This window comes from Metabacillus sp. GQ13 (assembly GCF_059758525.1).
Map to the genome: position 1 here is coordinate 1 of NZ_JCAXET010000011.1, position 57,671 is coordinate 57,671.

The following is a 57,671-nucleotide window of genomic DNA, read 5'->3' on the forward strand; positions in this document are numbered from 1 at the left end:
TCTTCAGCGCCGATGGTAGTTGGGGGTCTCCCCCTGTGAGAGTAGGACGTTGCCAGGTAAATAAAAAAAAGATCAGTAGAGATACTGGTCTTTTTTGTTGTTTTTAAAGGTAAGTGATTAGAGAGAAAGACGGATTAAGAATTCTAGCCTGAGGAGGGAGAAGCAAGAAGGTCGAGGAAGCGCAGCGAGTGAAGACCGGAATGTGCGCACCTTGCACATGAGGATCTGAACGAACAAGATGACGAAGAGATTCGCTGCTTATCGCAAGCCGAACCTTGAACGGAAGTTAAGCTCTGGCGCCGAGGGTGTAGTTGGGGTCTCACTCTGTGAGAGTAGGACGACGTTACCGGATAAATAGAAATGAGTCAGTAGAGATACTGGTCTTTTTGATATGAAAAAGTATGAGGAATAAAAGTAACCACACAAGCCCGAGGGGTTGGTGAAGCAGGAAGTTGAGGAAGCAACATAGCAAGTGAAGACAAGTAAGTGCGCACCTGTACATGAGGTCATGAGCGAATAAGATGGTGAAGAGATTCGAGGCGCTTATCGCAAGGAAAGCCCTAACCTCGAGCACGGAAGTAAAGCTCTAGCGCCGGTTGAGAAACACATCGAGTGAAGACTGACAAGTGTGCGCACCCTGCACATGAGGATTTGACAAACAAGCTGAAGAAGAGTTTGGTTGATTATGCAAGCCGATGTGATGTAATCAACCAAACAAATATTCGTAAACTCCATTGCTAAGCATTGGAGGGTGTTTTTTAAATTGCTAAGATAAGGAGTGGATGTTCGGATAGCCGTTCATGTCCTGAATATCCAGGAAGTTGTAGGTAATCCTATTAATATAATGCTGTTTTCATAAAGATTGTTGTTTTTCGTAATAAGTAATTCTTTACGAAATTTGCCTATCTTCGTGCTCTTTTCGTTTAAATTACTCTGAAATCTCTCTGGAGATCGCTTCAATTTAGAACATAAAAATCTAAAAGCATTTTTATTAGTGCTAGAGCAACAAACTTTTAGAAAAGAGCCTAATATAAAGAACTTTTATAGAATAATACTGAACCATTGTAACAGGATTAGATCTTTAGTAAAATAAAGCCTAATTTACTTTGTTAATTGAAGGAGGAGTTGTATTGCTTCAAAATAGTCTTATAATGGTAGCAATCATTTTAATTATAAATATTGTGTATGTCACGTGTTTTACCATCAGGATGATCTTAACGTTAAAGGGACAGCGTTATTTGGCCGCGTTTATTAGTATGTTTGAGGTAGTTATTTATGTATTAGGGCTTGGGTTGGTTTTGGAGAATTTAGACCAAATTCAAAATTTAATTGCATATGCTATTGGCTATGGAATTGGTGTTATTGTAGGTATGAAGATTGAGGAAAAGTTAGCATTAGGTTATATCACTGTTAATGTGATCACAACAGAAATACAACAGGATTTACCGAAGCTACTGCGTGAAAAAGGATATGGTGTAACAAACTGGATGGCTAATGGCTTAGAAGGGGATCGGTTAGCTTTGCAAATACTGACACCAAGGAAATATGAACTAAGATTGTACGATACCATTAAAGAGCTAGATCCTAAGGCGTTTATGATTGTATATGAACCGAAAACGATTCATGGTGGCTTTTGGGTAAAAGCTGTGAAGAAAAGGAGAATTAAGGCATGACAACGAAGCCTAAAAAGCAAAAGTTTACTGTCGGAGAGCATGAATCGATTGATGATTGTTTAAATAGAATGCGACAGGATGGCTATTTTCCGGTTAAACGAATGGAAGAGCCAATTTTTAAAGAAGAAATCCGTGATAAAGAGGTGGAAGCTGTTCCTTGTGGAAGAAAGATTGTTTTTGAAGGGAAACTACTGTAAAAGCCGAACATTAACTTTTCTTACATATAAATTGTTCGATATTACGTTGACATAGGCAGTCGACATTGTTAATATATAACTTGTAAATAGTAATAAACGATAACCTCATATAAAGTTGGGAATATGGCCCAGAAGTTTCTACCCGATAACCGTAAATTATTGGACTATGAGGGAAAGTGTACGTATAAATGATTCGGATTGTTGTAGTTTATTAAAATCCGGCTCGATATACTGTACTTTCTCTATAAAAGGAGAAGTACATGTATCGAGCCTTTTTATTTTTATTATAAAAAAGGTTTAGAACTCCTGTGTCTTGTGTTGTTAATCAGGTGTTTGAACTTTCTTAGTGACTTTTAAAGGTGGGAAAAAGATGGAGCCGCTTATAGGTATAATTATGGGAAGTACATCAGATTGGGGAACGATGAAACACGCATGTGATATTTTGGATGAGCTACACATTCCATATGAAAAAAAGGTAGTATCTGCACATCGTACTCCTGATTTTATGTTCGAATATGCTGAGAATGCAAGAATTAGAGGTTTGAAGGTTATTGTTGCTGGAGCCGGTGGAGCAGCTCATTTACCAGGTATGGTTGCTGCAAAAACTACGTTACCAGTTATCGGTATTCCAGTTCAATCAAAAGCTTTAAATGGATTGGATTCCTTATTATCAATTGTTCAAATGCCTGGTGGAGTTCCAGTTGCTACAGTTGCTATTGGTAAGGCTGGTGCTACAAACGCAGGATTACTAGCTGCTGAGATCCTTTCAATTGCTGATCAAGAGGTAGCAAACAAACTTGATAATAGAAGAGAAGAGCTTCGATTGAAGGTTTTGGAGAGCAGTGATGAGCTTGAATAGGAATAAAATTCTTCCAGGTGCAACAATCGGAATAATTGGTGGTGGTCAATTAGGACGGATGATGGCGATTGCTGCTAGACAGCTTGGTTATCGGATTGCAGTATTAGATCCAACTGAAGATTGTCCATGTGGCCAGCTTGCTGATGTTGAGATCACCGCAAACTATGATGATTTGGACGCAATCAAGCAGCTGGCGGCCGTTAGTGATGTCATTACCTATGAGTTTGAAAATATTGATTATCAAGCTTTACACTGGTTAGAAAAAAATGCTAATTTGCCGCAAAAAAGCTCACTATTGTTACTTACACAAGATCGTGAAACAGAAAAGGCCGCAATTGAACAAGCGGGGTGTGAGGTAGCTCCATACAAAATTGTCCAGAGTGAAGAAGAGCTCTCCCAAGCTATCGAACTTCTTGGTTATCCAAGCGTGGTAAAAACGTGTAGAGGTGGATATGATGGAAAGGGTCAGGTAGTGATCCGGACAGACCAGGATATAGAGGATGCTGCTAAACTATTGCTATTGGGTACATGTATCGTGGAGAAATGGGTTCCTTTCGAAAAAGAAATATCAGTTATAGTCACAAGGTCAAAAACTGGAGAAACCAAAACGTTTCCAGTTGCTGAAAATATTCATAAAGATAATATTCTATATCAAAGCATAGTACCTGCACGCGTGACAGAGGATGTCTTGATAAAGGCAGAGAACTTAGCAGTTAAGCTTTCAAATAGCTTTGAACTTGTGGGGACACTTGCTGTTGAAATGTTTTTAACGGAGGATGGGGAGATTTACATAAACGAATTAGCCCCTCGTCCACATAATTCCGGGCACTACACAATTGATTTATGTGAAACAGATCAATTCGAACAACATATTCGTTCAATTTGTCAATTACCTTTAGGGCATACAACCTTACGTCAAAGTGGTCTAATGGTTAATATCCTAGGTGAGGACCTGCCTATTGTAGAAGAGAATATTTCGTTACTTGAAATAGCCAAACTACATCTATATGGTAAGAAAGATGCAGCTCCTAAAAGGAAAATGGGACATATCACGATTATGACTGACACAATTGAAAAAGAAATAGAGAGAACGAACCTAATGTGGGGCCAAAAATAGATCGGAGGAAGAAAAATGATTGAACGCTATACAAGACCTGAAATGGGTGCAATTTGGACGGAAGAAAACAAATTTAAAGCATGGTTAGAGGTTGAAATTCTTGCGTGTGAGGCATGGGCAGAGTTAGGAGCGATTCCGAAAGAGGATGCAGCTCTACTTCGCGAAAATGCATCCTTTGATGTGAACCGTATTAATGAAATTGAACTAGAAACTCGTCATGATGTTGTTGCTTTTACAAGAGCGGTTTCTGAAACTCTAGGTGATGAACGGAAATGGGTGCATTACGGATTAACATCAACAGATGTAGTTGATACAGCATTATCGTACCTTTTAAAACAAGCGAATGATATTCTTTTGAAGGATATTGAGAACTTCATTCAAATTTTGAAAGACAAGGCTTTAGAGCATAAGTATACAGTCATGATGGGTCGTACTCATGGTGTTCACGCTGAACCGACAACATTTGGTTTGAAAATGGGCTTATGGTATGAAGAAATGAAGCGTAACCTAGATCGCTTTAAGCGTGCTGCATCCGGAGTTGAATTTGGTAAAATCTCTGGAGCAGTTGGAACATATGCAAATATTGATCCGTTTGTTGAAAAATATGTCTGTGAAAAATTAGGTACGCAACCTGCACCGATTTCAACTCAAACATTACAACGTGATCGCCATGCAGAGTATATGGCAGCACTAGCATTAGTTGCAACCTCAATCGAGAAATTTGCTATTGAGATCCGTGGATTGCAAAAGAGTGAAACACGTGAAGTTGAAGAGGCGTTTGCAAAGGGACAAAAGGGATCTTCTGCCATGCCACATAAACGTAACCCAATTGGTTCTGAAAACATGACAGGTCTTGCACGTGTCATTCGTGGCTATATGTTAACAGCTTATGAAAATGTTCCATTATGGCATGAACGAGACATTTCTCATTCATCTGCTGAACGTATTATTCTACCAGATGCAACAATTGCTCTTAACTATATGTTAAATCGCTTTGGAAACATTGTGAAGAATTTAACCGTATTCCCGGAAAACATGAAGCGTAATATGGATCGCACACAAGGCTTAATTTATTCTCAACGTGTATTGCTTGCCTTGATTGATACAGGGATCTCAAGAGAAGAAGCGTATGACCTTGTTCAACCAAGAGCGATGGAAGCCTGGGAAAAACAAGTACCATTCCGTGGACTAGTTGAAGCAGAAGAGAAAATCACTTCACGTCTTTCTGCTGAAACAATTGAAGATTGTTTCGATTACAATTATCACTTAAAAGGTGTGGACGCGATTTTTGACCGCCTAGGTCTTTAATTAAGCTAAACCGTGTAGTAAAGCAGTGTATAGCAAGGGAATTCAAGCCCTTGCTATCACTTATGAAATAAAAACATGGTTAGATTATATAACAATGAAAACCGTACTAATTTAAAGGTTCCCAATATTCTGTTTAGGAGGGCTACAATGAACACTGAAAGGCTCGAATTACTATATGAAGGTAAAGCAAAACGCATTTATAAAACGAACGAACCTACAATTTTACTAGTATCTTATAAAGATTCTGCAACAGCCTTTAACGGTGTAAAGAAAGAAGAAATAACTGGAAAAGGTCGTCTTAACAATGAGATTTCCACTATAATTTTTGAAAAGCTATCAGCCAATAATATAGAAAATCATTTTGTTAAAAGGCTATCTGAAACAGAGCAGCTAGTAAAAAAAGTGACGATCATTCCGTTAGAGGTTGTCGTTCGAAATGTTGTCGCAGGAAGTCTTTCTAAACGGATTGGTATTGAAGAGGGAATTGAGATCAATAAGCCGCTTGTCGAGTTTTATTATAAGGATGATGAGTTAGGAGATCCGCTTCTTACAGAGGATCATATTGAGTTACTGGAAATTGCTACAAAAGAGCAAGTTGAAATATTAAAGATGCTTGCTAGAAAGGTAAATGAGGTTTTAAAAACACATTTTCTTTCTTGTGATATTAGATTAATAGATTTTAAATTAGAATTCGGAGTTACAGATGAAGGGAACATCATTTTAGCTGATGAAGTATCACCTGACACTTGTCGTCTATGGGATATAAATACAAATGAAAAGTTTGATAAAGACGTGTTCCGCAGAGGTATTGGAAGTTTAACAGATGCTTATGAAGAGATTTTAACTAGATTAGGGGGACAATCATCATGTACAAAGTAAAAGTTTATGTCACGTTAAGAGAAAGTGTTTTAGATCCACAAGGTACTGCAGTTAAGAGTGCGTTACACAGTATGTCTTATAACGAAGTTCAAGATGTTCGAATCGGTAAATATATGGAACTAACAATAGAAAAGTCAGATCGTGATCTTGATGTAGTAGTACGTGAAATGTGTGAAAAATTATTAGCTAATACAGTAATTGAAGATTTCAGCTACGAAGTACAGGAGGTTGTCACAAAGTGAAATTCGCTGTGATCGTATTCCCAGGATCTAATTGTGATGTTGATATGTTCCATGCTATTAAGGATGAGCTTGGCGCGGAAGTAGAGTATGTCTGGCATGATGAATCAGATTTAAGTCGCTTTGACGGTATTTTATTGCCTGGTGGTTTTTCATACGGTGATTACTTACGCTCTGGAGCTATCGCAGGTTTCTCAAATGTAATGAAAGAAGTCGTGAAAGCTGCTGAAGCAGGGAAACCTGTTCTTGGCGTATGTAATGGATTCCAGATTTTATTAGAGGTTGGACTACTTCCAGGTGCAATGAAGAGAAATGAGAATTTAAAATTCATGTGTAGACCAGTGAATTTAACGGTTGCTAATAATGAAACAGCCTTTACGTCTGCTTATAATAAAAATGAAGTGATTTCTGTTCCGATTGCCCATGGGGAAGGGAACTATTATTGTGATGAGCAAACATTACAAACGCTTAAAGAGAATAATCAAATTGTGTTTACGTATGAAACAAATCCAAATGGCAGCCTAGAGGACATTGCAGGTATCACAAATGAACGCGGTAATGTGTTAGGGATGATGCCACATCCTGAACGTGCAGTTGATGAGTTACTAGGAAGTGCAGATGGATTAAAATTATTTAAATCGATTGTGAATAACTGGAGGGAATCCCATGTCACTACTGCTTGAACCAACGAATCAGATGATAAAGGACGAAAAAATCTATAGACAAATGGGTGTAAGTGATGATGAATTTGCGCTTATTGAGAAAATCATGGGCCGTCTCCCAAACTACACTGAAATCGGCATTTTTTCTGTTATGTGGTCAGAGCATTGCAGCTATAAAAACTCGAAACCAATCTTGAAGAAGTTCCCTATCACAGGGGAAAAAGTATTGCAAGGTCCTGGTGAGGGTGCTGGAATTGTTGACATCGGTGATAACCAAGCAGTTGTGTTTAAAATCGAAAGTCATAACCATCCTTCAGCAATTGAACCATATCAAGGTGCAGCAACAGGTGTAGGTGGTATCATTCGTGATGTCTTTTCAATGGGAGCAAGACCAATAGCAATCTTAAACTCATTACGATTTGGAGAACTGAAATCTCCACGCGTTAAGTATTTGTTTGAAGAGGTTGTTGCTGGTATTGCTGGTTATGGTAACTGTATTGGTATCCCAACAGTTGGTGGGGAAATCCAATTTGATGACTCATATGAAGGAAATCCATTAGTAAATGCAATGTGTGTGGGTTTGATTAATCATGAAGATATTAAGAAGGGTCTGGCAACAGGCGTAGGCAACACAGTTATGTACGTTGGAGCGAAAACAGGTCGTGATGGAATCCATGGTGCAACTTTCGCTTCTGAGGAATTAACAGATTCATCTGATGAGAATCGTCCAGCAGTTCAGGTTGGAGATCCATTTATGGAGAAGCTATTACTAGAAGCATGTCTTGAGGTTGTTAAGTGTGATGCCTTAGTCGGTATTCAAGATATGGGTGCAGCGGGGTTAACTAGTTCAGCAGCTGAGATGGCTAGTAAAGCTGGTTCTGGTATCGAAATGAATTTGGACTTAGTCCCTCAACGTGAAGCAGGAATGACACCGTATGAAATGATGCTTTCTGAATCTCAAGAAAGAATGTTGCTTGTCATTGAAAAAGGACGGGAACAAGAGATTGTTGACCTATTCGAAAAATATGATTTAGAGGCTGTGACAGTCGGTACAGTGACTGATGATAAAATGCTTCGTCTTTTCCATAAAGGAGAATTGGTTTCAGAACTTCCTGTTGATGCATTAGCAGAAGAAGCACCTGTTTACCATAAACCTTCAAAAGTACCTGCGTACTATGAAGAGTTCCAACAAATGGCTGTTGCACCATTGTCAGTAGATAACTATAAAGAAACTTTAATAAATTTATTGAAACAACCAACTATTGCAAGTAAAGAATGGGTTTATGATCAATATGACTATATGGTTCGAACAAACACAGTTGTAGCACCAGGCTCTGATGCCGCGGTTATTCGTATCCGTGATACAAGAAAAGCTTTGGCTATGACGACGGATTGTAATTCTCGTTATCTTTACTTAGATCCTGAAGTAGGTGGAAGAATTGCAGTAGCGGAAGCAGCACGGAATATTGTTTGTTCTGGTGGAACTCCGTTAGCAATTACTGATAACCTGAACTTTGGTAATCCAGAAAAGCCTGAAATTTTCTGGCAAATTGAAAAAGCGGCTGATGGAATTAGTGATGCATGTCGAGTTTTAAATACACCTGTAATTGGCGGAAATGTCTCATTATATAATGAAACAAACGGGACTGCGATTTACCCTACACCAGTTATTGGTATGGTTGGATTAATTGAAGATACTGATTATATTACGACTCAAGATTTCAAAGAAGTTGGAGATTTAATTTACCTAATAGGTGAAACAAAACCAGAATTTGGTGGAAGTGAGCTACAAAAACTTACACACGGAAAAATATTTGGAAAATCACCTGAACTAGATTTAGAGATAGAAAGTAAGATATTAGGCCAAGTTTCAAAAGCAATTCGTGCAAACACTGTCGCTTCAGCTCATGACGTTTCTGAAGGCGGAGTTGCTGTTGCCTTAGCAGAACCTTTATTTGGAGGAAGTGGTTTAGGTGCATCTGTCACACTTACAGGTGATGCAACTGCTTCATTATTCAGTGAATCACAAACTAGATTCGTTGTTTCTGTTAAAAAAGAAAACCAACCAGCGTTTGAAAAATTAGTGGATGCGGTTTGTATCGGAGAAGTAACAAACTCTGAGAAACTACTAATTAAAAATGAAAAGAATGAATTACTAGTTGATGCTTCTGTTGAGGAATTAAAAAATGCTTGGAAAGGGGCTATCCCATGCTTGCTGAAATCAAAGGATTAAATGAAGAATGTGGCGTTTTTGGTATTTGGGGTCATAAAGATGCTGCCCAAATTACGTACTATGGTCTTCACAGCTTACAGCACAGAGGGCAAGAAGGTGCTGGGATAGTTACAACTGATGGTGAGAAGCTAACTGGAATGAAGGGCCTTGGTCTTATTTCAGAGGTATTCGGAAACGGGAAATTAAACGATTTATCTGGAAAAGCAGCTATTGGTCACGTGCGATATGCAACAGCAGGTGGGGGTGGATATGAAAATGTCCAGCCTTTACTTTTTAAGTCTCATAGTGGAAGTTTGGCTCTAGCGCATAACGGAAATTTAGTTAATGCCACACAGCTCAAGCATCAGCTTGAAAGCCAGGGGAGTATTTTTCAAACAACGTCTGATACAGAAGTGCTTGCACATTTAGTTCGACGCAGTGGATATAGAGATATGAAGGAAGCCGTTAAAAGTGCATTAACTGTCGTAAAAGGTGCTTATGCATTTTTGATCATGACTGAAACAGAAATGATCGTTGCACTTGATCCTAATGGTTTACGTCCATTATCAATCGGTGTCATGGGTGATGCTTATGTTGTGGCATCAGAAACATGTGCTTTTGATGTAGTGGGAGCAAAATATGAAAGAGATGTCCAGCCTGGAGAGTTATTGATTATTAATGACGAAGGAATTCGCTCTGAGCGGTTCTCGATGAATATTAATCGTTCAATCTGCAGCATGGAATACATTTACTTTTCCCGCCCAGATAGTAATATTGACGGGATAAATGTTCACACAGCCCGGAAAAATCTTGGTAAACGATTGGCTGTGGAATCTGAAATAGATGCAGATGTTGTCACAGGTGTTCCAGATTCAAGTATTTCCGCAGCGATTGGATTCGCTGAATTGACAGGAATTCCATATGAACTAGGATTAATAAAAAATCGATATGTTGGTCGAACGTTTATCCAGCCATCACAAGAGCTACGTGAACAAGGTGTGAAAATGAAACTATCTGCTGTACGTGGAGTAGTTGAGGGGAAACGGGTTGTCATGGTTGACGATTCAATTGTTCGTGGAACAACGAGTAAACGAATTGTGACCTTGCTTAGGGAAGCGGGTGCAACTGAGGTTCATGTTCGAATTAGTTCACCGCCGATTACAAACCCTTGCTTCTATGGAATAGACACATCTACCTCTGAAGAGTTGATTGCTTCAAATAATTCTGTTGAAGAAATTCGTCAACTCATTGGTGCTGACAGCCTTGCCTTTTTAAGTGTTGAAGGCTTAGTTGATGGAATTGGCCGACCATATGAAGGTGAGCTCAAAGGCCAGTGCTTAGCTTGCTTCACAGGAAGATACCCAACAGAGATTTACGCAGACACTGTCCTTCCACATGAAAAGGCATAATAAAAGCCTGTAACCTTGATTTGGTATAAGCAATGCAATAAAAATAAAAAATTGATAGGAATCGAGTATTCGATTCCTGTCTTACATTTAATAGATACATCAATTAATAGTTGGCAGGGGGAATCAGACATGTCCGATGTTTATAAACAAGCCGGTGTTGATATCGAAGCGGGTTATGAAGCTGTATCAAGAATGAAAAAGCATGTTGAAAGAACGATACGCACAGGCGTAATGGGTGGACTTGGTGGATTTGGTGGAATGTTTGATTTAAGTGAACTAGATTATAAAAAACCTGTGCTTATCTCGGGTACTGACGGAGTAGGAACGAAGTTAAAGCTTGCATTTATGGCGGACAAACATGATTCAATTGGAATTGACGCTGTTGCAATGTGCGTGAATGACATATTAGCACAAGGTGCAGAACCATTATTTTTCCTAGATTATTTAGCTTTAGGAAAAGCAAAACCGGAGAAAATCGAGCAAATTGTTAAAGGGATTGCTGATGGATGTGAGGATTCAGGCTGTGCATTAGTTGGTGGAGAAACAGCTGAAATGCCTGGTTTGTATGAAGAGGACGAGTATGATGTTGCTGGTTTTTCAGTTGGTGTCGTTGAAAAGGAAGAAATTGTTACCGGAGAGAACATTAAACCAGGACATGTTTTAATTGGTCTTTCTTCTAGTGGTCTTCATAGTAATGGATTTTCATTAGTTCGCAAAATTCTTCTTGAAGATCAAAAGCTTGATTTGAACACGATATACAAGCCATTTACTAAAACGCTAGCTGAGGTATTATTAACTCCTACTAGAATTTATGTAAAGCCAGTTTTAGATGTTATTAAAAAATTCAAAGTTGATGGTATGGCACATATCACCGGTGGTGGATTTATTGAAAATATTCCACGGATGCTTCCAGAAAATATGGGTGTAGAGATTGATAATGGTTCATGGCCATTACCAGAAATTTTTGATTTCCTAAAAGAACAAGGCGATCTGAGCGCTGAAGATATGTATAATGTCTTTAACATGGGTATTGGTTTTGTTTTAGCTGTCGAAGAAGAGCTTGTACAAGATGTAATGGGTAAGCTTAAGGCAAATGGTGAAAAATCTTATGTCATTGGTCGTGTGAAACAAGGTTCGGGTGTATCGTTCGGAGGAGGAGTTCTTCGATGAAGAAAATAGCTGTTTTTGCTTCAGGAAATGGCAGCAATTTTCAAGCGATACTCGATTCAATAAAACGTGGTGACTTACATGTAGAGCTAGGTCTTGTTGTTTGTGACAAGCCTCAAGCAGGCGTAGTAGAACGGGCAAAGGTAGCTGGTATTCCTGTTTTTTCCTTTTCTCCTAAGGAATATAAATCAAAGGTGCAATTTGAACATGAAATAATAGCTGCATTGCAAAGTCATCAAATAGATTTGATTTTTTTAGCAGGGTATATGCGTTTAATTGGTTCAACATTGCTTGATGCATATACGAATAAAATTGTAAATATTCATCCATCGCTTTTGCCAGCATTCCCCGGAAAGGATGCAATAGGACAAGCTTTTAGAGCTGGAGTTAAGATAACTGGTATTACCATCCATTATGTTGACTCTGGAATGGATACTGGTCCGATCATTGCTCAGAAGGCGATTGAAGTTGGCGATGGAGATAACGAAACTATGATAGCTGATAAAATTCATACTGCAGAACATGAACTATATCCCAAGGTTATTCAAGACCTGATTTCAAAATAATCTCTAGAGGTGAATAGAATGGCAATCAAACGTGCATTAGTTAGTGTATCAAATAAAGAAAATCTCGTACCATTTGTAACTGAATTAATTAAATTAGGTGTTGAAGTTATTTCAACGGGTGGCACAAAGGCATTACTTGAAGAGAATGGTCTTAATGTAATTGGTATTTCTGAAGTGACTGGATTTCCTGAAATTATGGACGGACGTGTAAAAACTCTTCACCCAAACATTCATGGAGGATTATTAGCTGTTCGTAATAACCCTAGTCATATGAAGCAGTTAAAGGAAAATAATATCGAAACAATTGATCTAGTTGTGGTAAATTTATATCCTTTCAAAGAAACGATCTCTAAACCAGACGTTGCCTTCCAAGATGCAATTGAGAACATTGATATTGGTGGACCTTCAATGTTGCGTTCAGCTGCAAAAAACCATGAAGATGTTACGGTTCTTGTCGATCCACAAGATTACAGTGTTGTATTAGAGGAATTAAAGGGAGCTGGAGAAGTTTCATTAACGCAAAAACAACGCTTAGCTGCAAAGGTGTTTAGACATACCGCAGCATATGACGCATTAATAGCCGAATTCTTAACGAACACAATTGGTGAAGAGGATCCAGAAACGGTTACATATACATTTGAAAAAAAACAATCGCTTCGCTATGGAGAAAACCCTCATCAAAAAGCAACATTTTATCAAAAACCATTCGTACCAGTTGCATCTATTGCTAATGCAAAACAGCTTCACGGTAAAGAACTTTCATTTAATAACATTAAAGATGCGGATGCTGCTTTGCAAATCGTTCGTGAATTTACAGAACCGGCTGCTGTAGCAGTTAAACATATGAACCCATGTGGTGTCGGTGTTGGAACTTCAACATTTGAAGCATTTACAAGATGTTATGAAGCTGACTCAACGTCCATTTTTGGAGGAATTGTTGCTCTTAATCACGAAGTTGATGTAGAAACAGCTAAAAAACTTCATGAGATTTTCCTAGAGATCGTTATTGCACCGTCATTTAGTCAGGAAGCATTGGATGTGTTAACGAGTAAGAAAAATCTTCGCTTATTAACAATTGAAGTTTCAGCGCAATCTAAGCCTGAAAAACAACTTCAATCAGTGCATGGCGGGTTACTTGTACAAGATGAAGATACACTTTCTCTTAAAGACGTAGAGGTAACGATTCCTACGAAACGTGAACCATCTGAGGAAGAATGGAAAGACTTAAAATTAGCATGGACTGTTGTAAAGCATGTTAAATCAAATGCAATCGTGCTTGCAAGGGATGAGATGACTGTTGGCGTTGGTGCTGGTCAAATGAACCGCGTTGGATCAGCAAAAATTGCGATTGATCATGCAGGTGAAAAGGCAAAAGGAAGTGCTCTAGGATCCGATGCATTTTTCCCTATGTCTGATACAGTAGAATCTGCTGCAAAGGCAGGAATTACAGCAATTATTCAACCGGGTGGTTCCATTCGTGATGAAGAATCGATCCGTATGGCAGATGAGTATGGTATTGCTATGGTATTTACAGGGGTACGTCATTTTAAACACTAATAAAGAGGTGTAAACACATGAAGGTATTAATAATCGGTCAAGGTGGACGTGAGCACGCACTTGTATGGAAAGTTGCTCAAAGTGAACTTGTAGAGGAAGTATTTGTTGCACCAGGAAATGATGGAATGGACAAATTAGCAAAAAGAGTTCCAATTGCTGAATCAGATACAACGGGTTTGTTAAACTTTGCAAAAGAAAACATGATCGATTTGACAATAGTTGGTCCTGAAGTTCCTTTATTAAATGGTGTTGTAAATGTTTTTGAAGCTGAAGGTTTAAAGATCTTTGGACCAACGAAAGAAGCAGCTCTTGTTGAAGGAAGTAAAAACTTTGCGAAAGAACTAATGATCAAATACAACATTCCAACAGCTGATTACCAAACATTTACCGAAACAGAAGCTGCTAAAGCTTATGTTTTGGAAAAAGGTGCTCCTATTGTCATTAAAGCTGATGGACTTGCAGCTGGTAAAGGGGTAACTGTTGCAGAAACTCTTGACGTAGCACTCGAGAGCTTAACTGATATGCTAGAGGGCGCAAAGTTTGGTGATGCTTCACAATCTGTTGTTGTTGAGGAATTTCTTGCAGGTGAGGAATTTTCATTAATGGCCTTTGTAAAAGGAGAAAAAGTGTACCCGATGGTGATTGCTCAAGATCACAAACGTGCATACGATCATGATGAAGGACCTAATACTGGGGGAATGGGTGCTTATTCTCCTGTACCGCAGATACCTAATGAAGTAGTTGAAACAGCTGTTGAGACGATATTAATTCCTGCAGCAAAAGCGCTAGTAAGTGAAGGGTGCTCTTTTACAGGAATATTATATGCAGGACTGATTCTAACTCCTGAAGGACCAAAAGTAATCGAATTTAACGCACGCTTCGGTGATCCAGAAACACAGGTTGTTCTGCCTAGACTTGAGTCCGATTTAGTAGCGTCGCTCTTAGCAATTCTTGATGATAAGCCAGTTGAGCTTGTTTGGTCAAAACAGGCAGTACTAGGTGTAGTACTCGCATCAATTGGTTATCCTGAAGAATATGAAAAAGGATTACCAATCGGGGCTCTTTCTGAAACCCATGAAGATGCAGTCATTTTTCATGCGGGATCGAAAAAGTCTGGGGAAGAATTCGTTAATAATGGAGGTCGTGTAATCGTTGTTTCTGGGTATGGTGATACCATTTCTGAAGCTCAAGAACAAGCATATGGACTTGTTGAAAAGGTTGCTTCACCTAATTTATTTTATAGAAGCGACATTGGCAACAAAGCTATCAAGCACGGCGTTTCTTAATATAAACAAATAATAAAGCAATAATTCCACCGATTAATGCAATCAATATAAATGACATATCTGTTAAATATTCAAAAAACATAGCTTTACCTCCATTTTAATAATAGGTTGACTAAGGGTCTGACTCCTCCACTACACAATATATCGAGCGCCGTTTTATTCATTTAAAAACATTTCGATATAATGAGGTTGTGAGGTCTGACCCTTATGTTTCGTCAACCACTTATGTTTAGTAAGATTCTCATTACTCAAGCGATCTTAGCTCTTAAGATTGTCAAAGATTATCTTTTCTGCGTCCTCTTCAAAATCATTTTCATCGAAGTCATCTTCGTCATCAAAAAAGTCCATGTTAGAGTTTTCAAATAAATAAGTGATTGGACAGTATCTCAAGATACCCTCACCAACTTTCATCGCTGCTAGTACAATAACAACAAAATAAGAATCGCGCCATGGTTTTTTACAATATCTAGATGTTGCCCATGCAAGGACAGACAGACCGCATGTTATTCTTATTAACGCGTTGATAATACCAATATTTGGTCTCATATTATTTCCACCTTCCTAAATTTGTCATCAAATTGCAATAAAACGTTAATGCAGTAAAAATATTCATATGGTAATATAGAATCAGAAATTAGAAATGGAGGGTTCCCAATGCCCGATAGAAAATTTCAATGGAAATTAAGTCAAATACGAAAACAAATAGATGTTATTTCAAACAAACTAGCTCCAACAATTGTGTTAAAGAATGCTACTTACCTTAACTCCTATCTCCGTCAGTGGATTAAAGCAAATATTTGGATTGTCGAAGATCGGATTGTTTATGTTGGTGAACATTTACCTGAGCAAACAACAGATACGGATATCGTTGATTGTACGAATAAAGTGGTTGTTCCTGGGTATATTGAACCACACGCTCATCCGTTTCAATTATATAATCCCCTAACCTTGGCAAAGTATGTATCACAAACTGGTACAACAACATTCATAGGAGATAATTTATTTTTTCTTTTACAATACGAGAAAAAGAAAGCGCTTTCGTTTTTAGATTGGATCGATAAAATGCCTTTTCACTTTTTTTGGTGGGCCAGATTTGATTTACAAACAGAAGTGAATGGTGAAGAGAAGATATTTTCTCATGACTTCCTTAAAGAATGGTTAGAGCATAAATCAGTGATCCAAGGTGGCGAACTAACTTGCTGGCCTAAGTTGTTAGATGGGGATGACTGGATTTTATATTGGCTTAGGGAAACGAAGCGAAAAGGGAAACGTATAGAAGGGCATTTTCCTGGTGCTTCAGAGAATACATTAACAAAAATGAAATTATTCGGAGTTGATAGCGATCATGAGTCGATGACAGGTAAAGATGTAATGAAACGGTTAAAATTGGGTTATACTGCAGCTTTAAGACATTCATCCATTCGACCAGATCTCTTTAAGCTTTTAAAAGAAATACAAAATGAAGGATTGTCAACGTACGATCATTTGTATTATACAACAGATGGTGCCACTCCAACCTTCTATGAGAACGGAATGATTAATCGTTGCATAGATATAGCATTAGATTGTAACGTTCCTGCTATCGATGCTTACAATATGGCATCATTTAATATAGCAAGATATTATCAATTAGAGGACCAAATTGGTGTTATTGCACCTGGAAGAATGGCTACATTGAATATTTTAGATAGCATGGATCAGCCAGATCCTACTTCGGTAATGGCGAAAGGAACATGGCTATACAGAGAAGGGATCCCTAGTGAAGGAGTAATCGATACTGTAGATTGGGACTCACATGGGTTGCACCCATTGAATTTAGATTGGGATCTCACCGCTGATGATCTGCAATTTTCTATGCCACTTGGGATGAAAATGAGAGATTCAGTTATTATGGAACCTTATTCAGTTACAATTGACAGCTCAATGAGTGAGCTTTCAGAAAGTCATGATGAAAGTTTTCTCGCTCTTATTGATCGTGATGGTAAATGGAGAATCAATACTGTTATCAAAGGTTTTGCAAAACAAATTCAGGGATTTGCAAGCTCCTATTCGACAACAGGAGACTTCATTATTATTGGAAAGAATAAAACGGAGATGTTGGCGGCTTTTCAACGAATGAAGCAACTTGGTGGTGGTATAGTATTAACAGAGAATGGAAAAATACAATTTGAGATGTCATTACCATTAAATGGTGGGGCATCAGACGAAGACCTCAATGAAGTAATAACTAAACAAAATCAACTTAACTCACTATTACGGGACAGAGGGTATCGTTTTTCTGATCCACTTTATTCGCTGTTATTTTTATCAGCAACCCATTTACCTTATATAAGAATAACACCGAGAGGGATTTTTGACGTTATGAAAAAAACGGTACTCTTTCCGTCGATAATGCGTTAAACTATAATAGTAAAAAAGTAAGATAGGTTGTGTGGGTTTGATGAAGAGAAGTTTCTTATTTATGTTCATGTCTATTTTAATAATTTTAAGCGCTTGCAGTAACGATAATCAGAAATCCAATCATACAGATTCCGACGATAATCTCCAAGAGGAAGAGTCTGTTGATGTAATAGCAGAAGAAGAAAAAGTTGTTTATCCTCTAACTGGATTAGAAATAGAGGAAGGCGATGGAGACCAACGCCCAGTAGCCGTAATGATTAATAATCATCCTAAAGCAAGGCCGCAATCCGGTTTATATAAGGCTGACCTTGTGTATGAGGTACTATCAGAAGGTACTATTACTCGGTTTTTAGCGATCTTTCAAAGTGATTTACCGGATACGATTGGACCTGTACGAAGTGCAAGAGATTATTATGTGGATTTAAGTAAAGGCTTTGAAGCGCTTTACATCAGTCATGGCTGGAGCCCGACAGCTAAACAAAAGCTAGAAGCAGGAGAAGCAGATTACTTAAATGGGTTATTTTATGATGGGACTCTATTCTGGAGAGCCGACCATCGTAAGGCACCACACAATTCCTATATTTCGAATGAAAATATAGTAGACGGAGCAGTAGCGAATAATATTGACATAACTGCAGAAGTTGAGCCTTTTACGTTTCTTTCGAAGGAAGAAGTGGTAAGTTTACAAGGAGAACCAGCAAAGAAGTTTGTTATTAAATATGACAAGTCTGAGACATGGCATGCATCATATGAGTATAATCAAACTAATCATAGCTATAGTCGTTATAGTGATAAAGAACAAACGGTTGATTTAGAAACGGGTGAACCGATATCATTGAGCAACATTTTTGTTGTCGAAATGGACCATAAGAGATTAGATGATTATGGTAGAAGGGGCATCGACTTAACTTCTGGAGGTAAAGCAATTCTCCTGCAAAATGGCATAAAACAAGAGGTAGAATGGGAAAACCGCGAAGGTAGAATCATTCCTATCAAAAATGGAGAGATTGTAAGCTTTGTTCCAGGTAGAACGTGGGTTAATATTGTCCCTAGCATAGAGGATACATTTCTAAATCAATCGTAATAGTAAAATGCTGTTTTCGCATAAATTGCTGCTGTTCGTAAACCGCATTACTTTACGGATTTAGTCTACATATCGTGCTATATTGAAATTTGCACAATTAATAGCTGGAAAGTAGCAAACTTGTAGAAAATAGCCTAGCAAAAGGAGAATGGTTATGCAAATAGAGAAGCTACGTGGTAAAGAACTTGATCAACTATTTCAATCAGTTTTATCATTAAATAATTTAGAGGAATGTTATCGTTTTTTCGATGATCTATGTACAGTTAATGAGATTCAATCATTAGCCCAAAGACTTGAAGTGGCAAGAATGCTACGAGAGGGATTTACGTACCATAAGATCGAAACGGAAACTGGAGCAAGCACAGCAACCATTTCACGTGTGAAACGCTGTTTGAATTATGGAAATGATGCCTATCAAATGGCACTAGAGCGTGTTCACGAAGATAAGGAAAAAGCTGAAATAGAATAAAATAAGATTTATCACATCACGGATTTAAGGGAATTGCGTTCATTAGTTTCACAAGAGGTGTTTTCGCAAAGATTTTTGCTTTTCGTAATAGCACATTTTTACGTATTTATCTGTCTTTGTGCTCTATCGTTAAATGTGACTCAATCACTTTCTTTTAAAATAGCTTTTAATTATTCAAAAGGACACTTGGGGGAAGTCTTCAGGTGTCTTTTCGTTGTTTATTTATGGCTCTTTTCTAAAAGTTTGTTGCTCTAGTACTAATAAAAATCGGGTTTTGGATTTTTATTGTGTAAATTGAATCGATCCCCAAAGGGATATCAGAGTCATTTAACGAAAAGAGCACGAAGATAGGCTGAATTCGTAAAGGTTTACTTATTACGAAAAACAACAATCCTTGCGAAAACAGCCTTATTTATCTAAAACCTATTTCCCACGAAACTAGTGAAATATTCTTAAGTGGATAATCGTCTAGTAAAATAATAATAGAATTATGGTGAAATTAATATTATTGTTATCTTTCCAAGAAAAGGAATTGTGTTGTTAATCAAAAATACTTATGCTGTAATTGGTAGTTTTATAATGAGTGTAAAACGATATATACTTTTAATATATAATAAACAGTAAGAACACTTAAACAAAAAAATGTAATAGTAAGTAAGCTAGTTAGTTGAAAAAAAATAGCGTCAGAGTTTGAAGGGGTAGTCTTCAAGCTCTTTTTATGTGAAGGTATTGTACGTTTGCTCGTTTTATTCGTTGACTATTGTTCAGGTGCTTTGATCATATTTAGTCAATTAATTTGAAAATAGCTAGCAACAAACTTTAAGAGAAGAGTCTAGTTTTTTGAACCCTTGTAATTTGCTATAATAATGAAATGGATGTTTTTTGAATGGAGGATTCTAAAGCATGTATGATATTAAAGAGTGGAAACATGCGTTTAAGCTCGATCCCGATAAAGAGATAAGTGATGGGGACTTAGAGAAAATTTGTGAGTCTGGAACAGATTGTATTATCGTTGGAGGTAGCGATAATATTACTGAAGATAATGTACTAAATTTAATGTCACGAGTTCGACGTTATCTTATCCCTTGTGTTTTAGAGGTTTCAACAGTAGAATCAATCATTCCGGGTTTTGATTTATATTTTATTCCAACTGTTTTAAATAGTAGGAGTACAAAGTGGATAATTGAATTACATCATGAGGCAGTAAAGGAATATGGAGAGATTATCAATTGGGAAGAATTAATTGTCGAAGGCTATTGTATCTTGAATCCTGATTGTAAGGCAGCTGGTTTAACAGATGCAAATACTGACCTCTCGATTGAAGATGTAACGGCATATGCACGAGTTGCCGATAAAATGCTCCATCTACCGATTTTCTATTTAGAATACAGTGGGAAACTAGGCGACCTTTCAGTTGTTAAAGAAACAAAAAAGGCATTAACAGATACGAAGCTTTTCTATGGTGGTGGCATTACATCAGCTGAAGAAGCTAGAGAATTTTCTCAATTTGCTGATGTAATTGTTGTTGGAAATGTCATCTACTCGGATTTAAAAGCAGCACTTAAAACAGTTGAAGCTGTAAAGTAGAAGGTGTTTTTAAACCTTGTCATCAAGCATTAACTAAAGGTTATATCAACAAAATGAATGCGATAATAGGCAACTAGTTAATAATCCATATTTAAAAGAGGTTATAAAAAATAGTAGTCATTAGATGCATTCTTTTGATAAAATAGAACATATGTTCGTTAAGGCGGTGAAGCAATTGCAATTCCTATCAAATCAATTACTTGAAGGTTTAAATAATATGCAACAAGAAGCAGTTAAAGCAACCGATGGTCCGTTATTAATTATGGCAGGAGCAGGAAGTGGTAAAACTCGGGTGTTAACTCATCGAATTGCCTATTTAATGACAGAAAAGCAGGTTGCTCCATGGAATATTTTAGCGATTACATTTACAAATAAATCTGCACGAGAAATGAAAGATAGAATTCAACGTATTTTAGGCCCAGGTGCGGATGACATATGGATTTCAACCTTCCACTCAATGTGTGTCCGTATTCTACGTAGAGATAGTGACAGAATGGGAATTAATCGTAACTTTTCAATCCTAGATACGACAGATCAATTGTCAGTGATTAAAAAGGTACTAAAAGAAAAGAATCTAGATCCAAAAAAGTACGACCCACGAAGTATGTTAGGGTCAATTAGTAGTGCTAAAAACGAACTGCTTACTCCTGAAGAGTTTGATAAAGCAGCTAGTAGTCATTATGAACAAATAGTGAGTGATATTTATAAGGAATATCAAAGAAAGCTTCGCAAAAATCAGTCTCTTGATTTTGATGACTTAATCATGACGACAATTCAATTGTTCCAACGGGTACCGGAAGTTCTTGAATCCTATCAACGGAAATTTCAATATATTCATGTTGATGAGTATCAGGATACAAACAGAGCACAGTATATGTTAGTAAAGTTTTTAGCAGCCCGGTTTAAGAATCTTTGTGTTGTTGGGGATTCAGACCAATCCATTTATCGCTGGAGGGGCGCTGACATTGCAAATATCCTCTCATTTGAAAAAGATTATCCTGAAGCAAATGTTATTTTACTGGAACAAAACTATCGTTCCACTAGTTTAATTTTAGAAGCTGCGAATGAGGTTATCAAAAATAATTCAAATCGTAAACCGAAAAAGCTATGGACTGAAAATCAACAAGGTGCAAAAATCACCTATTATCGTGCAGATAGTGAATCTTCTGAAGGACAATTTGTTGCAGGAAAAATCAAACAACTTGTAGACTCAGGACAAAGAAAACTTTCAGAAATTGCTGTATTATACCGAACAAATGCCCAATCTAGGATTATTGAGGAAGTTTTACTTAAATCGAATTTAAACTATCAAATTGTTGGTGGGATCAAGTTCTATGATCGTAAGGAGATAAAGGACTTACTTGCATATTTAAAATTAATTGCAAATCCAGATGATGATATTAGTTTATCACGTGTAATCAATGTACCGAAAAGAGGTGTTGGTTCAACATCTGTAGACAAGATTGCAAATTATGCTTTAGATAAAGATTTGTCACTATTTCAAGCTCTATTCGAAATTGAACACATAGGAGTTAGTGGAAGAGTTGTCAATGCATTAGTTGAATTCCGCGACTTGATTAGAAATCTTGGTAATACGCAGGAGTATTTATCGGTAACTGAGCTAGCAGAAGAGATTCTAGAGAAATCTGGCTATCGCGATTCACTTAAGCAAGATAAAACCATTGAAGCGCAAAGTCGTTTAGAGAATATTGATGAGTTTTTATCTGTAACACAAACGTTTGAAAAACAAAATGAAGATAAAAGTTTAGTCGCATTCTTGACAGATCTAGCGTTAATCTCTGATATTGATAAACTCGAGGAAGATGATCAGGAAAATAGCGATGCATTAGTGTTAATGACTCTTCACTCTGCAAAAGGATTAGAGTTTCCGGTCGTATTCTTAATCGGATTAGAAGAAGGAGTTTTCCCACATAGTCGTTCTTTAATGGAAGAAGACGAGATGGAGGAAGAGCGTCGATTGGCATACGTAGGAATTACAAGAGCAGAAAAAGAACTATTCTTAACAAACGCTCAAATGCGTACGTTATATGGACGAACCAATATGAATCCTGAATCTCGGTTTATTTCTGAAATCCCAACAGAACTAATAGAAAATTTAAATGAAACCATGTCCAAAAAAGCAAAATCATCAGCATCATCTAAACAAGGTCGTCGTCTAGAAAGTCGCCCACCAGTATCAAGACCTATGGTTGCAACAACCGGTGGAGACGAAATACCTTGGGCTGTCGGAGATAAAGCCGGACATAAAAAGTGGGGAACTGGTACTGTAGTAAGTGTAAAAGGCACAGGAGAAGGAAAGGAATTAGACATCGCCTTCCCAAGCCCTATCGGCATAAAGCGCCTGCTAGCAAAATTTGCACCGATCAACCGCGTGTAACCATGAAAAGCGTAAGCGCCTTGAACAGCCCCGACAATCATAAGAAGCTCTAACATAGAGCTTCTTAACCTGTACATATAGAAGCCTTTTGCTAAGGAAGAAAAGAAAGACCGGTAGAAAGGATTGGACATTTAAATGGATAAACAATCGGCAATCAAACGAATTCAAGAGCTACATGAATTACTAAACACTTATAACTATGAGTACAATGTTTTAGATCAGCCAAGTGTGCCTGATTCTGAATATGATCGATTGATGCAGGAATTGATTAAAGTGGAATCAGAATATCCAGAATTGAAATCTGCTGATTCTCCGACTCAAAGGGTTGGAGGAACGGTGTTAGGAGCTTTTCAAAAGGTTGTTCATCGAACACCGATGCTTAGCCTTGGGAATGCCTTTAATGAGGATGATCTCCGGGATTTTGACCGTCGTGTGAGGCAAGCTGTCGGAGATGATGTTCAATATGTAGTAGAGATGAAAATTGATGGATTGGCTGTTTCTTTGCGTTATGAGAATGGTCAATTTGTACAAGGTGCTACTCGTGGAGATGGAACAACAGGTGAGGATATTACAGAAAATCTCAAAACGATTCGTTCGATTCCTCTAAGGTTAAAGAGTGAATTGTCCTTTGAGGTACGTGGTGAGGCGTTTATGCCTAAGAAGTCGTTTGAGAACCTTAATGAACGACGACTCCAACTTGAGGAAGAGCCGTTTGCTAACCCTCGTAATGCTGCAGCTGGTTCAATCAGACAGCTTGATCCTAAAATTGCGGCAAAACGGAATTTGGATATTTTTGTTTATAGCATTGCAGATTTAGGTGGGACTGGTGTTCAAAGGCATAGTGAAGCTTTAGATCTACTAGAAGAAGTAGGGTTTAAAACGAATAAGGAACGAAGGAAATGTCACAATATTGACGAAGTTTTAGCGGTTATTGAGGGGATTTCTGGAAAAAGGCAGACTTTATCATATGATATTGATGGTATAGTTGTTAAGGTAGACTCTCTTGCTCAGCAAGAAGAACTTGGATTTACTTCCAAGAGTCCTCGGTGGGCGATAGCGTACAAATTTCCAGCTGAGGAAGTTTTAACAAAGCTATTAAGCATTGAATTAAGTGTCGGTCGTACCGGAGTGATTACACCAACTGCCATTCTAGAAGCAGTCAGAGTTGCAGGTACAACAGTTCAGCGTGCCTCTCTTCATAATGAGGATTTAATCAGGGAGAAGGATATTAAGATTGGTGATACGGTTGTAGTGAAAAAGGCAGGAGATATTATTCCTGAGGTTGTCAATGTCCTCGTAGACCGTCGTACGGGTGAAGAACAAACCTTTACCATGCCTACTCATTGTCCTGCATGTGAAAGTGAGTTAGTTCGAATTGAAGGAGAGGTTGCTCTTCGTTGCATTAATCCACAATGTCCTGCACAAATAAAAGAAGGACTCATTCATTTCGTATCAAGAAATGCAATGAACATCGATGGACTTGGTGAAAGAGTCGTAGTCCAATTATTTCAAGAGGGATTAATTAATGATGTAGCGGATATCTATCGATTAACGAGAGAACAGCTTCTCCAGCTAGAGAGAATGGGCGAAAAGTCAACTGATAACTTATTGAGTGCTATTGCTCAATCGAAGGAAAATTCGCTTGAAAGATTATTATTTGGGCTAGGCATTCGACATGTTGGGGCAAAAGCGGCGAAAACATTAGCTCAACAATTTGAAACACTAGAACAACTTAAACAAGCTTCAAAAGATGATCTTATTGCCATTGATGAGATCGGTGAAAAGATGGCTGATGCAGTCGTTACCTATTTTGAAAATCCGGAAGTTCAGCATTTAATAAATGAACTTATCTTGTTAGGTGCTAACACCACTTACAACGGACCAAAGCTAATAAAAATAGAGGATAGTGATTCATATTTAGCAGGTAAAACAGTTGTGTTAACAGGGAAACTAGAACAACTAACACGAACTGAAGCAAAAGAGGGAATCGAAGCTTATGGTGGTAAAGTTACTGGTAGTGTAAGTAAAAGTACCGATCTAGTAGTAGCAGGTGAAGCGGCAGGTAGCAAGCTGAAAAAAGCTGAGGAATTAAATATAGAAGTATGGGATGAGGCAAGGCTCATAACTGAACTCTTGTCAAAACAAAATTCACTTTTGAATTCGTAAACATACATCTGTATTAAAAAATAGAATACCACTCGATAAATAATCATGGTATTAAACTAATTAAGAGGTGTGAGCTCACTTGAAAAAGAGATTATGTATGGTGTTAGCAGGCTTTTTCCTATTAACGGCTTGTGCACCTAATTTTGGAGAGCAAGAGGAAATCGTGCAGGAAACAAAGGACGACTCAAAGGAAAAAGCTATCATCCCTAAATACAATATTTCAGATTCGTATTATAGGGCGATATTGACTGAAACTCCGGGTCAATCTAGTTTTAAGCCAGGGGAAGCGAGAGGTCTAGTTTCGCAACAATTGAATACTCGTTTAGATATTGATGAATTTGAGACAGGGTTAATGAGAGTAGCACAGAATTCATTTGCTCCAGATAAGTACTTATATCAAGAAGGACAATACCTAAAGGGAGATGTCATTAAAAGTTGGTTACGTAGAAAGCTTACTGGTAAGGAATTAACAGATGCCCAAGCAACAGCTAAAAAGGCAGATAAAGGCTATACAGAGTTAGGTCTGAATCCAGGCTTACCGGCTGAAGGAGATCTGGAAACTATTCATAAAAAATATCCAATCTACCTATCACATATCTTGGAACATAATTACTTAATTCGTAAAGATGACAATACCGTGGAATTGGGTGGAGTGGTTATTGGTTTAGCAATGAATTCCGTTTACTATTTTAGACAAGAAGATGGTTTTGCACGTGAAAAGGAGATAAGCACTAGTGAACTTCTCTCCAAAGGGAAGGAAATTTCACAAGACGTTATTAATCGAGTAAGAAGCACAAAAGGGTTAGAAAAAGTGCCAATTGTCATTGCGATTTATGAGCAAGAGAAGAAATCATCGATCGTGCCTGGGAACTTTGTTGCCAAATCAGTTATCAAAGAAGGTAGTAATAGTCTTGGGAAATGGGATGAGATTAAGGAAGACTATTATTTCTTTCCTTCAGAAAAAGCAAAAGCAGACCATCGTGATGATCTCCAGATGTTCAATTCGTTTAAAACAGACATTGAAACTTTTTTCCCGAACTACACAGGTGTAATCGGGAAGGCATTTTATCAAAATGATGAACTAAGTCACTTAGATATCGAGATTCCTATGCAATTTTATGGAAAGGCTGAGGTTATAGCTTTCACACAGTTTGTCACAGGGAAAGTGATGGATTCCTTTCCAGACTATATGACGCTCGAAGTAAATGTTATGTCAAACTCTGGGCAAGAAGCGCTCATTCTCAAAGAGACCAATCAAGAAGAACCTACAGTCCATATATATAAGTAAGTTAATAATAAGGACTTAAAAACAAATAGCCAATTAAGCAACCGACAAGCTAAGGACTAAATCTTAGCTTGTTTTTTTTTTGCCAATCTTATTCAACATTGGCTATTCTTGTGTTTTCTTCGTTTAGGAAAAACATTTTTTCTTGAATTCATTAAGGTAGTTCGTTAAAAATTCAATAGCAGATTATTTAAACGGAGAAATGCAACAAACTTTTAGAAAAGAGCTAAAATAAAAGAATCATTTCTACCTATCTGAATGCATACCAATGAAGCATGAGCCATCATTTTTAGATTCTTCTAAATCTAATAGTTGGTTATCACTCAATTTTTAGTATTCCTATCTGAACAAAAGGAGTATATAGGAAAGTATATTAGAAGGAGGCGGTAGAATTGGTAGTACCTTATAAGCATGAACCTTTCACAGACTTTTCCGTTGATAAAAATAAACAAGATTTTGCAAAGGGTCTTGAGGTTGTTGAAGCTTATTTAAATCAAGATTATGATTTGGTTATCGGTGGAGAGCGGTTCTCAACGGAGGATAAGATCATATCAATTAATCCCGCTAACAAAGAAGAGGTTGTTGGGATCGTTTCAAAGGCGACGAAGGACCATGCTGAGAGAGCAATGAAAATTGCTGATGAAACATTTCAAACTTGGCGGAAAACGAAGACGGAAGTGAGGGCTGATATTTTGTTCAGGGCTGCAGCTATTGTTCGACGACGCAAGAACGAGTTCTCAGCGCTCCTTGTTAAAGAGGCTGGTAAGCCATGGAATGAAGCAGATGCTGATACAGCAGAGGCAATCGACTTTATGGAATACTATGGGAGACAGATGCTGAAATTAAGAGAGGGTATCCCTGTTGAAAGTCGAAAAATTGAGTACAATCGTTACAATTATATACCGCTTGGAGTGGGAATTATCATTTCGCCCTGGAATTTTGCCTTTGCCATCATGGCAGGAATGACTTCGGCAGCACTTGTGTCGGGAAATACTGTCATTGTGAAACCAGCAAGTACAACACCAGTTGTTGCTGCTAAATTTATTGAAGTGTTAGAAGAAGCGGGTTTGCCACCTGGTGTAGTTAACTATGTACCCGGAAGCGGTTCGGAGGTGGGTGATTATTTTGTCGATCATCCAAGAACTCGTTTTATTAGCTTTACCGGGTCTAGAGATGTTGGAGTGCGTATCTATGAAAGGGCAGCAAAAGTTCATGAGGGACAGAAATGGCTAAAACGGGTGATCGCAGAGATGGGTGGTAAGGATACGATCGTGGTTGATTCAACGGCTGACCTTGAATTAGCTGCACAATCAATCGTAGCTTCTGCATTTGGCTTTTCAGGACAAAAATGCTCAGCATGCTCTCGTGCAGTTATTCTAGAGGACGTATACGATCAAGTGCTGCATCGAGCAGTAGAATTAACGAAACAGCTTACCGTTGGGGAGGCCAATGAACCGACTGTTTATATGGGACCAGTGATCGATCAGGGGGCATATCAAAAAATCATGAGTTATATTGAAATAGGAAAACAAGAGGGAAACTTGGTTGCAGGTGGGAACGGTGACGATTCAAAAGGTTACTTTATTGAACCGACAATATTTGCGGATGTTGATGAAGATGCGCGAATTATGAAAGAAGAAATATTTGGTCCGGTGGTAGCTTTTTGTAAAGCGAGTCATTTTGATCATGCCTTAATGATTGCAAATAATACTGACTATGGTCTTACAGGAGCGGTTTTAACAAACAATCGTGAACATATTGAAAAGGCCCGAGAAGATTTCCATGTCGGAAACCTTTATTTTAATCGCGGTTGTACAGGGGCAATTGTGGGTTATCAACCATTTGGTGGTTTTAATATGTCTGGAACAGATTCTAAAGCTGGAGGACCTGATTATCTATTGCTGCATTTGCAGGCGAAAACAACCTCTGAAATGCTATAAGAATAGCGCAAGCGTCTTGGTCAGCCCTGACAAGCATAAGACGTCATTGAAATGAAGGTGTTCTTTCCTTCAATTCATAAGTGGCTTATGAACTAGGAAAAAGTGAATTTTCTTTTTCCCTCGAGGGGCTAAGCGCTGGAACTGGACACAAAACCTATGTAAAAAGCATAAATAACACTGATACTTTAAACCAAACAGGGACTAACTAGAAATCATCCTAGTTAGTCCCTGTTTTATTGTTTCTATATAATATTACCCTTGCCAATAATAGGGTTCATCGTCTTGTTTATGATTATGTATGCCTGGATTATTAGTAGTATTGTCTGTTGGAACAGGAGAATAATTGTCATCATTTTTCTTGAATGTGGCTTCGGTGTTTACCTGTGTGTGGCTAATTGTTTTCTCAGATAGAACGTTAATCAACTGAGCAGTAAGCTCACTTCTTTTCTGATATTCACTAAGAAACAATGTGAATGATAGAATGATCCCACCACCAATTAGCGAAGAAAAATATGGACCTAGAGAACTCATGAATTGAAGCATCATAAATTGAATAGAACCACCATAGTTTTCCATTTCACTTTGTGCAGACTGATAGGCCATTGATAGATGATTGATCATTCCAACAGCACCTAAAAGTATAAGAAATCCTCCAAAGCCCATTAAAAATTTTTTCACCAAGTTCATCTCCTGAATATGATTCTTTTTCTTACAATTTTACCATGCTCATTATGAATCTTCTAGAAAACAAATAATTTTGATGAAAAACAGTATAATATTTCAAAAATAAACCATAATATTTTCATAGCATTATTACAAAAAAAATTCACAAAAAAGACAAACTTCCGCAAAAAAAGTATTGATTTTTTGAAAAAGTCTAAATTTAATTTTATAAGTTTTCATGAATAGATATGATAAAAAATAGGCTATATTGCCTAAAAAATACGTTTTGATGAATATATATACATTTTATCAATTTTAAAAATTATCGTAATTTGTTAGGTGTGTCATATTGTGTTACGATTGTATACGTCCTGTGGGCATCGTTAACCTACTAATCTATATTGAACAATCATCATGAAATTGCATAAGTTTGCATAAGGATTTGTTGATGGCACATTTAGGAGGTGAGGAACTCTATGGAACACGCATTAACAGGAGCTACGTGGTTTTGGTTATTTGTACCAATGTTAGCTTTAGTCGTGATATCAATTATAACTAATTTTACAGAAAGGAGTGAATAGTCTATGGATACTGGTGTTTTAATTACATTTATTATTTATTTAGTTGGTATGCTAGCAATTGGTGTAGTTGCATTTCGAATGACCAACGATTTATCGGATTATGTTTTAGGTGGAAGACGCTTAGGACCTGGTGTAGCAGCACTTAGTGCGGGAGCATCGGATATGAGTAGTTGGTTATTAATGGGGCTACCTGGAGCAGTATACGCAGCTGGTGGTATGAATCAAATATGGTTAGCCGTAGGTCTAGCAGTTGGTGCATACTTAAACTGGCAATTCGTAGCTAAGCGTTTAAGAACCTATACAGAGGTTGCTAATGACTCTATAACAATTCCTGACTTCTTAGAAAATCGATTTAGAGATGGTTCTAGATTATTACGAATCATATCTGCATTAGTAATATTATTGTTTTTCACGTTCTATACATCTTCAGGTATGGTAGGTGGAGCAAAATTATTTGAGGCTTCATTTGGACTAAGCTATACCTCAGCCTTATGGATCGGTGCAATTGTTATTATTTCTTATACATTCCTCGGAGGATTTTTAGCGGTTAGTTGGACTGACTTTGTTCAAGGATTATTAATGTTCCTTGCATTAATTATTGTTCCAATCGTTGCAATCTCAAAACTTGGTGGCTGGAATGAAACAGTTAATAAAGTTGGGGAACTCGATGAAATGTATTTAGATGCTTTTTCGGGAATGTCTACATTAGCGATTATATCCTTATTAGCATGGGGTTTAGGCTATTTTGGACAACCGCATATTCTCACTCGGTTCATGGCATTAAGATCTGTAAAGGATGTTCCGAAGGCTAGAATGATCGGTACAATCTGGATGATTTTTGCTCTATTCGGTGCTATTTTCACGGGATTTGCAGGAATTGCCTATTTTGCAGATTCACCACTTCCTGATGGAGAGCAAGTATTTATTTTATTCTCTCAAGTGTTATTTCATCCATTGGTAGCAGGTGTTTTATTAGCTGCAATTTTGGCAGCAATTATGAGTACAATCGATTCACAGTTGCTAGTTTCTTCAAGTGCTGTAGCAGAAGACTTTTATAAAGGTATTTTAAGAAAAGATGCATCAGAAAAAGAATTAGTATGGGTAGGTCGGATTTCTGTTGCTGTTATTGCATTAATAGCGATATTATTAGCTTCAAATCCAGATAGCTCAGTACTAGATTTAGTAAGTTATGCTTGGGCAGGATTTGGCGCTGCATTTGGTCCTGTAATCATTCTATCCCTTTTCTGGAAACGTACAAATCGTTGGGGAGCACTGGCAGGAATGATCGTAGGAGCAGTTACAGTTGTATTATGGAAGATATTATCTACACCTAAGTTAGACGCTGCAGGTGAGGTTATTCAGGAAGCTGTCATTCCGTTTAGCCTATACGAAATCGTACCAGGTTTTATCTTTGCATTAGTGGCCGTAATAGTTGTGAGCTTAGTAACTGAGCCTCCATCTAAAGAAATTGAAGAAGAATTCGAACAAGCTAAATTATCATAATAAGAAAGTAGGAACAGGGGGTTAAAACCCCTGTTTTTTTCTTTGTCATTTTTTTATAGGCAAAATCCACTATCGAACATAGGATAGTATTATTATGTTTGGAGGGATTTGCTGTGACTGACCCAATGAAGATGATGAATGAGTTTTTTCGGAATCGTACAAAACGAACACTTTTAGACTCGATAGACAGTGCTTTCGCAAAAACCACTCCGGTTAGTTTTTATACTGAGGTCATAGAAAATGAAAGGCATTTCAAAATTATTGCTGAACTCCCGGGTGTACCAAAAGGAGACATTCAGGTAGAGATTCGTGGAGATGAGGTTTTAATTGTAGTAAAGACGCAGGAGCAACTTCCAAGAAAAATAGGGGGAGTGAGTAGAGTACCGTTAGCGAATGATGTCATCAAAGACACAATGAAGGCCGTCTATAGACATGGTATGCTTACCATTACACTAGATAAAAGGAAACCAACGAGAATTGAAATTGAATAGTTTGTACCGCTGGTGATGATAAGCTAGCGGTTTTTTTTGCTTAATAATATGGATTTCTAACGGAAAACAATGAAGAATGGATAAAAAGTTCTTAAGTCACCTAAAGCTCCAACTGCATTTAGTATGAATTGTTGATTAAATAGTCCTTAGTTTGGTATCATCAGAGTATTGTAAGTGGACGATATGGTGGAGGTGAAGGATATGTCAAGAATTTCAAATGACCAAGTGAAATATGTAGCAAATTTAGCACGCTTAGCTGTAACAGATGAGGAAGCAGAGGTATTAACAAACCAATTAGATGCAATCATTACATTTGCTGAGTTACTTAATGAAGTGGATACAGAGAATATAAAACCAACAACTCATGTTTTAGATTTAAAAAATATCATGAGAGAAGATATTGCTAAAAAAGGATTAGACAATACAGAAGTAATAAAAAATGCACCAGATCATGCAGATGGGTATATACGCGTACCATCAATTCTAGAATAAAAGGGGGGGACAAGCATGCCATTATTTGATCGCAAAATATCAGAATTGAAAGAACTTTTACATAAGAAAGAAATAAAAGTCTCTGATCTAGTTGATGAGTCATATGCACGAATTAAAGAGGTAGATGACAAAGTAGGAGCATTTTTAACGTTAAATGAAGAACATGCACGTACATATGCGAAAGAACTTGACGAAGCGTTAGGTAATCGTGATGAATTCGGTTTATTATTTGGAATGCCTATAGGTGTAAAAGATAACATAGTTACGAAGGGCTTACGGACCACTTGTGCTAGTAAAATTTTAGAAAACTTTGATCCTATTTACGATGCAACTGTTGTTAAGCACCTACAAAGTGCTGAAGCTGTCACAATCGGTAAATTGAATATGGATGAGTTTGCAATGGGTTCGTCTACGGAAAACTCAGGATACAAAGTAACAAAAAACCCATGGAATTTGGATACAGTACCTGGAGGATCAAGTGGTGGGTCAGCAGCAGCGGTTGCAGCTGGTGAAGTTCCGTTTTCACTTGGTTCAGATACTGGTGGTTCAATTCGTCAACCAGCGGCGTTTTGTGGGGTTGTAGGACTTAAGCCGACATATGGTCGAGTATCTCGTTTTGGATTAGTGGCCTTCGCATCCTCTCTTGATCAAATTGGTCCAATCACTCGTACTGTTGAAGATAATGCTTTTCTTCTACAATCAATTTCAGGTGCGGATGAGATGGATTCAACTTCAGCAAATATTGAGGTGCCTGATTTCCTTTCCTCTCTTACTGGTGATGTAAAAGGATTGAAAATTGCTGTACCAAAAGAATATATAGGTGAAGGTGTATCTGAAGAAGTGAAGCAATCTGTACTTGAAGCTCTTAAAGTTCTTGAAGGACAAGGTGCAACATGGGAAGAGGTATCCTTACCACATTCTAAATATGCGTTAGCTACATATTACTTATTATCTTCTTCTGAAGCATCTGCAAATCTTTCACGCTTTGATGGTATACGCTATGGCCATCGTACAGATAATGCAGAGAACTTGATTGACTTATACAAGCAAAGTCGTGCAGAAGGCTTTGGTAATGAAGTTAAACGTCGTATCATGCTCGGAACCTTTGCTCTTAGCTCAGGTTACTATGATGCTTACTATAAAAAAGCACAAAAGGTACGTACTTTAATTAAGAAGGACTTTGAAGATATTTTTGAAAAATTTGATGTCATTATCGGACCAACTACACCAACACCAGCTTTTAAAATTGGTGAAAATGTAAAAGATCCATTAACAATGTATGCAAATGATATTTTAACGATCCCTGTAAATCTTGCGGGAGTGCCTGGAATCTCTGTTCCTTGTGGACTTTCAAAAGGACTACCACTTGGATTACAAATAATCGGTAAACACTTTGATGAAAGCACGATCTACCGCGTTGCCCATGTTTTTGAACAATCAACAGAACATCATAAAGCAAAACCTGAATTGTAAGGGGTGAGAAAAAGTGAATTATGAAACGGTTATCGGACTAGAAGTCCATGTCGAATTAAAAACAGATTCAAAGATTTTTTCTAGTGCACCAAATCATTTTGGGGCCGAGCCTAACACAAATACAACAGTTGTTGAATTAGGTTATCCTGGTGTATTGCCAGTGTTGAATAAAAAGGTAGTCGATTTCGCCATGAAGGCGTGTATGGCACTAAATTGTGAAGTAGCGACAGAAACAAAGTTTGATCGCAAAAATTACTTTTATCCTGACAATCCCAAAGCCTACCAAATCTCTCAATTTGATAAGCCGATTGGCGAGAATGGCTGGGTTGATATTGAGGTAAATGGAGAAACAAAACGAATTGGAATTACCCGTATTCATATGGAAGAGGATGCAGGTAAGTTGACTCATACAGGTGATGGTTACTCATTAGTTGACTTAAATCGTCAAGGTACACCACTTGTTGAAATCGTCTCTGAGCCAGACATTCGTACACCTGAAGAAGCATATGCTTACTTGGAGAAGTTAAAGGCGATCATCCAGTATACAGAAGTTTCTGACTGTAAAATGGAAGAAGGCTCTCTCCGTTGTGATGCAAACATTTCTCTACGTCCAGTTGGTCAAGAGGAATTCGGAACAAAGACGGAACTAAAAAACTTAAATTCATTTGCTTTCGTACAAAAGGGCTTAGAATATGAAGAGAAACGTCAAGAAAAAGTCCTCCGTTCCGGTGGTGTTATTGGCCAGGAGACACGTCGTTATGATGAATCGACAAAAAAGACAGTCCTAATGCGTGTAAAAGAAGGGTCTGACGATTATCGTTATTTCCCAGAACCAGATTTAGTAGACATTTATATTGATGAAGAATGGAAGGAACGCATTCGCTCATCAATTCCAGAACTACCAGACTCACGCCGTAAACGCTATGTGGCAGAGCTTGGTTTACCTGAATATGATGCCCAAGTATTAACAATGAATAAGGACATATCCGACTTCTTTGAACAAACCCTTGTAGCCGGTGCAGAAGCGAAACAAGCTTCAAACTGGATGATGGGTGAAGTATCAGGTTATCTGAACGCTGAAGGAAAAGAACTTAATGATGTTGCTCTTACAGCTGAGGGATTAGCTGGAATGATCAAACTAATCGAAAATGGCACGATATCTTCTAAAATCGCTAAACAGGTTTTCAAAGAATTAATTGAAAATGGGGGCGACGCAGAAAAAATCGTTAAAGAAAAAGGATTAGTCCAAATTTCAGACGATGAAACGCTTCGTAAATTTGTTACAGAAGCTCTAGACGCTAACCCACAATCTGTTGACGATTTTAAAAATGGCAAGCAAAAGGCCATTGGTTTCTTAGTCGGTCAAATTATGAAAGCTTCTAAGGGACAAGCAAATCCACCAATGGTCAATAAACTATTGATGGAAGAAATACAAAAACGTTAATCACAGCAAATAAATAGAAAAATTATATGAGAGAGAGCGGTGTAGCAATAAATACCGCTCTTTTTTTGATGGAAAGTAGTGATTATTGTGGAAAGGTAATGAATGATTAAATGGGCCTCTCTACATGGATACACCAACTAAACAGGTTATTAAGTCACAAACTCAATTAGCTGAAACAAACCACATTAATTAAACCACATACGAAACTAAACCCCGTCACCCACAAGTTCATTGTTTTGACTATCATGAAATGGGTATTAAATGTAATACGATGTTGAAGCGTACTAATTACGATATTTTTCTTATGGGGAGGTGTAGGTCTTACTATGGTAAGACTACTTCATTGATAGCTATTAACTTATTATTGATTGCTTTATTAATTGCATTGACTGGTTTTTTTGTGGCGATAGAATTTGCTATTGTAAAGGTTAGAACTTCAAGGATTGACCAACTTATAGCTGAAGGGAAAAAAGGAGCACTTTCTGCTAAAAAGGTCGTTACACATTTAGATGAATATTTATCAGCTTGTCAACTGGGAATAACAGTGACTGCTTTGGGGTTGGGGTGGTTAGGAGAACCTACGGTAGAGAAGCTTCTGCATCCTTTGTTTGAGTATTTCAATTTGAATGAATCATTAACTCATATTTTATCGTTTGCGATTGCCTTTTCTGTGGTTACCTTTTTACATGTGGTAGTAGGAGAACTTGCTCCTAAAACTGTAGCCATACAACGGGCAGAAGCAATAACTATATTATTATCAGGTCCAATTATCTGGTTTTACAAAATTATGTATCCATTTATTTGGTTTCTAAATGGGTCTGCTAGATTACTCGTCAGTCTGTTTGGTATGAAACCTGCTTCTGAAAATGAGCTCGCTCATTCCGAAGAAGAACTAAGAATATTAATGTCAGAAAGCTATAAAAAAGGTGAAATTAACAAGAATGAATTAAAATATGTAAACAATATTTTTGAATTTGATGAAAGAATCGCAAAGGAAATAATGGTTCCGCGTACTAATATCATTAGTATTCCCATTGAGGAATCGTTAAATGGTGTAATTGATATTATAAAAACGGAAAATTATACGAGATATCCGATTGTCGATGGTGATAACGACCATATTGTAGGATTTATTAATATGAAAGAAGTATTAACTGACAAAGTGATGAAGGGAGACCGCACTGTAGATTTAACAATCGAGGCATATATTAATCCAATTATTCGTGTTATCGAAACAATTCCGATACATGACTTATTGGTTAAAATGCAAAAGGAACGGATCCATATCGCCGTTTTACTAGATGAATATGGCGGAACATCTGGGTTAGTAACGGTTGAAGATATTCTCGAAGAAATAGTTGGAGAAATTAGGGATGAATTCGATGATGATGAAGTTTCTGAAATTCGTAGGTTAAACGAAGATCACTATATACTTGATGCAAAGGTATTAATAGATGATGTAAATAATTTATTAGAAATCAACTTAGTCGAGAAAGAGATTGATACAATTGGCGGTTGGATACTAACACAAGACTTTGATGCAGAGGTTGGAACGGAAATAGAAAGGGACGGGTTTATATTTAAGGTCCTAGAAATTGAAAGTCGTAATATTCGTTATCTAGAAGTGTGGAAGCGATAAAAGAATAATAAGGAGTAGTAAACAAGAGAGGTCAACTCATTCAAAATGAGCCAGCCTCTCTTGTTTACTAATGAAATGATTAACTAGATTCTTTTATGTCTTCTTTTTCAGTGGTGTCTCTATTTTTCTTTTCTGTAAGGAGTTGTTTTAAATTTGATTTACTCCTCTTAGATGTAAGGATATAGAGAAAGTCACCTGGAATAATTGTAGTGCTTCCTATTGGTGTAATAAGTTGATCATTTCTAATAATTGCGTTAACTAAGGCACCTTCGGGAAATGGTATATCTAATAAAGTTTTACCGGCAATGGCTGTGTCTGTATTAATTTGAAATTCAATCATTTCCGTATTTACTTTACCAAGTGTAACGAGTTCAAGGGAATGCATAGGTGTTGATATTTTAGGGCCTGTCAATCCTAGTTTTTCTGCTAGGTTTGTAACGGTTGACCCTTGTATTAGACAACTCGTAAGAACCACGAAGAATACAACATTAAAGATAAGCTGACTACCTTCGATACCTGCTAACAAAGGAAAGGTAGCTAATACAATTGGAACGGCTCCTTTAAGTCCAGCCCAGGAGAGAAAAACTAATTCCTTATTTGTGTATTTCATGCCTATCGTTGAGATCAGTACAGCAACAGGTCTAGCGACTAAGATAAGAATGACTGATATTAATAAGCCTTTTAGAACAATGTCCCATGTAAAGAGTTCGGAAGGAAATACTAATAATCCTAAAATAACGAACATTGCGATTTGCATCATCCATGCAAAGCCTTCTGAAAATCTAAAAATAGATTGTCTATAAGCGATTTCAGCATTACCAATGATGATCGCTAATACATAAACAGCTAGTAGACCACTACCGTTCATAAATGCGGTTATTCCATAAGTTAGTAGGGCAAATGCAATAGAAAAGATCGGGTAGAGTCCACTTGAATCAAGGTTGATACGATTTAACGCTTTTACTGCGAGCTTACCTGCAATAAACCCTAATACAATACCTAGTCCCATTTGGACAAAGAAAGTACCAATCAAATTGAGAATATTTGTATCAGGAATTGTAATTAGTTCAATCATAGCAACAGTTAAAAACACGGCCATTGGATCGTTTGAGCCTGATTCTGCTTCTAACGTACTACCAATTCGATCTTTAATATTCTGTCCTTTTAAGACAGCAAAAACTGCAGCGGCATCAGTTGATCCAACAATTGCGCCGAACAAAATTGCTTGTAACCAGCCAAGGTCAAGAATGAACCATGCTGCAACCGCGATAATACCAGAGGTTAAAAGAACACCAATTGTTGCAAGGGATAAAGAAGGGAGAATAACGGGACGAAGTGTGTTCCATCTTGTTTGGAGTCCACCTTCAAAAAGAATAATAACGAGTGCAAATACACCAATCATTTGTGCCGTGCTCGCATTATCAAAATAAATAATACCTAATACATCGCTTCCCATTATCATGCCAACCATAATAAATAGAACGAGTGCAGGAACACCTAGCCTAGCTGAAAACTTTGTGGTTAAAACACCAACAATTAATAAGATGGCAGTAAGTAAAACAAAAGTGTCAGTGTGTAAAATATCTGCAAACATATGCATCAACTCACTTTCTATAAATTTACATCTAGCTTAATTTGTAAAGGCTTTTCATTTGAAACTCCGATATACTGACGTGTTTCGGACGGAGTCTTTTGCTGGAGACGTTTTTGAATAAGAGAGATGGCAATTCCTTTGTGATAAGCATGATAACCGAATGTTTTGCGCAGTGTATGTGTGCCAACTGAAGTACTAATACCTGCGTGTTTCGCAGCTTCATTAATGATTCGATAGGCTTGTTGACGAGTAATAGGATCACTAGTCCTTCTTGACTTGAACAGGTAATCATCAAGCATAAGGGATCCTGTTTCGATACAAGACTTTAACGAGTTACGAACCTTTTGGTTAAGGTATACTGGGGGATCTGAGTGAACGGATGAGTGTAGGTAATGATAGTATTCACCCGTTTCTGAAATAAAATCTTTCACAAACAAATGAAGCAGATCATGTATGCGAATGCCTGTATTTATTCCTAACATAAATAAACAATAATCACGTGGTGACCGGCATTCTAAATAAGATTTAATAATTAGAAGCTGCTGCTCATCTTTTATCGCCTCTACGGTTTTCATTAAAAGATCTCCTTTATGTTACATAATATGATTATAACATATATTTATGTTACATTAAAAAATTAGCTTAGTCTTGAAACATTATTATATAAGTTGATCGCGAATTTTTTTTGTAAGAAGAATCTAAATTGATTTACAATATTGATAAATAAAAGGTACTATTAATTTAATAATTGTTGTTGAACGTGTTCGAGGGGGAAGCCAATGGAAAATTCACGGAATTCTAAAAGTGGTATATTTAAAAAGTTAATTTTAAATAATAAATTTGTGCTTTTTTTAATGATCTTATTGTTGATTGGAATAAATATCCTGATTTTTAGAGAGATTTCGTTTATCTTTACTCCTTTAAGGGTCTTATTTAATACGATTTTGTTACCAATTTTATTGGCAACAGTGTTCTATTATTTATTGAATCCTATCGTGAATTATCTAGAAAAAAAGAGAATTAAAAGAGTCTATTCAATCCTTTTATTATTTTTAACAATACTAGGATTAATTAGCATCTTGATTGTTTCTGTTATCCCCTTTTTACGGGAGCAAATCGTGAGTCTCATTGAAAGTTTTCCCAAGTATGTGACTGGAGTAGAAAAATTAATTAGGGATTTTGTAGGTAGCGAATTTGTAAATGAGGCACAAAAGTCGTTGAATATAAACGTACCTGACTTAGTTAATAATGTGTCAGAACAGGTATCGAATATTGTCAATAATACATGGTCAGGAATAGGTATATTTGTAACTGCAGTAAAGGATTTCTTATTAGCGTTAATTATTTTGCCGTTTATTCTGTTTTATCTATTAAAAGACGGTAAAAGACTTCCTAACTATATGCTAAGCTTTTTACCTATATCATTTCGTGGACATACCTTTAGTGTCATGAAGGAAATAAATAATAGTATTAGCTTGTATATAAGAGGTCAAATTATTGTTAGTTTTTGTATCGGTTTTTTATTGTTGATCGGATTTTTAATTATTGGTCTTGAATATGCATCTTTATTGGCTCTAATTGCAGCATTTACTAGTGTTGTTCCTTATTTAGGACCCGCAATTGCGATTACGCCAGCGTTAATTATTGCTATTGTTACTTCACCAGTGATGTTGCTGAAACTTATTATTGTTTGGACTGTCGTACAGTTAATTGAAGGGAAGTTCATCTCACCACAAATTATGGGGAGGAATCTTCATATACATCCAATCACGATTATTTTTGTTATATTAACGGCAGGTAACTTATTCGGTATCTTTGGGATCATTTTGGCAGTGCCAGGTTATGCCGTTATTAAGGTAATTACAACCCATTTATTTGAATGGTTTAAAACAAGAAGTACATTATATAAATAACAATACTACCAATTGTTGGCACGTAGACACTAATATAATACTTAAAGTTCTAATAAAGCTTAATTTCCATCTTGCGGAGGTATGTTACCTCTGTTTTTTGTTTTATTTGCAAGAAAAATGGATCGTATATTAATATTTTGTAAAATTTATAATAAATGATTGTAAATTCGACAAAAGTACATAAAATTAGACGTTGGGATGAAGAAAAAAGATAAAAATAGTTGGAGGGTTTTATATGGTATTTGGTTCCAAAAAAGATGTGTTTTTCGATAAACTATTACTGGTTGCAAAAAATGTAGAAGAGTCAGCAAAATATTTAATTGATGTAAAAGTAAAAAATGTAAGTGATTTAAAGGAAATAGCTTCAGTCATGAAATCATATGAGACTAAAGGCGATACCTATATACAAGAATTAATAGTCGATTTAAATAAAACGTTTATTACACCGATCGAACGTGAAGATATTCTTCAGCTAGCAATGAAAATGGATGATGTATTAGATGGATTGGAACAATGTGTAGCATATTATGAGATGTTTTCAATAACAGAAAACGATGAGCATATTGAAACCTTTGTCACGAATATTTATAACAGTACACTTGAAATAACGAAGGCTATGGAATTATTAGCAAAAAAGAAGTTGCTAGATATGAGGGTCCATGCAATTAACTTGAAAGAAATCGAGTCTAGATGTGATGATTTATTGAGGGTTTCGATCAAACAATTATTTGCGACTGAAAAAGATCCAATTAGAATTATGAAGCATAAAGAAATTTATGAGATGCTTGAAAAGGTGACAGATAGCTGCCAAGACGTAGCGAACACAATTGAAACGATTATCATGCGTAACGCATAAGGGAGCGTTTATATAATTTATGGATACAATTTTATTACTAACAATCTTAATTGTTGTTTTTGCGTTAGCATTTGATTTTATCAATGGGTTTCATGATACAGCTAACGCAATTGCAACGTCTGTCTCCACGCGTGCTTTATCACCAAGAGTAGCGATTGTTATGGCAGCTGTTATGAACTTTGTCGGGGCATTAACGTTTACTGGTGTTGCGAAAACGATTACAAAGGATATTGTCGATCCTTTTGAACTAGAAAATGGTTCAATTGTCATTTTAGCCGCATTAATTTCAGCGATTATTTGGAATCTTATTACTTGGTATTATGGGATACCTAGTAGTTCATCCCATGCCATAATTGGTTCGATTGCTGGAGCTGCAATTTCTGCAGCTGGATTCGGGATCTTGCATTGGTCTGGATTTATTAAAATCTTACAGGCACTTCTTATCTCTCCATTTTTGGCGTTAGGTTTAGGATTTGTGATGATGAGTTTATTTGCACTCATTTTTAAAAACACCAATTTATATAAATCGAATAAGCGGTTTAGAATCTTTCAAATTATGACTGCAGCGCTCCAATCCTTTACACATGGGACAAACGATGCACAGAAGGCTATGGGAATCATAACGATGGCGCTTATTGCAGCTGGATATCATTCCTCTGCCGGAGATATTCCGTTGTGGGTTAGAATTTCAGCGGCTACTGCAATGGGAATTGGTACTTCAATCGGTGGTTGGAAAATTATTAAAACAGTAGGCGGAAAAATAATGAAAATTCGTCCTGTTAATGGTGCAGCCGCTGATCTTTCTTCAGCTTTGATTATTTTTGGGGCAACGACAATTCATCTCCCAGTAAGTACAACACATGTTATTTCTTCAGCGATTATGGGAGTTGGATCAGCTCAGCGTTTAAAAGGAGTTAAATGGGGAGTAGCTCGTAAGATTGTGATTACTTGGGTGATCACATTACCAATATCTGCGATTCTTGCTGGTGTTATCTATCAAATAATTAATTTGTTTTTATAAATTTAAGTTGGATTTATAAAGGATCAAGGACTTTACTTCTTTATTGAAGAGAGTCCTTTTTGAATAAAGTAAAAGGGTTATAGGTACAATGTCTATTCACGTAATAAGTGATGGAGTAATCGGTCTTTACCATCAAAGAACTGTTTCATGATTTCATAATGGCCGGTGTCCTCTAGCTTAGTTTCATGAATTCCTGAATCAGATAACTCTAAAATTTTAGCTGAAGGATAGGACATAATGATTGGTGAATGTGTCGCGATAATAAATTGGGAATCGTTATTTACAAGGTCATTTATTCTGCTCAACATGGATAATTGTCGTAATGGTGAAAGGGCTGCTTCCGGCTCATCTAAAATATAAATCCCATGACCACGAAAGCGATTTGTGAAGGTTGCTAAGAAGGCTTCACCATGTGATTGCTCGTGAAGTGACACACCGCCAAATGAATCAATAATACGAGAACCGCTTACGGGCTCACTATCCAACTCTTCAATTGTTGATGCAACATTATAAAAGCTTTCTGCACGAAGGAAAAAGCCGTCCTTTGGTTTCATGACTCCCTTTGTAATTCTGAGATACTGTCTAATGGAGAGTGGGAATCGAACGTTGCAAAGTTGAAATTCAATGATCCACCCTCAGGATTGAATCCAAGTGATATCGCAATAGCTTCAAGTAAAGTCGACTTACCCATTCCGTTTTCCCCGACAATAAACGTTACATTAGGGTGGAATGCAAGCTCTTCTAAAAATTTAATACTAGGTAAGTTAAATGGGAACATAGTAGTAGATGGTATCTCATCTCTCTTTATATAAAGGGTTCTCAGGTATTGATTACTAACTTTATCCATGTTATCCTCCATTTGTAAAAGTACTCTCTTTATAGTACCAAATTAAAGGCTATTTTTCACAGCGCAGATGCAATAAAGTAGGATTACTTGGTGAATATAAAGATAGTGTTTAGCTTAGTACCTTGAGTGGGAACAGTAAGGGTAGAGTAATATTACTTGAGATTTTCGTACGTAGGAGTATAATTATTGCTTGGTCATAAAAATGTGAATAATAATAGTGAAGTTGTTAAAAGTGAACGATAACTAGGATAATAAGTCTATCTTCTTTAAAAATGTAAGGTAAAAATATAAATACAGTCTATTGGTAATAGGATGATGAGAATGAAAAAGGCGAGAATTATTTATAATCCAACATCTGGAAGAGAGCTTTTTAAAAAGAATCTCCCAGAAGTATTGCAAAAATTCGAACAAGCAGGCTATGAAACGTCATGCCATGCAACAACTTGTGAGGGTGATGCAATCCAAGCAGCAAAGGATGCAGGTATTCGTGGCTTTGACTTAATTGTAGCAGCTGGTGGCGATGGTACAATTAATGAGGTTGTCAATGGAATTGCGGAACTTGAGAAACGACCACAGCTAGCGATCATTCCTGTTGGAACAACGAATGACTTTGCTAGAGCCATTGGTATCCCATTGAATAATGTTATTCAGGCAGTTGATGTGATTTTATCTGGAGAACCATATAAAATTGATATCGGAAAAGTAAACGATCATTATTTTATCAACATTGCAGGTGGAGGTCGTTTAACAGAGTTAACGTATGAAGTGCCGAGTAAACTTAAAACGATGCTTGGTCAACTAGCCTATTATTTAAAGGGAATGGAAATGTTGCCCTCAATTCGTCCTGCTGAAGTTGAAATTGAATATGATGGGAAGCTGTTTCAAGGTGAAATCATGCTCTTTTTGGTGTCACTAACAAACTCAGTTGGTGGATTTGAGAAGCTAGCTCCTGATTCTAAGCTAAACGATGGAATGTTTGACTTATTAATCCTCAAAAAGACGAATCTTGCTGAATTTATTCGAGTGGCTAGTCTTGCATTAAGGGGCGACCATATTAATGATGAGAATATTATTTATACAAAAGCTAATCGAGTTAAGGTCACCAATCAAGATAAAATGCAATTAAATCTCGATGGTGAATTCGGTGGAATGCTACCAGGAGAATTTGTTAATATGTACCAGCATATTGATATACTGATTTCCTCTGAAAAAGCACGACAAATGGAAGGTTAGGAAACTTGGCAGTGGTAGCCAAGTTTTTTTATTATCTATCTTTTATGATAAACTAAATGAAATTAGCATGAAAAGGAAGTAAAACATGTCCAAATTACAAGTACCTGTAATCAAAAATGAATTTTATGATGTAACCTTTGAGGATCTGACGCACGAAGGGGCTGGTGTAGCTAAGATAGAAGGATTCCCTATCTTTGTTGAAAATGCACTGCCGGAGGAAAGAGGTAAAATAAAGGTTACTAAAGTCAAAAAGGGCTTTGCTTTTGGCCGTTTAATAGAACTATACGAAGAGAGTGTAAATCGAATTGAAGCACCATGTCCAATTTACTCCCAATGTGGAGGATGTCAGCTTCAACACATTAGTTATCAGGGTCAGCTAGATTTTAAGAAGAAGCAGGTGGAACAAGTACTTGCTAGAATCGGTAAGCTTGATTTAAATAAGGTAAAGGTTCATTCAACACTTGGTATGAGCGATCCATGGAACTATCGAAATAAAGCACAAGTGCCTGTCGGTGAGCGAGAAGGTGGGCTTGTCGCAGGATTCTATCAAAAGCGAAGCCACGATATTATTGACATGGAAAGGTGCCTTATCCAGCAAGCTGAAAATGACGATGTTGTCTTGGCAGTAAAGCAGCTTTGTGAGCAATATAATATCCGTGCTTATAATGAAGAAAAGCACAAAGGCTGGCTCCGCCATATTATGGTGCGCTATGGTCTCGTCACAAAAGAAATGATGATCGTATTTGTCACAAGAACAGCCGATTTCCAACATAAAAATGAAATCATAACTGAAATCACAAACAAATTCTCACAAGTGAAATCAATCGTTCAAAACATTAATAACAAGCGCACAAATGTTATTTTTGGTGATGAAACAAACGTCCTTTGGGGCGAGGAATACATTTACGACAAAATTGGCGATGTGAAATTTGCCATCTCAGCAAGATCCTTCTACCAGGTGAATCCTGAACAAACAAAGGTCCTTTACGAGAAGGCACTAGAATATGCAAACCTCACAGGACAGGAATCAGTCATTGATGCCTACTGTGGAATCGGAACGATCTCTCTTTTCCTAGCCCAAAAAGCGAAAAATGTATTCGGTGTCGAAATTGTCCCAGAAGCAATCGAAGATGCTAAGCGTAATGCTCAATTAAATGGAATAACAAACGCTGAATTTGCCGTCGGTGAAGCGGAGGTTATCATTCCACAATGGTATAAAGATGGGAACCAAGCAGATGTAATCGTCGTCGACCCGCCACGCAAAGGCTGTGACGAGGCATTGCTTAAAACGATATTGGATATGAAACCAAAGCGTGTTGTGTATGTGTCATGTAATCCTGGAACGTTGGCAAGGGATTTACACGTGCTTGAGCAGGGTGGTTATGAAACGGTTGAGGTGCAGCCGGTTGATATGTTTCCGCATACGACTCATGTGGAGGCGGTAGCGGAGATAGTATTAAATAAAGATGCATAGAAAATATTGGGTCAAAAAAATTAGGGTTCTCCATTAATAGAAGCATTACTCTAGTCAGTAATGCTTCTAACTTATTAAACAAGAGTTTATTCTCCCTTTTTATTTCATTTTATCGGAAGTACGTTATGGAATCGTTTTTAAGCAATGATTTGCTAAATAGTAGATTAGAAACTTTGTTACTTCCTATCTTATCAGTTTAACCGGATGCTATTATGTTACCATTTAGAGTGTAATGGTTAACTTCTAAAGCAGCCTCACACTATCAAGATATGGATTCGAAGAAATTCTTTTGAACATCCTAAGAAAAAAGAAAAAATGGAAGCAAAGACTTTGCCACCAAGCAAAAATCCCTGGAATTTTTGGGAAGGGTATAATAAGGTGTAATGTAATGAGGACATATGATTCATAACCGTTTGACTTCTATTTATTGAATTATTAGTATGAATTGCCAAATTACTGTTCAGAGCTGAATGTTAGATTTTATAAGACTTATTATAAAGAAAAGAACATATTCATATTCACAAAAAAAGTCGACTGTTTTTAAAACAATCGGCTTTTTTGATATGATGTTTTCTCTCCATAACCAACCCTCTAATGAACGTAAACCTTAAATGCAATTAAAACTTAACTTCTGTTATAATCCTTGATATAGAATGAGGTGACTCTTTTGAAAAGGCAATTTAAATTAAGTACCATTATTACTATATTTGGTTGTATCGTTGTTTTGATCTCATTATTGATCACTGATTTACTAATCAGTGATACAACGAGTGAACGAATAAGAACGAACCAGGAAGAAAAAGCTCAAATTGTATCTAGAACCGTTGCAGAATCCAAAATTGTAAAAGATGGGTTGTTACATAAAGGTTCGTATCCTATACAGGGTTATACAAAAGAAGTGCAAACGATAACTGATATGATGTTTATCGTTGTCATGGACATGGAAGCAAACCGTTATTCTCATCCGAATTCAAACATGATTGGAAAGAAATTTGCTGGAGGAGATGAGAAAGAGGTATTACAAGGAAAAGAATATATCTCTATTTCACAAGGAACGCTTGGTGATTCGTTACGAGCTTTTACACCCGTCTATAATAATGATGGACAGCAAATTGGGGCAGTTGCGGTTGGAATATCGTTAGAGAACGTCCAACTTGCCCTTAATCATAGTCACCGTAATATTATAGAAGGGACTTTCTTAGGAATATTAGTAGGTATTTTGGGAGCGCTTTTACTAGCCAAATACATAAAAAGAATATTATTTGGACTAGAGCCTTATGAGATCTCTAAGCTTTTAGAAGAACGAAGCACGATGTTACAGTCTGTTCATGAGGGGGTAGTAGCGATCGATGAGAATTTAAATATTACATTAGCTAATAAATCGGCACTTCGGTTATTTAAAAAGGCTGGTTTGTCTGAAGACCCAATAGGTATGAAAATATCGGAATACATGCCAAATTCTAATCTAGGTCGAGTCATTGAAACTGGGGAATCAGAACGAGACGAAGAACAGATATTAAATGGCATCTCTATATTAGCTAATAGGGAGCCGTTAATTGTCAACAACAAAATAGTCGGGGCAATCTCCACATTCAGGGACAAAACAGAAGTAAACAAATTAGCTCAACAATTAACTGGTATTCAGACGTATGTAGAGGCTCTCCGTGCTCAGTCCCATGAATTTATGAATCGCCTTCATGTTATACTTGGGATGGTTCAGATGGAAGCGTATGATGAGTTAGTAGATTTTATTCGAAAAGTGATTGATAATAACAACCATGAAGTGGCTATGGTCACGAATAGTATTAAAGATCCAGTGCTTGCTGGTTTTCTAATGGGAAAACTAAGTTACGCAAGAGAAGAGAATGTAGAGCTAACGGTAACAAAAGATACTTCGATTTCTAAGCCACTTAGCTTAGAGTTAAGTAAAGAGCTTATCACTATAATCGGAAATTTAATTGATAATGCTATCGAAACACTTTCCGATAGTAAAGAGAAAAAAATCGAACTAAAATTAAAAGAGGAAAATGAGAAGTTAGCGATACATGTATCAGATTCAGGTCCTGGTATAGAGGAAAGGAACATCGACACTATTTTTGAAAAAGGTTTTTCTACAAAGGGACCAGATAGAGGTTTTGGACTTTATTTGTTAAAACAAAGTACCGAAAAGTTAAATGGGGATCTCACAGTAACCACAAGTGAAGAAGGTACTACATTTAAAGTTGTAGTTGATTATGCCTCAATGAGAGATGGGATAGAAAATGATTAACATATTAATAGTAGAAGATGATCCAATGGTTGCAGAATTTAATAAGCGCTATTTAAGTAAGGTAGATGGATTTCGATTAGTAGATATCGCTTATTCAGTTGAGGAAGCGACCGACATAATAGAGTCTATTGAAATTGATTTAATATTGTTAGATGTATATATGCCCGGCAAAAATGGACTTGATTTGTTATCATCTATTCGGGAAAAAGGGTTAGCCATTGATGTCATTTTAATTACCGCTGCATCAGATGTTGACAATATTCAATTGGCATTACATTACGGTACGATTGATTATTTAATTAAGCCTTTTGAATTTCTGCGTTTTAAGCAAGCCCTTTTACGGTATAAAGAGAAATTTGAAGTTTTGCATAAGAGGGAAAGCCTAAACCAACAGGAGCTAGATCAAAAGCTATTTAACCCTGAGCCAATAGAGGTGAAGGAACAAAAGTCATTGCCAAAAGGGTTAACGAAAAGTACGTTGTTAATTATTATGGATACAATAAAACAACTCAAATCTTTTTCTACCGATGAAATTGCAGAATGCGCGAAAATTTCTAGAGTTTCTGTACGTAAATATCTAGTGTTTTTAGCAGAGATAGAGGTCTTGGAAGAAACCCTTACCTATGGAATTGGCAGACCTGTTTATCATTATTCGTATAAAGGTAATATGGACATATTAAAATCCTATTTAAAATGACTCAAAACTTATCGTTTTGGGTCATTTTTTATGTATTAAAGTTCCTTTTTACTTTTTTTAATTTCAAAAAGACTTTATTAATTTAATAAACTTTTAAGTTATTAAAAGATTTAATAAGATAGAATCACTTATATGAAAGCGATTACAAATGGAGGGTGAGAATGTGGGTAAACGAAACCTAAGAAATGAAAAGATAAATCTTCACCGACAACATTCAGGAAAGATTTAAGTAATAAGTAAAGTAAGCATAGATAATGACGGTGATTTAAGCTTCGTATATACACTGGGAGTTTCGGACATTTGTAAGTCAATCGCGGATAATCCAGAAGAAGCTGAATCTCTGTTGATGAAATTGAAGCATTATCAAGGCGTATCAACCAAGCTTTAGTGGAATTAACCTTGATGATATTTAGTACCTAGATGCTTTGAAAGCGGGAGCAGCTGTGTTAGGAACGGGAAGATCAGATTATCCAAATCAAGTAAACAATCTTCTTGCACTACTTATTGGTATTTTCCGTGGAACTTAAGATGCAATAGCAAAAGATAACACGATGAAAATGAAAGTAGCTGCTGCAATGGCTATAGCTAATGTTATTTCAGAAGAAAGAACTAGATCCAGAGTATATTATCCCACATGTATTTGATGAACAAGTAGCACAAGCAGTGAGATAACAGCTATGGAACAGAAAAAGAGAAGGAGTTCAGTTTCTTAGAACGGTTCTATATTAGGAGATGAGGAGGAATTATTTATGGAAGAATTAGAAAGAAAGTATTCAAATGACACAGATATAAATAATATAAGAAATACTAAGGTTCAATCACTTCACGTAAGTAACAAACTAACCATTTTTAATGTACCGATTGCTTGGTTTGGTATGTTTGCTTTGATTACACTGATTAGTATGTACACAGGAAATCTACCAGGAGGTATGATTGGTAGCTTACTGGTGATGATTGTGCTCGGTGAATTGTTTGGATGGGTAGGCGACCGTTTGCCGATAGTAAAGACCTATCTTGGTGGAGGAGCTATTATAGCTATATTTGGCTCCGCTTACATGGTGTATAGTGGGCTACTTCCAGAAACAATTACAACTTCTGTTACTGATTTTATGAAATCTGGTGGATTTTTAAACTTCTATATTGCTGCATTAATTACAGGTAGTATTTTAGGTATGAATTCAAAGATATTGGTGAAAGTTGGTTTGCGTTATTTTATTCCAATTGGAGGAGCTGTAATTGGTGCTATTGTCCTTACAGGTATTATCGGTTCTATTGTTGGATTTACACTTCAGGAAGCAGTATTAGTTATTGCCATGCCAATTATGGGCGGAGGAATGGGTGCTGGCGCTGTTCCAATGAGTCAGATTTATTCTGAGTTACTAGGTAATGAACCGAGCTACTACATTTCGATGCTTGTACCAGCGCTAGCACTAGGAAATGTATTTGCAATTGTATTGGCTAGTCTTTTAGATAAGATTGGTAAAATGTATCCCTCACTAACTGGAAATGGACAATTAATTAAAGGATTCAAATATGAAAAACCAGAATTTCAATACGACATTCAAAAAATGGGTGCAGGTTTGCTTGCAGCATTAACATTTTTTACGGTTGGTTCACTATTAAGTGCTGTTATTCCTATCCACGCGTATGCAATTATGATTATTCTAGTAGCAATTACTAAAATTGCAAATGTAATTCCAACACAGGTTATCGAAGGTGCTAGTCAGTGGTACCAATTCATAGCAAAAAACTGGACGTTTGCTTTACTATTTGGAATTGGTGTTGCTTATACCGATTTAGGAACAGTGTTAGAGGCATTGACTTTACAATATGTGCTAACTGTATTCGGGGTTGTACTAGGTGCAATTATTGGTGCGGGGTTATTAGGTAAACTAGTTGGTTTCTATCCAATCGAAGCAGCTATTACTGCTGGACTCTGCATGGCCAACATGGGAGGTACTGGTGACGTAGCCGTACTCTCTGCGGCAAAACGAATGGAGCTTATGCCATTTGCACAAATTTCTTCGCGTTTAGGTGGAGCACTGATTCTACTACTCGCTGGTTTACTCATTCCTATCTTTATTTAACGGAATACGTAGATGATAATTATTTTGTTCCAACAACTGCAGGAGTAGGAAAAGTGCTGAAAGATGTGCTGTCATATTTAGCATCTAGCATGGAATGTACCGCTGTCAGCATGTCAACACAAGGTGTATCCTTAGCTGATTTGAACAAGATAGTTGATATTGCACAAGAACCCTTCTTTCTGTCGATTATGTCGCTAGCCATCGCTTGCAGTGATGGGAGATCAGATAAGAGTATTAGTCTCGTATGATAACGAGAGGTCCTACACCTGTTGAGTAGCAGAACTGTCATGATATATGAAGGGTAGGATGATTGAAAGTGGAAAATTACAAAGGTCTTCCTGATATGGGATAGTCGTCTATGCAAATTGTGAAAGTGTGGTGGAAACGTTCCCTTCGTTAAAGTGACCACCTTTTATGCTGTTTGTAGCTTGAATTGTTTAGAATAAGAGAATGGAAGGAATGAGAATAGTGAAAGTTCTTAATAAAATGGATCGAATTAATCTTAAAAAGGTACATGAAAATTTATCGGTATCCGAATTAATCGAAAAGGCTATCACACGGAAGGAAGCAACACTTACAGAAAAAGGAGCACTTCATGCCTATACAGGAGAATTTACTGGTAGATCACCTAAAGATAAATATATTGTTTTAGATTCTTGTACAAAGGAACAGGTAAAGTGGGGAAAAGTCAACCAGCCGATGTCTAAACAAACATTTGATTCGCTCTACCAAAGAGCGTTAGCATATATGTCTGAACGAGAGCTATTTACGTTTGAAGGAGCAGCTGGTGCTGATCCAAAGCACCGACTCTCCATCCGGGTTATCAATGAATTCGCTTGGCATAATTTGTTTGTGAAACAATTATTCATTGATCAGGATTCTATGGATTTTGAAAAGAAGGAGCCAGATTATACGGTTATTTGCCTGCCTGGATTAAAAGCAGATCCAATTAAGGATGACCTTAATTCAGAAGTTTTTATAACTATCTCAATCGAAAGAAAACTGGTATTAATTGGCGGTACGGCTTATGCGGGTGAAATGAAAAAGGCTGTATTTAGCGTGCTAAATTATTTATTTCCATTTGAAGGCATTTTACCAATGCATTGTTCCGCTAATGTGGGTGATCGTTCGGACGATGTTTCATTGTTCTTTGGATTATCTGGAACGGGAAAAACGACGCTATCAGCAGATTCAAGACGTAAATTAATTGGTGATGACGAGCATGGCTGGTCAGATACCGGTGTCTTTAATTTTGAAGGTGGATGTTATGCCAAATGTATCGGACTATCGCAGGAAAAGGAACCACAAATATGGAAGGCTATTCAATATGGAACGGTATTAGAGAATGTAGCAATGAATACAGAAACTCGTACGTTAGATTTTGATGATAATACGTATACAGAAAATACCCGTGCTGCTTATACGATTGAAAATATCACCGGAGCTGCTAACCCTAGTATAGCTGGTCATCCTAAAGTAATTATTTTTCTTACAGCAGATGCATTCGGTGTCCTTCCGCCAATATCAAAATTGACAAAAGAACAAGCAATGTATCATTTTCTGTCTGGTTATACCTCAAAGCTAGCTGGTACCGAGTGTGGAGTTACCGAACCGGAAGCTACCTTTTCGACTTGTTTTGGTGAGCCTTTCCTACCGCTCGACCCTAGTGTATATGTTGAGTTACTTGGTAAAAAAATTGATGACCATAATGTACGTGTTTATCTTGTTAACACAGGCTGGTCTGGTGGTCCATATGGGGTTGGTGAAAGGATAAAATTAGCATTTACTCGTACCATGGTTAAGGCAGCGATTGATGGTGTTTTGGAGAACATTCCTTATAAACAAGAACCTATCTTTGGTCTGTATATACCAGAGAAAGTGGCTGGGGTTCCGACAGATATATTAAACCCTCGACATTCCTGGGAAAACGGAATGGCCTATGATAAGAAAGCACACGCTTTAGCAGAAAGATTTATTGCGAATTTTGAACGTTTTTCCAATGTAGTGCCAGAAATAAAGCAGGCAGGACCGAGAATTTGATGAATAGTAGAAAATGCTGGAATATATGCAAATTTGTAATGATAAAGGATTTTAACTAATTTTAATTGGAGTAATTTTAAGTAGAGATACGAAATCAATTGTGACTTCGTATCTCTACTTTCCTTTTATTAAATTTTTCTGCAAAATGTCTCTGGTGTCTTGATATTCTTCTATCTTTTTTATAGATCGAAGTATATGCTCTTTTTAACAATAAGATAACTTCACAAATCGAGCAAAGCTTCCTCACACAAATAACCATTGATAAACTGAGGAATACTATATGGAACATTTTAAATTTTATTGACAATTGGACGTTTAGGTTATAGCATCGATAATAGTTATCATTATCAGTTTTGAAGAGGAGCACGCATTATGACAAACCGAATATATAAAAATCGACAATTACATATGTCTGTAATGATTCTTATTCTATCCATAGCTTTACTAGGTTGTTCAAATGATTCAGTAATAAATTCCGATTCTACTACTAGTGAAAGTAGTAATATGATCACTTTTGCTTGGCCTAGTGATATAGGTGAAATGAATCCACATGTTTACAATCCATCTCAATTATATGCTCAATCTATGGTATATGAACCTTTAGTTAGCTACCATGATGGAGGCGAGATAAAACCACATTTAGCAGAGTCATGGAAAGTATCTAAAGATGGGAAAGAATATGTGTTCAACTTGCGTCAAGATGTGAAGTTTTCAGATGGCACAGTTTTTAATGCAGAGATTGTGAAAAAGAACTTTGACGCTATACTAAAAAATGTAGAGTTACATAGTTGGCTAGGATTTATTCCGAAAGTTGCTCAAACAGAGGTAGTAGATGAGTATACGTTTAAATTAACATTAACAGAACCGTATTATCCTACGATTCAGGAGTTAGCTGTCGTGCGCCCGGTACGATTCTTGGGGGAAGCTGGTTTTCCTAAAGATGGTGATACTTCAAAAGGTGTAGAAAAACCAGTTGGTACAGGACCGTGGGTAATGGATGAATATAAAGTTGATGAGTATGCTATTTTTAAGCGCAACGAAAATTATTGGGGGGCACTCCCAAGTGTTGAAAAAATTAGAGTCAAAGTGATTCCTGATGGTGAAACACGCTTACTTGCTTTTGAAAAAGGTGATTTAGATCTTATTTATGGTGAAGGTGTGATTAGTTTAGATTCTTTTAAACAATTAGAATCAACAGGTTCCTATGGGACTAGTATTTCAGAACCAGTTGCTACTAGACAACTAGTGATAAATACAAATAAAGAACAACTTTCAGATATACGTGTTCGTCAAGCATTACATTATGGATTTAATAAACAAGCAATGGTTGATGGAGTCACATCTGGAGTGGAAGAGAAGGCTGACTATATTTTACCAACAAACTTTCCTTATACTTCAAATATTGAAGTAACGTCTATTAGTTACAATGTTGAGAAAGCGAAACAATTATTAGATGAAGCTGGCTGGAAGTTGCCAGAAGGGAAAGATACTCGCGAAAAAGATGGGAAACCATTTGAAATTGAGTTAATGTTTAACTCTGCTGAATCAATCCAAAAAACAATGGCTGAAACATTACAGTCTGAGTGGGCGGGCTTAGGAGTAAAATTAAATATTGTCGGAGTTGAGCTTACCACACAAGTCGAAAGATTCAAAAAGAATGAGTTCGATATGAATTTCTTTAGTAACTATGGCGCTCCATATGACCCACATACTTTCGTAAACATTGTTGCTACAGAAGGATTTGGCTTTAACGAAGCTATTTCAGCTTATCCTAATAAAGAAGAGATACTAAACCAAATCGCGGAAGTGAAACAAACAAAGGATGAAAATAAGCGTCAACAACTATATACGGAAATATTAGGCTCACTACAAGAGCGAGGTGCAATTGTACCTATTTCTTATATTAAGAAAATAGCAGTTTATCAAAAGGATGTTTCTAATTTCACATTCCCTGCTAACCGAGATGAACATCCATTTACAAGTATTAGTAACGAGGAGTAAGCGACAGGAGATTTTCTTATGGGCATTTATATAGTGAAACGAACGATGACAATTATTCCAATCTTCCTTTTGTCTACTCTACTAACATTTGGAATGATCCACCTATCACCAGTGGACCCAGCCGAGGCATACTTAGCTGCTGCACATATCCAACCAACAGATGAGATATTGGCACAAAAGAGACAAGAGTTTGGCTTAGATCAACCTCTCCTTATACAATATGTGAACTCGGTTATTAAGATCCTCCAATTAGATTTTGGCAAATCTTATGTTACGAATAAACCTGTATGGGAAGAGGTTTATTCACGAATGCCAGCCACTATTCAGTTAACGATAGGCAGCCTCATCATAGCGATCCTTGTAAGTATCCCTATTGGGTTTTTAGCTGGTATAAAGAAGAACAGTGGGATTGACCATTTTAGTCGATTCCTCTCTTTTTTAGGGGCATCCATACCTTCCTTTTGGCTTGGGTATTTATTCATTTTTTTCTTTTCTGTTAAACTTGATCTTTTCCCAGTAGAAGGTATAGGAACTTGGAAACATTTAATTTTACCTTCTTTAACTTTGGCATTACCTTTAATCGCCTTATATACTCGACTACTACGAGCGAGTGTTCTTGAAAATTTACAAGAGCCTTATGTGCTTTTTGCACGGACGAGAGGGATTCATGAGAAAATCATCATGGGAAAGCATGTCTTAAGAATTGCCATTTCTCCTATGATTACCGGACTTGGAATGAATTTAGGAAAACTAATGACTGGAGCTATTATTGTAGAGGCAGTCTTTTCATGGCCAGGATTTGGCAGGTATTTTATTGATGCTACTTTTAATCGTGATGTTCCTGTCATTCAATGCTATGTGCTATTATCAGCGGGTTTATTCCTAATAAGCAACTTAATTGTCGATCTTATACAAATGTATATCGACCCACGTATTTCTAGAAAAGGAAGGCAGTATCTATGATAGCAAAGTTTCGTGATAAATTAAGAAGTAAAAAAGTGATAGTCGTTTGTTCTTTAATACTGAGCGGGTTATTTTTTATCACGATTTTTGCTCCATGGCTTGCACCTAATGACCCCATCCTTGTTAATTTAGCTCATAAATTACAGCCTCCATCTTTGGATTATCCATTAGGAACAGATCATTTAGGTCGATGTATGCTATCGCGTATTCTATATGGTGCTAAAACTTCACTAGGATTTGCCATCCTGATTTTTGTTTCATCATTAAGTATTGGTTTGATCATTGGGATCATGGCAGGGTATTTAGGTGGTTGGGTTGATCAGTTGTTAATGAGAATCGGCGATGGTGTGATGGCGGTTCCAAACCTTTTACTTGTTCTTGGTTTTGTTGGCATTTGGGGAGCTGGTCTTAAACAAGTCATTTTAGGATTGATTCTCGTACAATGGGTTTATTACGCAAGGATCATACGCGGAATGGTCCTAAGCTTAAAAGAAGAGAACTATATAGTTGCAGCTAGAATAAGTGGTTCTTCTCAATGGAAAATCATGAGGAAACATATTATTCCAAATGTTCTTCCACCGTTAGCGGTCATTGGAACATTAGAAATGGGTTGGGCTATTATGGATTTATCTTCCATGTCATTTCTAGGTTTAGGTGTGCAACCTCCTACACCAGAGTGGGGGGCGATGATTCATGAAGGGAAGTCATATATTAGAACAAATCCGTCATTAATGATTTATCCGGGTTTAATGATTATGCTAGTCGTTGTCACCTTTAATATATTAGGAGAAGCTCTATCAGACCGTTTTGGGGTTAAACGCCGCTAATAAAAAGGACTGTTGAATAATGAAAACAAAAGAACAATTCATTTTAAGTGTAAGAGATTTACATGTACAAGTAAAAACCAAAAAAGGTTTTTCCACACTTGTTCAGGATATTAATTTTGGAATTAAGAAAGGGCAAATTCTAGGTGTTGTTGGGGAAAGCGGTAGTGGTAAGACCGTTACAAGTATGTCTATTTTACAGCTGCACGATAAGGGAAATGTTCATATTGGAGGCAGCGTTACACTGAACGGTAAGGAATTGAATGGCTTAGAAAACACTGAAATGCGGAGTGTTCGGGGGAAGGATATAGCTTTTATTATGCAAAATCCGATGAATGCTTTTAGTCCAGTTTTTACGATTGGTCATCAATTTGTTGAAACGATTAGGTCTCATACCTCATTAAAGAAAAAGGAAGCTAAGGAGCTGGCGATTGATATAATGCAAAGTGTAAATTTGCCAGAGCCTGATAAATTATTAAAAAAATATCCTTTTCAATTAAGTGGAGGTATGCTTCAACGAGTGATGATTGCCATGGCTGCATGCTTACATCCGTCCGTTATTATTGCTGATGAACCAACGACAGCACTCGATCTTCATAACCAATTATTAGTACTTCGTCTATTAGATAAAATTCGTTCTGACTATGGAACATCTATTTTACTCATTTCTCATGACCTTGGAGTCATATCAGAAATGGCAGATGATGTCATTGTCATGCAACATGGAAGAATTGTAGAAACTGCAAATGTGTTTGATTTATTTGATCATCCACAACATGAGTATACAAAAAAGCTGTTAAAGACAAGGCCGACCTTATATTTTCAAAAACAACCTTATACCTATATGTTTTGATAGATTAAATGAATTTTTCAAGGGGTGATACCAGTGAGCTTATTACAGGTAAAGCAAGTAAATCATAGCTATAATTCTAAGAAATTGAAGGATCAATCAAATAAAGTTCTTAATAATATTTCCTTTGCTATTGAAGAAGGAGCATGTTTAGGCTTAATTGGTACAAGCGGAGCTGGTAAAAGCACCTTAGGGAAAGTGATTCTTGGTATTCAACGGCCACAGCTAGGACAAGTTTTGTTTCAAGGATATGACA

47 protein-coding genes, 1 pseudogene and 1 riboswitch (1 of these 49 running past the window's edge) are annotated in these 57,671 nt (G+C 36.9%); of the genes and pseudogenes, 42 read left to right on the top strand and 6 right to left on the bottom strand.

The annotated features are described in order from the left end of the window. The first annotated feature begins 1,151 nt into the window (after positions 1-1,151). From AC6CHR_RS14460 to purD, 14 genes are all read left to right on the top strand, one after another. Positions 1,152-1,673, top strand: a complete 522-nt coding sequence (locus tag AC6CHR_RS14460; RefSeq protein ID WP_498249879.1) for a DUF2179 domain-containing protein — start codon at positions 1,152-1,154, stop codon at positions 1,671-1,673. Further along, positions 1,670-1,870 carry an NETI motif-containing protein gene (locus AC6CHR_RS14465; RefSeq protein WP_498249691.1) on the top strand — a complete coding sequence of 67 codons (201 nt, stop codon included), beginning with the start codon at positions 1,670-1,672 and terminating at the stop codon, positions 1,868-1,870. Before AC6CHR_RS14460 ends, AC6CHR_RS14465 begins: the two co-directional genes overlap by 4 nt. Before the next feature lie 85 nt (positions 1,871-1,955). Further along, positions 1,956-2,057, top strand: a riboswitch (purine riboswitch). A gap of 183 nt (positions 2,058-2,240) precedes the next feature. Next, positions 2,241-2,729 (top strand): 5-(carboxyamino)imidazole ribonucleotide mutase, encoded by a 489-nt coding sequence (gene purE, locus AC6CHR_RS14470; protein WP_498249692.1) that lies wholly within the window; start codon positions 2,241-2,243, stop codon positions 2,727-2,729. Continuing rightward, positions 2,716-3,846, top strand: coding sequence for a 5-(carboxyamino)imidazole ribonucleotide synthase (gene purK / locus AC6CHR_RS14475; RefSeq protein WP_498249694.1), 1,131 nt, complete (start codon positions 2,716-2,718; stop codon positions 3,844-3,846). Before purE ends, purK begins: the two co-directional genes overlap by 14 nt. Before the next feature lie 15 nt (positions 3,847-3,861). Further along, positions 3,862-5,154 carry an adenylosuccinate lyase gene (purB, locus tag AC6CHR_RS14480; protein ID WP_498249696.1) on the top strand — a complete coding sequence of 431 codons (1,293 nt, stop codon included), beginning with the start codon at positions 3,862-3,864 and terminating at the stop codon, positions 5,152-5,154. Between the two features lie 147 nt (positions 5,155-5,301). Further along, positions 5,302-6,033 (top strand): phosphoribosylaminoimidazolesuccinocarboxamide synthase, encoded by a 732-nt coding sequence (gene purC / locus AC6CHR_RS14485; RefSeq protein ID WP_498249697.1) that lies wholly within the window; start codon positions 5,302-5,304, stop codon positions 6,031-6,033. After that, complete coding sequence (gene purS / locus AC6CHR_RS14490) at positions 6,021-6,275, top strand: phosphoribosylformylglycinamidine synthase subunit PurS (protein WP_498249698.1); 255 nt, start codon at positions 6,021-6,023, stop codon at positions 6,273-6,275. Before purC ends, purS begins: the two co-directional genes overlap by 13 nt. Further along, the gene (gene purQ, locus AC6CHR_RS14495; RefSeq protein WP_498249699.1) at positions 6,272-6,955 is read left to right on the top strand and encodes a phosphoribosylformylglycinamidine synthase subunit PurQ; all 684 of its coding nucleotides are present in this window, start codon (positions 6,272-6,274) and stop codon (positions 6,953-6,955) included. The genes purS and purQ overlap by 4 nt, the downstream gene beginning before the upstream one ends. Further along, a complete protein-coding gene (gene purL / locus AC6CHR_RS14500) occupies positions 6,939-9,167 on the top strand; it encodes a phosphoribosylformylglycinamidine synthase subunit PurL (RefSeq protein WP_498249701.1) in 2,229 nt (742 codons plus the stop codon). The genes purQ and purL overlap by 17 nt, the downstream gene beginning before the upstream one ends. Next, complete coding sequence (gene purF / locus AC6CHR_RS14505; protein WP_498249702.1) at positions 9,143-10,555, top strand: amidophosphoribosyltransferase; 1,413 nt, start codon at positions 9,143-9,145, stop codon at positions 10,553-10,555. Before purL ends, purF begins: the two co-directional genes overlap by 25 nt. A 129-nt stretch (positions 10,556-10,684) precedes the next feature. Then, a complete protein-coding gene (purM, locus tag AC6CHR_RS14510; RefSeq protein WP_498249704.1) occupies positions 10,685-11,725 on the top strand; it encodes a phosphoribosylformylglycinamidine cyclo-ligase in 1,041 nt (346 codons plus the stop codon). After that, positions 11,722-12,288: a phosphoribosylglycinamide formyltransferase gene (gene purN / locus AC6CHR_RS14515; protein WP_498249705.1), complete on the top strand. Its 567-nt coding sequence runs from the start codon at positions 11,722-11,724 to the stop codon at positions 12,286-12,288. Before purM ends, purN begins: the two co-directional genes overlap by 4 nt. An 18-nt stretch (positions 12,289-12,306) precedes the next feature. Then, on the top strand, positions 12,307-13,845 hold the full coding sequence (gene purH / locus AC6CHR_RS14520) for a bifunctional phosphoribosylaminoimidazolecarboxamide formyltransferase/IMP cyclohydrolase (RefSeq protein ID WP_498249707.1): 1,539 nt from the start codon (positions 12,307-12,309) through the stop codon (positions 13,843-13,845). 17 nt (positions 13,846-13,862) lie between these two features. After that, entirely contained in the window at positions 13,863-15,131 is a 1,269-nt protein-coding gene (purD, locus tag AC6CHR_RS14525) for a phosphoribosylamine--glycine ligase (protein ID WP_498249708.1), read from the top strand. On the opposite strand, the gene AC6CHR_RS14530 is transcribed toward purD, so the two are convergent. Both AC6CHR_RS14530 and AC6CHR_RS14535 read right to left on the bottom strand, forming a co-directional pair. Beyond that, complete coding sequence (locus AC6CHR_RS14530; RefSeq protein ID WP_498249709.1) at positions 15,112-15,213, bottom strand: EYxxD motif small membrane protein; 102 nt, start codon at positions 15,211-15,213, stop codon at positions 15,112-15,114. The two genes, purD and AC6CHR_RS14530, sit on opposite strands and share 20 nt — an antisense overlap. 176 nt (positions 15,214-15,389) lie before the next feature. Beyond that, positions 15,390-15,677, bottom strand: a complete 288-nt coding sequence (locus tag AC6CHR_RS14535; RefSeq protein WP_498249710.1) for a YgaP family membrane protein — start codon at positions 15,675-15,677, stop codon at positions 15,390-15,392. A gap of 108 nt (positions 15,678-15,785) precedes the next feature. On the opposite strand from AC6CHR_RS14535, the gene AC6CHR_RS14540 reads away from it, so the two are divergent. The 8 genes from AC6CHR_RS14540 to pruA all read left to right on the top strand — a co-directional run bounded on the left by AC6CHR_RS14540 (position 15,786) and on the right by pruA (position 28,460). Continuing rightward, complete coding sequence (locus AC6CHR_RS14540) at positions 15,786-17,531, top strand: adenine deaminase C-terminal domain-containing protein (RefSeq protein WP_498249711.1); 1,746 nt, start codon at positions 15,786-15,788, stop codon at positions 17,529-17,531. Positions 17,532-17,598: 67 nt separating this feature from the next. Continuing rightward, positions 17,599-18,615, top strand: a complete 1,017-nt coding sequence (locus AC6CHR_RS14545) for a DUF3048 domain-containing protein (RefSeq protein WP_498249712.1) — start codon at positions 17,599-17,601, stop codon at positions 18,613-18,615. Positions 18,616-18,769: 154 nt separating this feature from the next. Beyond that, entirely contained in the window at positions 18,770-19,084 is a 315-nt protein-coding gene (locus AC6CHR_RS14550; protein ID WP_498249713.1) for a YerC/YecD family TrpR-related protein, read from the top strand. Between the two features lie 903 nt (positions 19,085-19,987). Beyond that, positions 19,988-20,671 (top strand): heptaprenylglyceryl phosphate synthase, encoded by a 684-nt coding sequence (pcrB, locus tag AC6CHR_RS14555; protein ID WP_498249715.1) that lies wholly within the window; start codon positions 19,988-19,990, stop codon positions 20,669-20,671. 175 nt (positions 20,672-20,846) lie between these two features. Beyond that, positions 20,847-23,069, top strand: coding sequence for a DNA helicase PcrA (gene pcrA / locus AC6CHR_RS14560; protein WP_498249880.1), 2,223 nt, complete (start codon positions 20,847-20,849; stop codon positions 23,067-23,069). A gap of 135 nt (positions 23,070-23,204) precedes the next feature. Beyond that, a complete protein-coding gene (gene ligA / locus AC6CHR_RS14565; RefSeq protein WP_498249716.1) occupies positions 23,205-25,235 on the top strand; it encodes an NAD-dependent DNA ligase LigA in 2,031 nt (676 codons plus the stop codon). A 79-nt stretch (positions 25,236-25,314) separates the two neighbouring features. Beyond that, a complete protein-coding gene (locus tag AC6CHR_RS14570; protein WP_498249717.1) occupies positions 25,315-26,523 on the top strand; it encodes a CamS family sex pheromone protein in 1,209 nt (402 codons plus the stop codon). Positions 26,524-26,912: 389 nt separating this feature from the next. Further along, entirely contained in the window at positions 26,913-28,460 is a 1,548-nt protein-coding gene (gene pruA / locus AC6CHR_RS14575) for an L-glutamate gamma-semialdehyde dehydrogenase (protein ID WP_498249718.1), read from the top strand. A gap of 252 nt (positions 28,461-28,712) precedes the next feature. On the opposite strand, the gene AC6CHR_RS14580 is transcribed toward pruA, so the two are convergent. Further along, positions 28,713-29,138, bottom strand: coding sequence for a hypothetical protein (locus AC6CHR_RS14580; RefSeq protein ID WP_498249719.1), 426 nt, complete (start codon positions 29,136-29,138; stop codon positions 28,713-28,715). 569 nt (positions 29,139-29,707) lie between these two features. On the opposite strand from AC6CHR_RS14580, the gene putP reads away from it, so the two are divergent. The 6 genes from putP to AC6CHR_RS14610 all read left to right on the top strand — a co-directional run bounded on the left by putP (position 29,708) and on the right by AC6CHR_RS14610 (position 36,746). After that, the gene (gene putP / locus AC6CHR_RS14585; RefSeq protein ID WP_498249720.1) at positions 29,708-31,207 is read left to right on the top strand and encodes a sodium/proline symporter PutP; all 1,500 of its coding nucleotides are present in this window, start codon (positions 29,708-29,710) and stop codon (positions 31,205-31,207) included. A gap of 113 nt (positions 31,208-31,320) precedes the next feature. Then, on the top strand, positions 31,321-31,698 hold the full coding sequence (locus AC6CHR_RS14590) for an Hsp20/alpha crystallin family protein (RefSeq protein ID WP_498249721.1): 378 nt from the start codon (positions 31,321-31,323) through the stop codon (positions 31,696-31,698). Between the two features lie 201 nt (positions 31,699-31,899). After that, positions 31,900-32,190: an Asp-tRNA(Asn)/Glu-tRNA(Gln) amidotransferase subunit GatC gene (gene gatC / locus AC6CHR_RS14595; RefSeq protein WP_498249722.1), complete on the top strand. Its 291-nt coding sequence runs from the start codon at positions 31,900-31,902 to the stop codon at positions 32,188-32,190. Between the two features lie 15 nt (positions 32,191-32,205). Then, positions 32,206-33,663: an Asp-tRNA(Asn)/Glu-tRNA(Gln) amidotransferase subunit GatA gene (gene gatA / locus AC6CHR_RS14600; protein WP_498249723.1), complete on the top strand. Its 1,458-nt coding sequence runs from the start codon at positions 32,206-32,208 to the stop codon at positions 33,661-33,663. Positions 33,664-33,676: 13 nt separating this feature from the next. Further along, entirely contained in the window at positions 33,677-35,107 is a 1,431-nt protein-coding gene (gene gatB, locus AC6CHR_RS14605) for an Asp-tRNA(Asn)/Glu-tRNA(Gln) amidotransferase subunit GatB (protein WP_498249724.1), read from the top strand. A 343-nt stretch (positions 35,108-35,450) separates the two neighbouring features. Next, on the top strand, positions 35,451-36,746 hold the full coding sequence (locus AC6CHR_RS14610; RefSeq protein ID WP_498249725.1) for a hemolysin family protein: 1,296 nt from the start codon (positions 35,451-35,453) through the stop codon (positions 36,744-36,746). 79 nt (positions 36,747-36,825) lie between these two features. On the opposite strand, the gene AC6CHR_RS14615 is transcribed toward AC6CHR_RS14610, so the two are convergent. Continuing rightward, the gene (locus tag AC6CHR_RS14615; RefSeq protein ID WP_498249726.1) at positions 36,826-38,340 is read right to left on the bottom strand and encodes a potassium/proton antiporter; all 1,515 of its coding nucleotides are present in this window, start codon (positions 38,338-38,340) and stop codon (positions 36,826-36,828) included. A 17-nt stretch (positions 38,341-38,357) separates the two neighbouring features. Beyond that, positions 38,358-38,915, bottom strand: a complete 558-nt coding sequence (locus AC6CHR_RS14620; RefSeq protein WP_498249727.1) for a tyrosine-type recombinase/integrase — start codon at positions 38,913-38,915, stop codon at positions 38,358-38,360. 204 nt (positions 38,916-39,119) lie between these two features. On the opposite strand from AC6CHR_RS14620, the gene AC6CHR_RS14625 reads away from it, so the two are divergent. The 3 genes from AC6CHR_RS14625 (at position 39,120) to AC6CHR_RS14635 (ending at position 42,130) form a co-directional block, all read left to right on the top strand. Further along, positions 39,120-40,253: an AI-2E family transporter gene (locus AC6CHR_RS14625; RefSeq protein WP_498249728.1), complete on the top strand. Its 1,134-nt coding sequence runs from the start codon at positions 39,120-39,122 to the stop codon at positions 40,251-40,253. Between the two features lie 235 nt (positions 40,254-40,488). Further along, positions 40,489-41,109 carry a DUF47 domain-containing protein gene (locus AC6CHR_RS14630; protein ID WP_498249729.1) on the top strand — a complete coding sequence of 207 codons (621 nt, stop codon included), beginning with the start codon at positions 40,489-40,491 and terminating at the stop codon, positions 41,107-41,109. 19 nt (positions 41,110-41,128) lie between these two features. Continuing rightward, entirely contained in the window at positions 41,129-42,130 is a 1,002-nt protein-coding gene (locus AC6CHR_RS14635) for an inorganic phosphate transporter (protein ID WP_498249730.1), read from the top strand. 92 nt (positions 42,131-42,222) lie between these two features. On the opposite strand, the pseudogene AC6CHR_RS14640 reads toward AC6CHR_RS14635, so the two are convergent. Then, a pseudogene (locus tag AC6CHR_RS14640) lies at positions 42,223-42,977 on the bottom strand (AAA family ATPase). A 321-nt stretch (positions 42,978-43,298) separates the two neighbouring features. On the opposite strand from AC6CHR_RS14640, the gene AC6CHR_RS14645 reads away from it, so the two are divergent. The 11 genes from AC6CHR_RS14645 to nikE all read left to right on the top strand — a co-directional run. Continuing rightward, complete coding sequence (locus AC6CHR_RS14645; RefSeq protein ID WP_498249732.1) at positions 43,299-44,210, top strand: diacylglycerol kinase; 912 nt, start codon at positions 43,299-43,301, stop codon at positions 44,208-44,210. A gap of 85 nt (positions 44,211-44,295) precedes the next feature. Next, positions 44,296-45,684 (top strand): 23S rRNA (uracil(1939)-C(5))-methyltransferase RlmD, encoded by a 1,389-nt coding sequence (gene rlmD, locus AC6CHR_RS14650; protein ID WP_498249733.1) that lies wholly within the window; start codon positions 44,296-44,298, stop codon positions 45,682-45,684. A 667-nt stretch (positions 45,685-46,351) separates the two neighbouring features. Beyond that, positions 46,352-47,953: a DcuS/MalK family sensor histidine kinase gene (gene dcuS, locus AC6CHR_RS14655; protein ID WP_498249734.1), complete on the top strand. Its 1,602-nt coding sequence runs from the start codon at positions 46,352-46,354 to the stop codon at positions 47,951-47,953. Further along, on the top strand, positions 47,946-48,650 hold the full coding sequence (locus AC6CHR_RS14660; protein ID WP_498249735.1) for a response regulator: 705 nt from the start codon (positions 47,946-47,948) through the stop codon (positions 48,648-48,650). Before dcuS ends, AC6CHR_RS14660 begins: the two co-directional genes overlap by 8 nt. A gap of 749 nt (positions 48,651-49,399) precedes the next feature. Beyond that, the gene (locus AC6CHR_RS14665; RefSeq protein ID WP_498249736.1) at positions 49,400-50,737 is read left to right on the top strand and encodes a 2-hydroxycarboxylate transporter family protein; all 1,338 of its coding nucleotides are present in this window, start codon (positions 49,400-49,402) and stop codon (positions 50,735-50,737) included. 459 nt (positions 50,738-51,196) lie between these two features. Beyond that, the gene (gene pckA / locus AC6CHR_RS14670; RefSeq protein ID WP_498249737.1) at positions 51,197-52,777 is read left to right on the top strand and encodes a phosphoenolpyruvate carboxykinase (ATP); all 1,581 of its coding nucleotides are present in this window, start codon (positions 51,197-51,199) and stop codon (positions 52,775-52,777) included. A 372-nt stretch (positions 52,778-53,149) separates the two neighbouring features. After that, a complete protein-coding gene (nikA, locus tag AC6CHR_RS14675; protein ID WP_498249739.1) occupies positions 53,150-54,778 on the top strand; it encodes a nickel ABC transporter substrate-binding protein in 1,629 nt (542 codons plus the stop codon). A gap of 18 nt (positions 54,779-54,796) precedes the next feature. Further along, positions 54,797-55,741 carry a nickel ABC transporter permease subunit NikB gene (gene nikB / locus AC6CHR_RS14680; RefSeq protein ID WP_498249740.1) on the top strand — a complete coding sequence of 315 codons (945 nt, stop codon included), beginning with the start codon at positions 54,797-54,799 and terminating at the stop codon, positions 55,739-55,741. After that, complete coding sequence (nikC, locus tag AC6CHR_RS14685) at positions 55,738-56,568, top strand: nickel ABC transporter permease subunit NikC (RefSeq protein WP_498249741.1); 831 nt, start codon at positions 55,738-55,740, stop codon at positions 56,566-56,568. Before nikB ends, nikC begins: the two co-directional genes overlap by 4 nt. A 19-nt stretch (positions 56,569-56,587) precedes the next feature. After that, positions 56,588-57,418 (top strand): nickel import ATP-binding protein NikD, encoded by an 831-nt coding sequence (gene nikD, locus AC6CHR_RS14690; protein WP_498249742.1) that lies wholly within the window; start codon positions 56,588-56,590, stop codon positions 57,416-57,418. A 33-nt stretch (positions 57,419-57,451) separates the two neighbouring features. Next, positions 57,452-57,671: the 5' end (the start) of a nickel import ATP-binding protein NikE gene (gene nikE / locus AC6CHR_RS14695; protein WP_498249743.1), read on the top strand. It continues 581 nt past the right edge of the window; the window shows 220 of its 801 coding nt (coding positions 1-220); its start codon is at positions 57,452-57,454; its stop codon lies beyond the right edge, outside the window.

What these genes read in the sequence shown, in the direction of transcription:
- AC6CHR_RS14460 (WP_498249879.1), top strand. Translation starts at nt 1,152, where the DNA reads ATGGTAGCAATCATTTTAATTATAAATATTGTGTATGTCACGTGTTTT.
- AC6CHR_RS14465 (WP_498249691.1), top strand. Translation starts at nt 1,670, where the DNA reads ATGACAACGAAGCCTAAAAAGCAAAAGTTTACTGTCGGAGAGCATGAA.
- purE (WP_498249692.1), top strand. Translation starts at nt 2,241, where the DNA reads ATGGAGCCGCTTATAGGTATAATTATGGGAAGTACATCAGATTGGGGA.
- purK (WP_498249694.1), top strand. Translation starts at nt 2,716, where the DNA reads ATGAGCTTGAATAGGAATAAAATTCTTCCAGGTGCAACAATCGGAATA.
- purB (WP_498249696.1), top strand. Translation starts at nt 3,862, where the DNA reads ATGATTGAACGCTATACAAGACCTGAAATGGGTGCAATTTGGACGGAA.
- purC (WP_498249697.1), top strand. Translation starts at nt 5,302, where the DNA reads ATGAACACTGAAAGGCTCGAATTACTATATGAAGGTAAAGCAAAACGC.
- purS (WP_498249698.1), top strand. Translation starts at nt 6,021, where the DNA reads ATGTACAAAGTAAAAGTTTATGTCACGTTAAGAGAAAGTGTTTTAGAT.
- purL (WP_498249701.1), top strand. Translation starts at nt 6,939, where the DNA reads ATGTCACTACTGCTTGAACCAACGAATCAGATGATAAAGGACGAAAAA.
- purF (WP_498249702.1), top strand. Translation starts at nt 9,143, where the DNA reads ATGCTTGCTGAAATCAAAGGATTAAATGAAGAATGTGGCGTTTTTGGT.
- purM (WP_498249704.1), top strand. Translation starts at nt 10,685, where the DNA reads ATGTCCGATGTTTATAAACAAGCCGGTGTTGATATCGAAGCGGGTTAT.
- purN (WP_498249705.1), top strand. Translation starts at nt 11,722, where the DNA reads ATGAAGAAAATAGCTGTTTTTGCTTCAGGAAATGGCAGCAATTTTCAA.
- purH (WP_498249707.1), top strand. Translation starts at nt 12,307, where the DNA reads ATGGCAATCAAACGTGCATTAGTTAGTGTATCAAATAAAGAAAATCTC.
- purD (WP_498249708.1), top strand. Translation starts at nt 13,863, where the DNA reads ATGAAGGTATTAATAATCGGTCAAGGTGGACGTGAGCACGCACTTGTA.
- AC6CHR_RS14530 (WP_498249709.1), bottom strand. Translation starts at nt 15,213, where the DNA reads ATGTTTTTTGAATATTTAACAGATATGTCATTTATATTGATTGCATTA.
- AC6CHR_RS14535 (WP_498249710.1), bottom strand. Translation starts at nt 15,677, where the DNA reads ATGAGACCAAATATTGGTATTATCAACGCGTTAATAAGAATAACATGC.
- AC6CHR_RS14540 (WP_498249711.1), top strand. Translation starts at nt 15,786, where the DNA reads ATGCCCGATAGAAAATTTCAATGGAAATTAAGTCAAATACGAAAACAA.
- AC6CHR_RS14545 (WP_498249712.1), top strand. Translation starts at nt 17,599, where the DNA reads ATGTCTATTTTAATAATTTTAAGCGCTTGCAGTAACGATAATCAGAAA.
- AC6CHR_RS14550 (WP_498249713.1), top strand. Translation starts at nt 18,770, where the DNA reads ATGCAAATAGAGAAGCTACGTGGTAAAGAACTTGATCAACTATTTCAA.
- pcrB (WP_498249715.1), top strand. Translation starts at nt 19,988, where the DNA reads ATGTATGATATTAAAGAGTGGAAACATGCGTTTAAGCTCGATCCCGAT.
- ligA (WP_498249716.1), top strand. Translation starts at nt 23,205, where the DNA reads ATGGATAAACAATCGGCAATCAAACGAATTCAAGAGCTACATGAATTA.
- putP (WP_498249720.1), top strand. Translation starts at nt 29,708, where the DNA reads ATGGATACTGGTGTTTTAATTACATTTATTATTTATTTAGTTGGTATG.
- gatC (WP_498249722.1), top strand. Translation starts at nt 31,900, where the DNA reads ATGTCAAGAATTTCAAATGACCAAGTGAAATATGTAGCAAATTTAGCA.
- gatA (WP_498249723.1), top strand. Translation starts at nt 32,206, where the DNA reads ATGCCATTATTTGATCGCAAAATATCAGAATTGAAAGAACTTTTACAT.
- AC6CHR_RS14615 (WP_498249726.1), bottom strand. Translation starts at nt 38,340, where the DNA reads ATGTTTGCAGATATTTTACACACTGACACTTTTGTTTTACTTACTGCC.
- AC6CHR_RS14620 (WP_498249727.1), bottom strand. Translation starts at nt 38,915, where the DNA reads ATGAAAACCGTAGAGGCGATAAAAGATGAGCAGCAGCTTCTAATTATT.
- AC6CHR_RS14625 (WP_498249728.1), top strand. Translation starts at nt 39,120, where the DNA reads ATGGAAAATTCACGGAATTCTAAAAGTGGTATATTTAAAAAGTTAATT.
- AC6CHR_RS14630 (WP_498249729.1), top strand. Translation starts at nt 40,489, where the DNA reads ATGGTATTTGGTTCCAAAAAAGATGTGTTTTTCGATAAACTATTACTG.
- AC6CHR_RS14635 (WP_498249730.1), top strand. Translation starts at nt 41,129, where the DNA reads ATGGATACAATTTTATTACTAACAATCTTAATTGTTGTTTTTGCGTTA.
- AC6CHR_RS14645 (WP_498249732.1), top strand. Translation starts at nt 43,299, where the DNA reads ATGAAAAAGGCGAGAATTATTTATAATCCAACATCTGGAAGAGAGCTT.
- rlmD (WP_498249733.1), top strand. Translation starts at nt 44,296, where the DNA reads ATGTCCAAATTACAAGTACCTGTAATCAAAAATGAATTTTATGATGTA.
- AC6CHR_RS14660 (WP_498249735.1), top strand. Translation starts at nt 47,946, where the DNA reads ATGATTAACATATTAATAGTAGAAGATGATCCAATGGTTGCAGAATTT.
- AC6CHR_RS14665 (WP_498249736.1), top strand. Translation starts at nt 49,400, where the DNA reads ATGGAAGAATTAGAAAGAAAGTATTCAAATGACACAGATATAAATAAT.
- pckA (WP_498249737.1), top strand. Translation starts at nt 51,197, where the DNA reads ATGAGAATAGTGAAAGTTCTTAATAAAATGGATCGAATTAATCTTAAA.
- nikA (WP_498249739.1), top strand. Translation starts at nt 53,150, where the DNA reads ATGACAAACCGAATATATAAAAATCGACAATTACATATGTCTGTAATG.
- nikB (WP_498249740.1), top strand. Translation starts at nt 54,797, where the DNA reads ATGGGCATTTATATAGTGAAACGAACGATGACAATTATTCCAATCTTC.
- nikC (WP_498249741.1), top strand. Translation starts at nt 55,738, where the DNA reads ATGATAGCAAAGTTTCGTGATAAATTAAGAAGTAAAAAAGTGATAGTC.
- nikD (WP_498249742.1), top strand. Translation starts at nt 56,588, where the DNA reads ATGAAAACAAAAGAACAATTCATTTTAAGTGTAAGAGATTTACATGTA.